We start from the raw sequence: 45,613 nt of genomic DNA on the forward strand, positions 1-45,613 counted from the left end.
ATATTAAGTATTACTTGAATCAAATTCTTCTAACTGAATCCATCACCAATCCATTTCAATGGATCGCTTTATATGCATGTTAATTTTCATTCATAGGTACAATCTTAGCTTCTCTGTCCCAAGCCGTTACAATCTCGTTTTTTCGTTCTTTCAGCAGTTCTTCCTTATCGTCCCGATAGAACAAATTGTAGGTGTCAAAAGGAATCATCCGTCCGTCGGGATGAACAATGTGGACGCAGGACTTTTTGACAGAACGCACATCAAAGTTATGGGCATCTAGGAACTGCATAATAATGACCCGGAACACGTTGTCATAAGTAATCTCCTCTGGAACAGCTGCAAGCGGCAAGCAACATAACAGACTTTTGAGCGAAAGGGCAGAAGACTCTGGCGAATGGCCGGTCGACAATAGTTCAAACATTTTATCTCGGATCACAGGATCTTGTTCAAATACAATCGTGTTACTGTCACCTTCCAGCAAAATGTCGGGATCAATCATTCCTGTCAGCGGTATGACTTGTCCGCCAAGCTTTAGCGCATATCCCATTGCCAAACAGTCTGGATGACAAGGAACCGGCAAAATATCTTCTGCCCCAAAAACTTCAGACTGGTCAATAATCATCTGCCTCACTTCACTCACTGTCAGACGATCCGTTGCAGGATCATATCCTTCTAACCGACCTGCTGCCTGAATGGGCTGGATCGTCACTCCACGAACTGCCTTTTGCTTAAGACCATACTGAATAATGTCACCGATCTCCCCGTCATTTAGACCTTTTTTCAGTGTGACGACAAGGGTAGTAGAAATGTTGAATTCATTTAAATGGTCAATCGCCTGCTGGCGTATCCGTCTCAGATCTGCTCCTCTTAGTTCCTTTAATACATGTGCTTCAAAACTGTCAAACTGCAAATAAACTTCAAACCCAGGAGCATATTCAGATAACTGACGCGCAAACTCGCGATCCTGTGCAATTCGAATTCCGTTCGTGTTCACCATAATATGCTTAATGGGACGTGACTTACACATATCCAAAATCTCAAAAAAATCGGGATGTGTTGTCGGCTCTCCACCGCTAATTTGCACAATATCCGCTTCGCCTTCATTTTCGATAATCCGGTCTAACATAAATTCAATTTGAGTAAGTGATCGATAAGAGGTGCGATGCGGTGAGGATTCAGCAAAACATATCGGACACTGCAAATTGCAGTGATCTGTAATCTCCAGCAAGGTTAGGCAGCTATGCTGCTCATGATCGGGACATAGTCCGCAGTCATAAGGACATCCATATCGGATCGGCGTATTCCAGACGAGCGGCATTTCCGAAGGCTTAATAAACCTGCGGGTCTGATGGTAGTACTCCACATCCGTGGAGATAAGCACCTTTTCCGGCCCGTGAATGAGACATCTTTTGACCATATAGATTTTGCCGTCTTCTTCGGTAATCTTGGCTTCGACTTTACGATAACATGTGGTACATATGCTATTCGTTAGCTCGTGATAGAGATAAGGACGGTTAGGCATCGAATCGCTCCTTTTTAGGGTATAGATTAAGCTTTCATATGTGTACTACTTATCTTTTGATCTAAATTGTTCTTGCTTCTGATCAGCCAAGCATAATAGATCAAGCCAGCGATACAGGCGAGCTGAATATTGTTAAGCCCGAGGTAAGGGTGTAGTGTCGGCTTGATCCACTCAATCACAAAACGGAACAACAGATACCCGGCCATAAACCATTGGAACATACGCCCTGATGTGTAACTTACGCGAGTAGAAGAAGCGGAGCCTTTTCCACGGCTCTGTCGATAAAATGGGATCAGTACAGCAGCCAGCAGAATGAGGAAGGCAATCTCATATAGCTGGGCAGGATGGCGATAGATCCCATCGCCAAAGTCTACACCGGTGATCCATGTTGTCGGCGTACCGTAGGTATGGTCATCAAGCCCCGTGAGGAAACATCCGATTCTCCCTATGCATAGACCAAGAATAAGCGGATATACGAAATCATCTCCCGTGGAATGGGACCAGCCAACCCATCGTTTGGTAAGCTCTACCCCAATAAGCCCGCCGAGTAAACCACCTACGATCGTCTTGCCTCCCCATAAGATATTAAGTCTACTGAGCTCTTCCCAGGTAGCGGCCGGATCCTCCAGCCAAAATAACAGTTTTGCGCCAATCGCTGCGCCTAAGATCGTTCCCGCAAGGATTTGCAGACTCATCAGGCCCGACATACCGCTCGGTCTGCGTGTCCAAAGATATAGTCGGAACCCTAAAAAGTAGCTAAGCGACTCAAATAACACATGCGGATGTATCCGCAAGGATCCTAAATACAGATACACAGGGAAATCCATCTGCCCACTCCTTGATCCAAATAATAAAGTGATGATGTACACGAAATATAATTAGTAAGATAGCAGCAGGGCACCGCAGATCGAGATCAAAAGAACCGTCAGTCCCCCAATAATGGCAAGAATGGCAATAAGCACTTGCAGGAGGACACTTTTCTTACCCTTTTGTTCCTCCGTAGAAGATATCCCATTTGGGGTACAGTGATGAAGGCAGTATCCAGTCGCTGGATCATAACACTCCTCACATAATGGCTTACCACACCTTCTGCACTGAGCAACAGCCTGCTTGTGAGGATGGTTCATACAGAGAAACTCTCCCATTACTTCACCTCTATTGGTAAGTTTTGTTATTTAGCTATTGTAACGTTATTCTTAAGTTTAGGCTAGAATGTTATGCTCTGTTCAAAGCTATATATCGCATTTCCGCAACATTTGTAATCGTTAATCCTGCATACACCTATGCCTTACTTTTTCTTGATAAAAGGGTCATAGCCCTTTGCTCTTATTGCAGCAACCAGTTCTGGACTCATGGCAAAATTGGATGTCTCGTTCGTTTTGTAATCGACAGAAATGTTAAAATGTTGTTCTGTACTACCCACTACATTTCCCTCTAAAAGGACCTTGCTCGTTATATATCCAGGAAGTACTTCTTGCCCCGTTATCTCCACATCGAGCTCATACTTGTCTTTTAAATATTGGATGGCTGTAATTTTGGCCTGCGTAATCAAAGCTTGGTTATGCATTTTCTTTTCCATGTTGTCGTTATATATTTTTTGAAATCCCAGGGCCAATAAAATGATGATAATACAAGCTAAGAGCACCCTTAATGGTCGAAATTTCACCTTAATAACAATCAACCCCCTTGATATCCGTTGCTAATTAAAAAGCCAAGCCAGAACTCAGATTCCAAGTTATGTAATATAATAAGCCAAATAATGGCTATACAAAACCTTTATTTCAATAATTTGGTGCTCATTCTCCGTATTGTATACACGAAAAAAGCCCGAGAGATTTGTCTCCCGAGCTTTCGATCTGCCCACTTGCAGGCTCTCTATTTATGCGTTTAACTCTATTATGTCTTGGCACTTCGTATGTTTCTTATCAAACTACTAAATCTCTATACTTGCTTCGCTGCATGCAGCTTCCGTAAATATGAGATTTGTCCCGCATGAATGCCGGTATGATACATGAGACGACCTACCGCCTCAAGCGGTGTGGAATCGCCAATAGGACATTTTTTCACCTCATTCCACTCTTCCTCAGACAGCTCCGACATCCCCTGAATAAGCCAGGTTTGAGAAGCTTCCAAGAACTGCACTAGCTCTTCTAAGTTTGTAAATGTTGCTTTACTGCGTGACGCTCCGCGGCCCGTATGAATAGCAAGCCCCTCTGGCATCGGTTTATTAAAAAACCAAGCTGCAAACATATACTCCACTTCGGCGTTATGTCTTAGCATGTAACCTATAGTGGACTCGTCCATCTGAAGTGCTAGTTCCTCTGTAGTCAGTTGCGTAACCATATTATGAAAACGGCTTTGAATTGCATTCCAGACCGGCATAATTGTATCAAACGTAGACATCCTATTTTCCTCCTCTCATCGTGTCTTCTTGGTTCTTTCCTCTTTCTCCTATATCCCTTACTATTTGGCACCAGCCCCGCTGGTATGTCCGTCTCGAGCCACATGTTTAATCTCTTCTCCCGCAAGGTCCAGATCAAAGGCGAGACCAAAGCCTGCCACATATCTTCCTTCTTGCGGAGTAAGCTCGAACAAGGAGAAATCTAAACCTCGCAGCATGGTCACCATTTTCGCTGGAAATTGCTCTTCAAAAAGAGCAAATACTTCTTCATTTCCTTCGTTACCCACATTCTTCGCTGTACAAGGGAAACGCGCCCGCTGTCTTGCGAAAAGATTCCCTGAATTTGCTTCATCTTCAACCAACAGCACGTCCACTCGTGGATATCGATCCATATGATGATAGTGGTTCGCGATCCGGCTAATATAGATGTAGATTTTATTTTCATACGCTACAAAAGGAGCATAGGAAATGAAGGGATTTCCCTCTTCATCCAAGGTGCTTAACATTACTGACCTTAGCTCTCCTATAAATTGCAAATACTTGTTCTTTATTGCTGTAATATCTATTTGGTTCATGTTCATGAACTCTCCACCCGCTCTATCCTAAATTTTATGAAGCACATGAATTCTTGGTTTTCTCTCTTTCGATAATTCCACTTCCGCTTCTACGCGGTACACACTTCGTATTAATTCTTCGTTCAAAATGTCCTCAGGGGTTCCATATGCTTTTCGCTCCCCATCCTGAATGACACAAACTTTATCGCTGTAAAGACTCGCGTGGTTCAGATCGTGCAGCACCATTACTACGGTAATCCCAAGTTCCTTATTCAGCGTCTTGACCAGTTCCAGAACATCCAGTTGATGCGCGATATCGAGATATGTGGTCGGTTCATCTAGCAGCAACAGTTTGGGACGTTGTGCGAGTGCCATGGCAAGCCAAGCTTTTCTTGACTCCCCGCCTGATAAAGAGTTAACCAACCTTTTCTCGTATTTGACCATATTCGTCTGTTCAAGCGCCCACTGAATGATCTCTCGGTCTCCCTGAGTCAATTGTTCATACCATTTTTTATGCGGCATCCGGCCAAAACTGACCAGATCCCCAACCGTCATATCCATAGGACTTACATTCGACTGGGACAGCATACATAGCTGCTTAGCTACTTCCCGAACATTCATTTTCTGGAGTTCCTTGCCGTCAATCGTGACCCCTCCGCTTTCGTAAGGAATAAGGCCAGATATGCTTTTGAGCAGCGTTGATTTCCCTGATCCATTTGGTCCAATAATGGAGACAATCTCTCCTTTTTGAACGGTGAGCGACAGGTTCTGAACGATCGGGCGTTCCCCGTAATGTACATGTACCGATTCCACCTGCAACATGCTACGCTCCTCCTTTTCGCATCAGGTATAGAAAATAAGGTCCTCCTACCATCGCCATCACAATACCTGCCGGAATTTCAAGCGGACTAAACATCGATCTTCCGATCGTATCAGCGGCAATCAAGACTACGGCGCCAAGAGCCAGACTGAAAGGAATACTGTATTTATAATCAGAACCGATCATCATGCGTGCCATATGTGGAACGATGAGTCCGACAAAGCCGACAAGTCCTACCATGGATACAGAGACAGAAGCAAGGAAGACAGCAACAAAAGAAAGCGTAAACCGTACCCGGTTAATATTTTGTCCGAGGTTGTGCGCTGCCTGCTCACCCAGCCGTAAAATATTGGCCTGCCTTATGCACAGAAATGCCATAATCCATCCCGCAACTGAGTAGGGGAGGATCGTAAGTACGGCATCCATTCCTTTTCCAGACAAACTTCCGTTCATCCATGAAAGAGCTGCTGGTAATTTATCACTGTACAGAATAGAAAGAAGCCCAATGACACCGCCAAAGACGGCATTCACCGCTACCCCTGATAAAATAATGCGGATGGGCGTTATTCCTTGTGTCTTGGTCCAAGCCCATCCGTAAACCATGGCAGCAGCGATCCCTCCACCTACGATGGCAGCAATCGGGATAAACGACGAGAACTCCGGCATCACCAGCATAATAAAGAGCACGGTTACGGCAGCTCCGCTGGAAACCCCAGTCAGTCCAGGGTCCGCGAGCGGGTTATGCATTACAGCTTGAAGCAGCGCGCCCGATACCGCCAGATTAGCCCCGATGATGAGAGCAAGTAACACACGAGGAATACGAATATTCCATAAGATCGTGTTCCACTGCTCACTGCCCGACCCAGTGATTGTCTGGAGGACTTCAGCGGGAGACAACCTAACACTGCCGATCCCAATGGCAAGAATGACGAAGATCAGTAAAATGAGATAAGTAATTGCAAGAAGAAACTTTCGGTTTCTCTGCTGCCTTGGTGTATTCACAAGCTCATGCTCCCCCTATTCTCCATATAAGACGGAGGAAAGTGCTTTATACGCATCTGGAGTTTTAGACAGTGAAGCAACACCGAACAGGTTGTAATCCAGCGTCTGCATTTTTCCATTCTTGAAGGCGCTCATTTTTTCCCAAGCTCCGTTTTTCTTCACATCTTCCTCGAACTTCTTCGCTACCGCTTCCGCATCACCGTGAGCCACAAGTAAGATTACATCTGGATCGGCTTCTACTATACTTTCCATATTAAAAGGAACATAAGTTTCGGTAGATTTCATCGTTTCTGCAAGAACGTTCGTTGCTCCCAGATTTCTAGCGAGACTACCTGCAAACGTATCTTCATTCATAAGCATAAGATAATCGGTAGAACCAAATAAAAACATAACAGAAGGGGCTTCTTTACCTTCTACTGATTTCACAATTTCTGCTTCCTGTTCAGCAAAAGAGCTCAGCACCTGCTCCGCCTCAGCTTCTTTACCATAGAGACGTCCCATGGCAACCATCGATGCTTTGAGCCCATCCAGAGAATCTACTGGGAGATAAGCTCCTTTTAGAGCAGCAGGCTCTAGCATTTTGTTGATGCTATCTTTGATAGATTCTGGTGACAGTATTACGTCAGGCGAAAGGCTTGCCATCATTTCAAGATCCGGCTGATGAGATGATCCTACTTTCTGTACATCTTTATAAGCTTCCGGCAGTTCACTCTGTGTAGTTGGTACACCCGCGAGTGGCAGACCGAGATCATTAAAGATTTCCGCAATCGCAACGGATAGCGTTACTGTAGTGCTTGGTGTTTTATTATCAAATTGAGATAAAATTTGTTCTACTTGTGCTTCATCTACGTTGACTTCCGCAGTAGCTTTATCTGCTTCTGGAGCGTTATTTTCCGAGCTATCCGTCGCTGTTGTGCTATCTGCTGTTACTTGCTGCTGTGCAGCGTTATTCGTCTCACTACCTGCCCCTTCCTGATTACCACATGCCGCCATAACAACCATTGTTAAAGCGATAATTCCTAACTTCCATGACCCTTTTTTCATTACAACGATTCCCCCTGATTTATTGTTATCTCTCTATGTAGACGAGTAATTGATAATGATTATCATTATATGTTTGTTGATAACCGTTATCAATGGACTTTTTCCGGTGCGCCATGGATCTTTTGTTTTATAGCGCTACGGTCGTAAATGAGTATTTTATTTGCTGTCTGACTACGATTCTATTATGATCTCTATGAGCATATATAACTGTACCGTCTTTATCCTAGATCAACGAAACTCTGCCCCATAAAAAGGAGCGTTATCCAATGCCACGTTCAGTAAAATATGCACTTCCATTTGTGATTTTGATGATGAGTGTGCTGTACATCTTTTTCATTCCTGAAGATCCGCTTGCAATCAAGTTATTATTTAAACTCATTCCGATGTGGCTAATTCTCCTCTATGGATTCCTTCAGTTTCAAGCCAAAAAACGTCCCGTTCACTGGTTACTGCTTGCGGGATTGTTCTTCTGTATGCTCGGCGATGGATTACTCGTCTGGTTTGTAGTTGGACTCACCGCTTTTTTAATCGGCCATCTGTTCTATCTCAGTGCATTTATAAGCCAGTGGCGCTATTCACCGATCCGAATGATCAGTCTTCTCCCTATCGGATGTTATGCCTGGTTTATGGGACATCGATTAGTCGAGTCCCTCCAACTTTCCGGTGATGATGCACTTATCTTACCTGTTTTGGCTTATGTCACAGTCATCTCGCTGATGTTATGGTCTGCTCTAATGACAGGTAACCTCATTGCCGGGATCGGCAGTCTTCTGTTTGTTATTTCTGATTCCATTTTATCCTGGAATATGTTTATCTCCCCTGTTTCTTATTCGGGTGTGCTCATTATGACGACTTACTACAGTGCACAGTTTCTGATTGCCATCAGCATAGGATCTTTGGGTGAGCGAAGGAATTCGATCGGCCTATAAAATGCAAAAAGAACCTTCTAACGAAGATCGTTAAAAGGTTCTTTTTTGATTTATGCCATTCGAGATATGATATTTCTATTTTCTAGTGCTGCGCGATCGTACTCATTCACTGGACGGTATCCTTTTTCCAGAAGCTCTTTAATATAGATCTTGTTGTAGACGAAAGCAAACACGAGCCCACAAACCCATCCACCAATTCCAAATGTGAAAGAACCAAAGGCAACGGTAAGAAGAAACATAATGAATGCCCACTTGAGATCTCCCCGGAATAACGCAGGAAAGAATGTAAAGAAAAATGTTGTCCAGCTGAACCCTACTTTAACGTCCTTCGTTACTCCTGCTTCATTAGCTAATACGACTCTCACTATTCCACACTCCTATTTGTTGTTAAAAAAGTTGCTTGTCACTACGATCCATCTTCCTTTTGAATATAGGTCTTATGTATGCATATTTGACAAAGAACATCTTTTTTTCTAGTTATTTATTCCTATTATATCGGTATAATTATCGATAAGTTTATAGAATAATCATTAAATTATTTCAAATTTGTAAAATTATATAATGTATTATCTCTTCTGATTTCTCTCGTTAGGTTTTTAGAACTATAAAATAAAACCCTCATAACCATCGGAGTCTACGTGTTCGTGAAACTTCGCATCTTGCGGATGATTGGAGGGATCTCTAAGAATTATGCCATATTCATCTTTATCTTACGCTCTTATTTTTTGCCATACTTCATTGCATCGAGAGCCGTTTCTCTATGAAATACTTCTTCCCACTGCTCATCGGTTCTTAGCACAATTCCTTCTCGATTCGTTCCGAGCCTGGTTCATTTCCGTGAAATACTCATCATCTTCATGCATCTCTTCTGCAAGAAACTCAGGTAATTCCTTAGACATAAAGCGATAAGCATAAATGACACCTATCAATATGTACACACAAACTGCTATTACAATCCACTTGATTACCAATACCCTAATTCCTCCTGATGTCTGATCTTGCTGCGCTAACATTCTAACCAAACCAGATCACATTCACAATGAATAAAATGGAATTAGTTATTACAATAGTTCTTCATACTGTGCATTTGCAACATTAATACAGCGCCACCGTCTTACAGTATAAGAAATGATTAATTTCTCTAACCCCTGCGAGGGATTCTGCTTATAAGGAGGAATCACCATATCTTTTTCCCAGATCCTACGTTTCCAAATGTTTATAACCCCGTTGTTGTTAATCCTTGTTATTCTGTCTGGATGTATCGATGAGAAAGGTACAAAAATTCAATCTACAAGTAACCCAGGACCAGGAGATTTTCTTACCCTAGCCGACGCAGATATCTTTCTACTGAGAGGCACTGTATATTCGAACGCAGAAGACATCGATTGGGTTCAGAAGATGGACTATACTTTAGGAAAAGTAGCCGGGGAAATTACGAAGCAAACTTCGGAACCTGAACTTTTTGAAAATGAAACTGCGAGCCGTCTTCCTGTAGGTTGCAAAATATATGAGACAAACCAGTCGTTTTACATTGCCGTTGTAAATGATAGAGAAATCCCTTATTTACCAATGATTGAAGGATAATAAGTATGAGATTGGAAAAAGAGACTACCGCTGTGGAGTCTCTTTTCTACATAAGTCCTCTATGAAAATAACTATCTCCCACACACCATTCTCCACATCTGTCTGCGGTGATCACGGTTTTGAGGATCTACACAGCATCCCATAAGCCACTGCGCTGCGTTCTCTCTTTCATGCGGATGAACCCGTACGCCAAGACAGTCGGACAGCTGATCAATCATGCCGCAGCATTTATGATGACATTTCAAATCCTGATATTTTTGTTTCCGGAGAATACCGCATACATTATGAAAATGTCTCGGATTCATCATTTTGTTACGGAACGTTCCCATTAAGCGAGGGTCAAGCTCTGCCATGCTTATTGTCTCCTTCTGGATTCGCCAAATTCTCGTCTACAAGCTTTTCACTCTTCTTCAGCTATTAAACTTCGCTTCATCAGCTCTATGACGGATAATCCAGCATATGCTTCCGCTACTCTATTGGACAGGGTATTTAGCTATAATCTATAGAAATAGACTCATGATAGCGTCCGAGTAATCGTATCTAACCGTCAGCCATATTTCTGCTCATAATGACTCAGCGTTAGCAAAGGCCAGATGTAAGGATAACTATGATAATAGATATAAAAATGACCCGGCAGTCCTGCTCCCGTCGGATATTCTCTTCGTTTACTTACCAGGTCCTGATTCCATTCGATCAACTTTTCCATTGCACTCTTCATTGCTTCGGTTGGTTCATCATAAATCGCAATGAGCGTATCCAGTGCCCAAGCAGTATGAACGATCGTAGAATAGGGAGCAGGCACATAATGCCTCAATACATCGCTTCGGCAAGACTCACCCCAACCACCATCTTGCAGCTTGATCCGCTGAAGCCAGCAGGCTGCTTTTCGAATGACCGGATGATCCTTTGGCACGCCTACCGCACAAAGTCCTGTCACCGCTGCCCATGTTCCATAAATATAAGTAACTCCCCAGCGTCCATACCAAGACCCGTCCTGTTCTTGATGCTGTATGAGCCAGTCTGTTCCTTTCTCTATTCGAGGGTGTGCCGAAGTCAGTCTACCGTAGGTTCCGAGCATCTCAAGCGTCCGTCCAGTCACATCCGCAGCGGAGGGATCGGACGCAGTATCTGAGAAATTACGGATCGAAAGCCAGCGAGAAGAAACTACGGCACTATTTTTCTCAAAAGCGGCCCAGCCTCCGTCTTTATTTTGCATGGTAAACAGGTAGCTTAGTCCTCTTCTCCAAGCCTCCTGAACCTCGGTATTTCGCCCAATCATTCCACTAATCGCCCGCATAGCCGCTTGCGTATCATCTACATCCGGATTCGAAGCATTGCTCTCCGAGAACCCCCAGCCTCCTGTATAGTGAGTATTGTTCCCGCCGTGAACCTTTCTTTTCTCCCGCTGCTGAAATCGTAGCAAATAACGAACCGATTTACGGATAACGGAAGCCTCCTCTGGAATACCTGCTTGCTGGAGAGCATAACTGACAAGTGCGGTGTCCCATAAGGTAGAGGGCGAATTTTGAATATGGGCCTCGCTGTTTGTGCTGCTGATCACCCCAAAAGACAACAACCCCTGCACAGCCTGTGTAATAACTGGGGAATCTTTCTGATAACCAAGTGCAAGAAGGGCATAAATCATAAAAAAGGTAGAACTCGCATAGCTGTAGAGCGTTCCGTCCTTTTCTATTTGCTGCAGGATGAATTGCTCTGCTTTTTGAAGAGCGGTTTCTGTCATACGGAAGTGAACGTATTTTGGTGTGAACGAGGTTTGATCTGCAAGCATCTCGTATTTATGAGTCGCATAGAGGTGATGGATATTTCGATTAGATGGCTGAAGGACTCTATATTTAAAATGGCTGAGGATGAGAAGCGGGGCGAAATGAGCCCGCACGTAGGAAGTCCACTTGTGAAAGCTAAGCGGTGCCCATTTGGGCAAGTGTAACAAAAATAAGGGCAGTGGATTCATTTTCGGCCAAGGATACAAACCATGTAAGGCAAGCATAAATTTCGTGGATGGATGAGCCTTTTCGACCCCGCCATTTTGCAAAATAAACATTTCGGCCTTAATCATTCGTGTATCTTCCCGGCTTAAAATACCCGTCATGAGCAGCGCGGTATATGCCTCCACTGTTGATGAAAGATGCCCCTCATCATCCTCCGCCTGTTTCCAGGCTCCATTCTCCGATTGCGTCCTGATAAGCCGCTGGGCAAGCAGAGTCATCCATTTGGATGATTCTTTATAAAAGTCTTGAGTTTCGAGCTGAGCCGCATTACGTGCACCCAGTATACTTAACAACATAAGCATAGAAGCATCTGTCATGGGACCTGTCTCAAAAACAAATCGCCAAGCGCCATCCACCTCCTGCTTCGATACGAGTTCATGAACGAGCCGAGCGATTTCGCTCTTTATTTTCACATCCTCCGGTTTCAATCCTCTCACCTCTTAGGGGCACCAAACCTAGTGTCCTATCTTCGAATCGTAGTTTGTTGCCATACTATGTCCAAGGCGAGAACTTGAACGCAGCATGTACCTAAGGGGAGTCAATATTTGCCGTTAAGTATAGATATCAACAAATAACCGCCCCTTCGGCATTGCCAAAAGGACGGTTTCTTATATTACCTATTCATTTAATGTTGTTCGTGCAGAACGAATTGAGCAATATTTTTACAATGATCTCCAATCCGTTCGAGATTGGTAAGCAGGTCCAAGTAGATCGTACCCGCTCCGCTTGCACATATATTTTTGTTTAGACGCATGATGTGATTTTTACGGAACGTTACCTCAAGTTCATCGAGTTTCGATTCCAGCTCCATTACCGCTCTAGCTGCCTCGGCATTCTGTTCCTCCAGCGCTACCAGTGCTTTTTCTACGGTCTGATCAGCGACTTCCATCATCTCCTGAAGCTCTTTCGTAGCGGTTTCCGAGAACTCCATCTTGTTGTTTATGCTGAACTCAGCCAGCTCTACCACATTCTCCGCATGGTCACCGATCCGTTCAATATCACTGACGGTCTGGAACCAGCCCGATGCTTTTTCCGATTCGCCCTCAGGCAGTCCGTTATTCTGGTGAATCCGAATAATATAGTCGGTAATTTTGCGATTGAGCTCATTAATGAGCCCTTCCTTCTGCAATGCAAGATCTGCAAATTTCGTATCTCGATTAAAAAAGAACTTCGTCGCATCTTGCAATGATTCTCTCGCATACTGACCCATCCGCAAAATCTCGTGCTGAGCTTGTCCTAATGCCACCGCCGGTGTAGCGAGCAAACGATCATCAAGAAAGATCGGCTTAAATTGAATCTCTTCCATTTTACCCGGAATAGCTTTCGTTACAATCCATGCTAACACGGGAATCAGTGGCAGGAAGATCAGTGTATTCGTCACGTTAAACAGTCCATGAGCGTATGCAATTTGCATCCGAATATTGATGCCTTCCCCCATCCATTGTACAACCCATAGTACAACAGGCAGCAAGATCATAAAGATAATGGCACCGCAGACGTTAAAAATAACATGCACCATCGCTGTCCGTTTCGCTGCAACGGAAGCTCCAATAGAAGCAAGCACTGCAGTTATAGTGGTCCCGATGTTATCACCAAACAGAATCGGCAGTGATCCGCGAAGACTAATCATCCCTTCGTCTGCAATAGTTTGTAGAATCCCGATCGTCGCACTTGAGCTCTGCACAATCATCGTAAAGACCGTACCGACAATCAATCCTAGTACAGGCTGATCAGCAAGCTGTATCATAAAATCAGTAAAAGCAGGCAGTTCCCGAAGCGGCTTCACGCCTCCTCCCATCGTAGAAAGTCCGAGGAAAAGGGTACCGAAACCGAAGATGACTTGCCCGATATATTGAAATTTTTTCTTATTTAAGAAAAATAAAAAGAATGCCCCTACTGCAATAATAGGCAGTGCATACTCTTCGATTTTAATTCCTACAATAAAAGCGGTCATTGTTGTACCGATATTCGCTCCAAGTACGACTCCGATCGCCTGTCTGAGTGTCATCAAACCAGCATTGACGAGACCGATCGCCATGACCGTCGTCCCGGTTGAGGACTGAATCAAACAGGTAACCCCGATACCAACAAGCACACCCAGAACAGGATGGGATGTATATTTCTCCAGAATCCCACGCATTTTGTCTCCGGCCGACTTTTGCAGACCGTCCGACATATATTTAATACCAAACAGAAAAATGCCGAGTCCCCCGACAAACTTAAACAAAATCTCTTGCCAATCCAATATGTGAAAGCCTCCCTCAGTTGTTGGTTATTCCAAACCTTTATAATTTATCATAAACACGTACTGAAATGAATAATTCAAGTTTAGACATATTATAATTTTTTAATACGATATTGGGGGGTGAATAAAAAAAGAGAGCCAATTTCTCAGCCCTTTTCTCCTATTCAATGATCTATTAAATTAATTTTCTTCTATACCATTTGTCTCCACGGAAACGCCACCAGAAGATCACACCGCGCACGCCCCATTCGGTAACCATGGCAATCCATACCCCCATAATCCCGAGTCCGAGCGTAATTCCGAGTACATAACCCAAAATGACACGAAGAAGCCACATCGAGAGTAAAGAAGTCACCGAAGTAAAGTTCGAGTCCCCGGCAGCACGCAGTGCAGAAGGAAGAATGAAACTGACCGACCAGAAAATCGGCTGGGTAATAGCAATAAGCAGTGTCAGTGCAAAAATATCAGGGACGATCTCAACCGGAGGCGAGAATAACCCTACAATGAAAGGAAATAGCGGAATAATAATCGCGGCTACCAGAATGAAGAAACCCGTCGACAAGCCAATAAACGACTTAATAAACTTCCTTGCATCCGGTATGCTTCCGTTTCCGATACACTGGCCTACTACGGTAACAACCGCAATACTAAGCGCACTTCCTCCGATTTGAAACAACAGCGAGATCGAACCGCTAATGGCATTCACCGTAATCGCGAGCGTCCCCAGCTGGACAATAAACGTCTGGGTTAGAAGTTTCCCCCCATTAAAGAACATTTGCTCCGCGGCAAAAGGAACCCCGATCATCATAATTTTTTTGAGAATAGAAAAATCGAGCTTTAGCGCTTCTTTGATCCGGTATTTCAAGGTCTGGTTAATTTTGATCAGGTAATATAGTGAGATTCCCATTCCCAGCACCCGCGCCGTGATCATAGAGATAATGAGCCCCACAATTCCCATATCAAATACCGTGATAAGTAAAATATTGAGTACAAGATAAGTGAGATTCATGATGAGCGACAATCCAAGACAAGCCCTGGTCTCTGCTACCCCGCGAAGAACACCTGTGACTGCCTGAAAAATAGCGATGAATGGGTAGGAAATACAGCTTCCAATTAGAAAAATCCTTGCATTCTCAAACACTTCTGCCTCGGCCTGACCAAATAACAAATTGAGAATTGGTGTATGCAGAGCAATTACCGTCAGGCATAAAACAACGGAGAGAATCGTTACTGCGGTAATCGCCTGCGTAGCAGACCTGGATACCATCTCCTGATTGCCGCTTCCTTTATACTGCGCAACGATGACCGTTCCCCCGGTGGCTACCGCGACAAATACGTTAATTAGGAAAATGTTCAGCGAGTCTACCATACTCACAGCACTGACCGCTGCAACACCTGAAGATGCAATCATGGCCGTATTCAACAGAGCCATTAAAATAATAAAAGCTTGATCCACAAATATCGGGATAATAATCGCGATAATTTGCCTGTAATCAAGCGTCTTTCCAGTAAAATATTTATTCATAAATACGTTCGTTTTTTCTTTATACATGGGGAGTGGATTACTCAAGGGATCATCTCTTTTTCGTTGTATTTATAACATTTGCACAATATTATAGCATGCTTTCCCTAGCTTATGATGTGATATAATTTCTTTTTTTCCATCTTTATTGCACTCGCTCCGCTTTTCCACTATAATTTCGTTATTAATCTAACAGTAAACAGGTGTTCATTAATGCAAATTTTAAAAGAAGAAATCCGGAATAACATACTTACAGCTGCCCTCTCCGAGTTCGAGCAATACGGATATGCCCAGTCTTCCATGAGACGGATTGCCAGTATGGCAGGAATGACGACAGGTAACATCTATCGCTATTTCAAGAACAAGGATGATTTGTTCCAAGCTCTGATGGGTCCTGCACATGAGCAGTTTATTTCGTACACGATCGCGATCAAAGAAGAAATCGATAAGACCTTCACCATTCACAGTGACGAAGTATTTGAGTATATCAAGATGGTCGATGAGACCATTGTAGAAATGCTGAAAGATTCAAGTGTTGAGATCAAAATCTTACTCACCCTGAGTGAAGGTTCTGCCTATGCATCTGCCAAGCAAGACCTTATCTCCATCGTCACGCAAATTTTAGAGAAGGTACTTATGGTCTCTCGGGAAACGAGCAATCTGGACCCACAAGATAGGCTATCGATGCAAATGCTGTCAGTAACGATTATTGAAGGGATGTGCCTCATCCTACGAGATTACCGGGATGGTGCTACCATTAAGTATTTGGTTGATGAACTGCTGCAAGTGTTCTCCGTTGGAATTGCCGAAAAGATGGGACGATAAATCAATTCTTGAAAAGAATTGATTTAATCCACTCCAAGCCGTTTGGCTCACCTCATCTGAGCGAATGAATGGCTTGGATCCCTCCAAGTCATTTGGTTCAGCTCATCTGAGCGAATGAATGGCTTGGAGAACCATAAAATCAAAAAATGCGGCTCACTTGTTCGCCCCATTTTTTTATCTATATAATGAACACCTGTTTACTAATGAAACACATAAGCAACGCCACCATTACATTTTCAAGGGAGATAATGCACGAATGCAAAAGATTCTAAAATGGCGCTGGCTTATCCTGGCGATTTGGCTTGTTGCCGCAAGCTTACTTACGGTATTCCAGCCCGATGTGAACGCTATCCTGCATGAGAGAGGCCAAGATCCGTTAACGAAAGACAGCCCTTCTAAAGTAGCCAGTGAACTATTGAAAGAAATGACGGGGGATCAAGGAACCAGCAATATTATTGTTTTTCATAACGAGAATAAACTCTCAGATGCTGATTTAACACAAATCGAAGCAGGGATCAAAAACATCCGCGATCATAAATCTGAACTCGGTGTACTGGACATGATCGATCCTTTTTCTACGCCAGAGGCGAAATCCTCCCTTCTATCCGAGAATGAAACAACTCTCATGGTCAGCTTCAGCCTCGATAAAGGAAACCGTGAAATTCCAGTCATTAAGGAGGAGCTAGAGCAAGAACTCGCTGGGGTAGATACTGATTATTATTTAAGCGGGGAAGATTTTATTCAGAACGATTATTTGGAAGCCTCCACTTCAGGCGTTGAAAAGAGTGCCTTGCTTACCGTTGCTTTCATTCTTGCGGTTCTGATTATTATGTTCCGTTCCGCTCTCATTCCTTTTATCTCGCTTCTTACCGTAGGGGTTACCTATCTTGTATCCATGGGAATCGCAGCTCAAATTATTGAAAAGTTAAATTTCCCGGTAACCAGTGTTACCCAGATGCTGCTCGTTCTGATTCTGTTCGGGATCGGAACCGATTACAACATTCTGCTGTTCAATCGTTTCAAGGAAGAGCTCTCGCACGGAGCGACCGTCGATGAAGCCATTCTGACAACCTTCCGTACAGCAGGTAAAACTATTCTTTATAGCACAATGACGGTATTTATTGCGTTTGCCGCACTCAGCTTTTCGAACTTTGGGATCTATAAATCAGCAAACGTCGTTGCCATTGGTACGGTCGTGTTGATATTGCAGATTTATACGTTAACCCCGTTCTTTATGAAGACCCTTGGCGAAAAGTTGTTCTGGCCAGCCAAACAAAATAACGGCCATAAAGACAGTAAGTTCTGGACGAGGCTCACTTCGATTTCCGTAAAATATCCGGTCCTTACGACCGCACTAATCATACTGATCATGATTCCAGTCTTAATGTTCAGCAAACAGACGTTGTCCTTCGACCAGCTGAAGGAGCTCGGGAACGAATACCCTTCGACCAAGGGATTTAGCCTTGTAGCCGATAACTTCAGTAAAGGTCAGGCGCTTCCGACCAATGTCGTCATCCAAAATGATGAGCCAATGAATAACAATGACGACCTTGCGGTAATTGATTCTATTACCCGCTCTCTAAACAAACTGGAGGGTGTAGACAGTGTATCCAGTGTGACACAGCCTCAGTTTGAAGAAATCCCAGATTTGTATATGGATAGCCAGACGTCAGCCATTACGGATGGAATATCCGCTTCACGAGATGGGGTGGATCAGATTCAAGATGGTCTATCGCAGATGGAAGACGGTCTTGAAACTCCAGACTTCTCCGAAGTAGATAAGCTCGCTTCCGGATCAGGAGAGATCGAGTCTGGCTACAGGCAGCTGACAGATGCAGTGAAACAGCTCGGAGGTGGAATCAGCGATGGTGCTACGGGAGCAAAAGGTCTATCTTCCGGAATTACGGAAATTAAAAATGGCCTTTCTTCCATTCAGAAGAGCGCTACACAAGTCGCTGGTGGTCTTACCGAAATACAGAAGCAATACGTAGCACTTGGCAGTGGATATGAATCATTAGCCGAACAACTGCCCGGCATCCAGCAAGGAATGACAGGTATTAACGGACTCATCACTGCACTTGGTGCTTCTCATAGTGAACTTCAGTCAGATGATACCTATGTACAGCTGAAGACACAAGGTGCGGCACTCGAAGGCGGTATTGCACAGTGGGCTGGAGGTCTTAAGCAACTCAATGAGAATTATGGCAAACTAAACGGTGCTTTTAAGGAAGCAACGGGTGGATTAGACCAAGTCAATAGTGCTCAAGGACAAATCCTTAGCGGTCTTAAGGAATTAGAAAACGGAGCAAATCAGCTAAGCACGGGTCTGAACCAAGGTACAAGTGGTGCCGATGAAATTACAGCTAACATGAATAAACTAAATGATGCTCTAGCCCAAGTAAAAAAAGGGCAGCAAGACCTTAGCAGCGGGCTAACCCAGCTTTCGGATGGTATGGGCACATTAAAAGACGGGCTTCATCAGAGTGGAAATGGTCTACAAGATATCTCGGACGGACTCGGCAAAACAAATGATTTCCTGACGCAGTTTGAATCCTCCAAAACGTTCTTTATCCCTAGAGAAGCGCTGGAGAGTGAAGACTTTGCACAGGTACTTAATAATTTCATGTCCGAAGATCGTACGATTACGAATCTGATGGTTATCTTAAAAGATGATCCTTATTCTATGGATGCCATGAATACAATTGAAGAGATTAACGAAACAGTCGCAGCTGGACTTCAAGGAACTCCGCTGGAAGGGGCAACATACGGTGCAGCCGGGCCAAGCTCAACGACTTATGACACGAACAAAGTACAGCTGGAGTCGTTTAACGGAACAGCCATCATTGTTATTATCGGTGTCTTCCTCGTTTTGCTGTTCGTCATTCGCTCGATTCTGCCTTCCATCTATATTATCGTATCTCTGATCGTATCTTACTTTGCAGCCATGGCCGCAACAAACCTGGTAACCTATCAGGTGCTTGGTGCAGATGGGGTATCGTCATTCGTTCCGTTCTTCTCGTTCATCATTATCGTAGCGGTCGGAGTCGATTACAGTATCTTCTTCATGATGCGGTACAAAGAATACGGGGAACTGGACCCTGCGAGAGCTCTCGTGGAATCAGCTAAAAATATCGGGGGTGTCATCATCTCCGCTATGATTATTCTCGGCGGAACCTTTGCTACACTTATCCCATCAGGACTTGTCCTGCTGATTGAACTGGCAACAGCGGTGATCGTCGGCCTCATCGTACTTTGCTTCATCTTACTGCCGATGCTAGTACCGGCCTTGATTATGCTGCCTAAAGCATTCGGTAAGAGAAAAGACACATCCATAAATGATTCACATACTTTAAATCAATAGTTTTATTCAGTTGTTAAAAGAAGCAGATGCCCTTGATCAGGACTCTGCTTCTTCGCTTTATTTTATGATCAAAGATAACAATCTCAGTAGAATTCCCTTTGTACACCATTGTGTTATACTAATTACCATATTTCACTTTTTAATATCCATCAGAACAAAAAAATACCAATGCAGGTAGGTAAACATTATGAAAATCAGTATATTTTCTCTGCTTCTGGCCGTTATGGTATGGACTATTTTTTCTTATTTAGCCTTTTATGGTGGTGAACTCGATACAGGGAAATTGCAGATGTTTTATGCTGTATTGATTGGGTCAGGTGTCGGCTTCGTGAGCAGTGTATTCGGTTTTTACAAAATACAGAGAAAAACTCAAATATGGGTGACGCTCGCTGGAATGATCATGAACGGAATTCTGTTCCTTATTCTTGGATATATTCTAATATTGGCGGAATGGCTACGATGGTGATAACTGCTTTTCCGCTTGCTTGTTCTGTACATATTCTTCCTTCAATATCCCGAACACTTCCCGATCCACAACGCCTTTTCCCGACCAGAGTGCCGCTTGTCTGAGTGTACCTTCTTTAATAAAACCGTTTTTCATGAGCACCTTTTTGGAAACTTCATTCTGCGGCATGACATCTGCCTGAACCCGGTTAATCCCTGCCCGTAAAAACAAGAAATCGAGCACTAAACGAACGGCTTCGGTCGCATAACCTTTCCCCCAATACGCCTCTGCCAAAAAGTACCCGATCGTCGCCATATTCACCTTCTGATTCAGATCAAAGACCTCAATAATACCCAGTAGTTGTTCCTGCTTATACGCCGCGAAAATCCCCCACTTTACCCGAACCTGCTTATTGTAGTCTCGCTCAAAGTGCCCGATCATTTTCTTCACCGTTTCTTTGTTATGCTTCGGGATAATACCGCAGTATTCGAACACAACGTCATTGCTATATATTTCGTATAATTCATCTACATGTTCTTCTTCCACCTTTTTTAGTACAAGTTTGTCCGATTGCAGAACAGGGAACGGACCAAATATAGTGCCCATATTCTCCTCCTTATCACTAGTTTTTTTAAGCTATCACTAAGACCCGACTTGTTCTTGAATATCTACATCTTTCAAATATGGATTATGCGCTGCAATCGCCTTTGCTTTCCCCAAAAGATCAGATCCATTCGGTACAGCCGCATATCTGTGAAGCAGAATCCAGCGCAGACAAGCAAAAGCTTCAAATGGGTACATTTCTTCTTGCTGAATGTCGTTTAAAGATAAATAAGCAGTAGAGAAGATTTCGGCAAGCGCTGAAGGCATATAGATCCTCTTCAAAAAAAGAGACCAGGCAAAGTCATACCTAGCATCTCCGAGCTGTCCATTCGTCCAGTCAATAACGGTTATACGCCCGTCTTTCTCTACCAAATTGTTCAAGTGAAAATCACCATGTATCAGTTGGTCTTGCCTAATCTCAATTTGCGATGAAAGCTCAGTAACGGCTTGAAGCAGATCCGGATGCTTTTCTAGATCAGGAAAAAAATAACGAATAAAATCGTATTTCGGAAGTTCCAAAGGACGAATCTTCTCCACGTCCACCTGATGAATCTGATAAAGTGTTGCTGCGATATCCTTCATTTTCTGCTCACTATAATTTTGTAATTCTCCACCATCATCATAAGTTAGCAGTACCTGTTCCCTTTGGACTGAAAATGTTCTCCCCCATCCCAAAGGCTGGGATACAGCCAATCCTTGCTCATAGAGGCTAGATAATAATTGATATTGAAATTCGATATTCGGTTTGGAAACTTTGTTCCAGACTTTAAGGATGAAGCTGTCTTCCTCCGAACATAGTTTGATCACTTCCGCTTCCATACCTTGTGTCATCGGATGTACGGTCAGTGATACGTTTTGTGTTAGCAGGGTATCCAGCAATGGATTCTTCTCTACCCAATCGATATCATTCAGCAGATATACCAGCTCCTTCTTCCTCAAATTAAAATTAGATTGTAATCCCTATTCATTTCGCTGAAAGATCCAGAGAAACCTTTGTTGTTCACGGATTAATCTCCGTTGTTACATGTATATTCGTAGCAGCTATTTTCATGAAACCGTCAGGTAGGATTGAATTTAATCGTTTATTACTTTCCTGTTCAGCCCCGGATAAGGTATGGTGAAATGAGATCATGATGAAGAGGAGTTGCTTATCTATGGAGCTACATATTTCAGCTCAAAATAGCAATGAAGATAAAACCTGTGTACGAAACAAGCTGATTGCATTTAACATGGCACATTTTCCTAAAGAGCTAAGTAATCGGTATGAAGAAGTAAATCTATTTCTGAAAAATGCTGACGGGGAAACACTGGGAGGAATCGTGGGCGATATATGCTGGAATTGGTTAGAAGTCCACTATCTGATACTAGATGAGCAGGTGCGCGGACTCGGATATGGATCAAAGCTACTGCAAGAGATTGAGAAGATTGCCAGACAAAAAGATTGCAATTTCATCAAATTAGATACACTTAGCTTTCAAGCACTAGATTTCTATCTAAAATACGGTTATGAAGTCTATGGGAGCATCGAAAATGCAGGTGGGCATACCCACTATTACTTAAAAAAAGAATTGAAAAAGTAGCATATGCATTTCTATTCTAAGAATATAAAAAAGCCCTACAGATGTAGGGCTTTCGATATGAATTGATCTTAGGAGTAAAAGTTCGCTACTACAGTTCGTATTTGAACTCCATCTCTTCATTATAAATATCAACCGAATCATGAATGAGCCAATTTCCTTTTGCATCTTTTACTAGGTAATACAAGCTCTCCATTTCGATTTTAAAATTATGTTCTATTTCTTCTACATACAGGATCGCTGTACTCCCTGTATATTTAATGACACTCATACAGTTCACTTTTTCGTACGCTTCTTTTTGGCATCTGCTTTTTCTTTATTCTCGGTAACTCTAAACTGTACAATTCTGCTTATTAATTCATAAGGAAGCTCCTTATTCAGTGGAAATTGAATAGACCCTTTGGCTCCTTTATACTCGGATAATTCCTCTTTAAAAGCTTCGATTCCACTGGGTGCGGGATAGAATCCGATATGATTTTTATAAGCAGCAAAGTGCACTAGATTTCCACTGAGCGCAAAAGTAGGCATTTGGTAACTGATCCGTTCCGTTGCATCAGGTGCCGCCTTCTTGATCACGTTCCTTAACGTCTGAAGAATCTCTTGTACCTCGGTAGGAAACCCCAAAATATACTCATCGATCGACTCGACATTCGTTTTCTTTTCATCCATCTTTATACACCGCCTCTATGTCTACAGATTTACATTCTATTATATAATAATTGGTATATTTAACAAAAAGTGAATCCTGATTATTTATCTGGGTCAAAGCATACGATGATTCTATTTAGCTTCTATTACTCACCTATAATTCTTAAAGTATCCTCCCAAAAACCTTCAATGGACAGAAGTTTATACTAATTCGCCTTTTAATATAGACTTATTAATTTTAACCGATTATAATAGCAAAATATATATCAAAAGACGAACATTAAGGCGGTAAATATGAATAAATATATGCAATTGTTTCAAGGTACTGCTTTTACCAGCAAAACACCAACAGAGATTCAAATCTTAAAAGACTATCTTTTCTGTATCAATACGGACGGAATGATTGAAAAAATCGTTGCTCCAGAAGATTCCGAATATCAAACTTTGCTAGATATATATCAAGACAAGGACAACTTTCATCAATTAGCTGAAGGTCAATATTTCTTGCCTGGTTTTGTCGATCTGCATGTTCACGCGCCGCAATGGGCTCAGTCGGGAACTGCACTCGACATCCCACTCCACGACTGGTTACATACGTACACCTTCCCACTGGAGTCTAAATTCTCAAATCTCGATTTTGCAAAAAGGGTTTACGATGATGTGGTAAGCACCTTACTCGCAAATGGAACAACGACTGCCCTTTATTTTGCAACGGTACATAAGGAAGCAAGTATACTACTTGCTGAAATCTGTGCCAGTAAAGGTCAACGTGGGCTCGTTGGAAAAGTCGTAATGGATGATCCCGAAGGGAATCCAGAATACTACCGCGATGCTGATACCCATACGGCACTAGTGGATACGGAAGAATTCATTATCGCTGTAAAGGAATTAGCTAAATCTACGAAACAAGGCGTTTATCCCGTAGTGACACCAAGATTTATTCCAAGCTGTACAGATGACGGTTTGGCAGGTTTAGGAAAGCTGGCAGCTAAATATGATACCTATGTTCAATCGCACTGTAGTGAAAGTGATTGGGCACACAGTTATGTACAAGATCGGTACGATAAGAACGATGCATTTGCATTGAATGATTTTGGTCTATTACGTGATAAATCCGTAATGGCACATTGTAATTTTCTAGATGATCAGGATGTAGATTTATTTGCTGAGACAGGAACAGCGATTGCTCATTGCCCTATATCCAATGCGTATTTTGCTAATAGTGTAATTCCGGTCGCTCATTTCCACTCCAAAGGTGTCGATATTGGGTTAGGATCTGATATTTCTGGAGGTTTCTCCCCTAGTCTGTTCGATAACATAAGACAAGCTGTCATCTCGTCCAGAATGCTTGAAGATGGAGTCAATCCCTCCCTTCCTGCGCAAGATCGCGGCGTACCGAATTCACGCCTTACGGTTGACGAAGCATTCTACCTTGCTACAGCTGGCGGCGGAGAAAGCTTAAGCTTACCGATTGGCCGTATTCAAGAAAACTATGTATGGGATGTACAAATCATCGATACCCAATTATCATCTGCCAAATTGCCGATTTTTGATGAGAAGGAAGATTTACACGACATTTTCCAAAAGATCATGTACCTTGTCAGACCAGAACATATCCGTGAAGTCTGGGTACAAGGCGAAAAAGTTCATACACGTTAGGAATAGAAAAATAGAATATTCGGGGTGTGCATCGGAGTGAAAACACAAGTAGAACATCAAGGTAATGCTGAAATAAAGTCACAGCATCTAACTGTCTTACCAGATGAAAAAGTTTCATTCAGTAAATCCGCTTTTCTAGGCTTACAACACGTACTCGCTATGGACATCTATGTAGTGCCTTTCCTTATCGCAATATTAATCGGGTTACAACCTAACCAGTCCAGTGCTTTGATTCAATCTACTTTTATTGCTGCAGGAATTGGGACGATTGTACAAACTTATTTCTGTATGAAACTGCCCATGGCCCAAGGACCTTCTTATGTTCCGCTTGGTGCCATCGTCAGTATTTATGCCGCTAGCGGCGGCGGGGAATTAGGTTGGAGTTCAGTTCTTGGTGCCAGCTTAGTTGGTGCGATCTTTGTTCTGATCTTAGGTTATACCGGCATTTTCAATAAAGTTGTGAAAAACTTTATTCCACCTATTGTAGGCGGTACGATTATATTTAATGTCGGTCTTTCTTTATTGCCTGTTGCCCTCAGAGACAATATCTATGAAGCCGCGGGTGCTACCATCAATCAGAATGTGTTATTAGCCCTTATCTCAGGTGCTGTACTTATTCTTTTTGTCATTCTCGGTTCCTTGCTGGGTACAAAAGGTTCTCTATTCCGAATTACTTCCGTACTCATGGCGCTGATTGTTGGATGTATTACAGCAAACTTCATGGGCGTCTTAGATTTTTCAGCTGTGGCAAACGCCAAATGGTTTAGCATGCCGCAGATCCCTTTTAAAGATTTCGGTTTTACTTTCAACCTTTCAGCAATTATCACGATGATCATCATTTATCTCGTGCTGATGGCTGAAACAACAGGTACGTGGTTTGCTATCAGCAACGTGATTGAACGGCCGTTAACGGATAAAAATATTAACCAAGGTGTAATTGGCGAAGGATTTAGCTGTCTGGTTGCTTCTTTGCTCGGTTCCACTCCGGTTACCGGCTATTCCACCAATGCAGGTCTTATTTCGATTACGGGTATTGCAAGCCGCCGCGTCTTTCTAGCGGTAGGAGGATGGTTTGTGCTCTTCGGATGTATGAGTAAGCTGGCCGTTCTCATCTCTTCCATCCCATCCGCTGTCATCGGTGGTGTATTCGCTATCGTCTGCGGCATTATCGCCATTAACGGTCTGCAGGTGATGAAGAATCAAAAAATGGGCGAAAAAGAAATGTATATTATTGCGATCCCAATGATTTTCACGTTAGCGTTAGTGCTCATTCCTGATGAATTCTTATATTCTTTACCTACTTTTGTGCAGTACATCTTCGGCTCACCTATTCTCGTTGCATCGGTTGCAGCGATTGTGCTCAATAAAATATTGCCAAGTGCAAAGTAAGATGTAATTTTCAATCTCTGACTAGGAGAAAATCTTTATAACCTTAAAACGCGTAAGAAACCGCCATACTGGCGACTCTTACGCGTTTTCTATTCTTCCACCTCTACTACTTCACCATCGCTATTGAAATAATACCATGAGCTGTATTCGTCAACGACGGTTGGGTCCGTATTCGAACCGTAGTAGCTCGCCGTATACTTGAAATCGGTCGACTGCTTGCTGTCTAGTGAAAAGGAAATCTCCATATCCGGATATGAAAAACTTCGTTCAGCATGCTCTTTTACGAACATCCCTTTTACGAGTTCCTCCTGAACTTCACTGCTCAAAAAAAGTCGCGACTGTCCTCGAAAATTTGTTCCTTTTCCTCATCAGACTGTCGTATGATTATGAAGATTCAACCGATCTCCTTTTCTCTATCGCCTTAAACAGATATACCGGGAGGTATGCGGCTACGATCATCGGGATGATCAGCTTGATTGGAAAGATCATGATCAGAATCAGCACAACGGCGAGTGGTTTTTTAAGGACTGCACTGGTCAGTGAAGTCGTGACAATCGTGATGGAAGTTACGGGATCTATAGTGAATAACAAAGCCATTGCATAACCCACACTTACGCCTGCAAAAATAATAGGAAATATGTGTCCTCCGAGCCAGCCCGTCGATAAACAAAACTCAGTCAAAAACAGCTTCATTACGCCTAAGATCAACAACAGCCATATCGACATGTTGGTCCAATCGGCTGCTAATTCGACAAGCTCATGCTCTCCTGAAAACATCGTAAGCGGAAGAATCGTGCCTGTTACTCCAAGCACCAACCCTCCGACCACCGCTTTAATCACTTTATACCGATCCAGTGGTTTAAGCACCTTATGAAAAACACGCCCAAAAGACTCGTATAATTGAGCAAGCAATATACCTATGAAAATAAGCGGGATTATAGCTAAGATTTCTTGAGCACTTATGGTTGCCGGACCAAAATCAGCAATCGTAAATTGCCGGTTATCGATTTTGGATAACAATATGAATACACCAAAACCAGCGGCTGTCGTGATAGTATACACAAGAATCTTGAGTAACTTTATAAATTTGGGATCTTTCAGGTCTTCAAAGAACGTCGTCGTTCCGAATAACGGCGCTCTAAAAATCATACCAATTGTAGTTTCCACACCATACTGGATGATGATATCTCCATATTCATTTTCAACCTTTTTCTTCTTAACTCTCGATTTCAGAACATCTCCTACCCATGTGGACAGTCCGCCAACGATGCCAACCAAAGCTGCCTCGGGACCTAGGCTTGCTCCAAAAGACAGAACACACAGCGCAGTGATCGCACTTTTAAAGCCTGAACTGTAATCAATTCTTTTCGTCGCTTTGAATTCTGCCATCACAGCTTCCATATTACGCGGGTAATTGCCAAAGTGCTTTTGGCACAATCCTACCAAAATACCTCCGACTAAACATACAAGAATAGTCCAATATTGAACATGGACTACCCCAGGTAAAAAACCCCATAATAAGCGGGTCATTAACGATGTAGCCGCTAGAAAGCTCCAAGTCAAAAGCCCTGCAACTCCACCAATGATAATGCTATTCGCAATAAAACGACTTAAGCTCCACAATTTCATTCTTGTGCATTTCCCCTCCTTCCTCCTGAGTTCAAATTCGATCCTGGATTCATGGTTTTTAGGTATACCTACAATTATAATATTTTTAGCTGTGAGAGAAAAAACTATACCTAACAATACCTCATGCATGTGGGCGTTAGCTGATAACACTTTATACGATTTGTAGCTTTGAAGCAAAAAACACGCCATTTGTTGGCGTGTTTTTTATGTTTTGGATATGAGCCATACTATCACATCTTAAGCCCGCATTCCACCATGATCTAACGACATTCTTCTGTCTTTATAATAGTATTCCTTGTCGTGGTCGTTAATTTCGCGCAGCACTCGGCAGGGATTGCCGACTGCAACCACATTCGCTGGGATATCCTTGGTTACAATGCTGCCTGCACCAATCACGGTATTATCACCAATCTTAACGCCTGGAAGAAGAACAGCCCCCGCACCAATCCATACATTTCTGCCGATATGAACCGGTATGTTGAACTGTGTTACAGGCTCACGCAGTTCGGGCAGGACAGGATGACCTCCCGTAGCAACCGTCACATTCGGGCCAAACATCGTATAATCTCCTACATAGATATGAGTATCATCTACCATCGTCAGATTAAAGTTAGCGTATACATGACTTCCAAAATGAACATGCTTTCCGCCCCAATTCGCACGAAGCGGTGGCTCAATATAACAGTCCTCTCCGATTTCAGCAAACATTTCTTTCAAAAGCGCTTGGCGCTTTTCTCCTTCGGAAGGACGTGTTGCGTTAAAATCATACAGTTTCTCGAGACACTTCGCTTGTTCTTTCATCAGATCTTCATCGGTGCAGCTATAAATCTCGCCTGAATGCATTTTTTCATATGGTGTCATTATGTCGATCCCTCCTAGTTGATAGTATACTATGCTTTCTCGATTTATCTATTAGACATTCATAGTTTTACTCCAGTAGCAAAAAAGTGACACCGTCCATAATTCTGCTCCGATGTCACTTCTTCTATTAAAGTCTAGAGTAATCTAATCTCTCTACTAAACCTCACCTTTTATTTGGTGATGGTCTTAAATAATACGGTTTGTTCCTTAATCCCTTTCTCAGCGGCAAATCGCTCAATACTAGATGCCCCAAAGAATCCATCGATGCCTTCTGTTCTTTCAATGACATATGTAGCATCTTCAGGTTCAGCGATAGGTCCACCGTGACAAATGACCATAATGTCGGGATTCACTGCTTTGCCTGCTTTGATAATCGCTTCAATCTTTTCGACACAATCATCCAATGTAAGAGCGGTCTTTGCTCCAATAGTACCTTTTGTAGTCAATCCCATATGGGCTACCAAAATATCCGCTCCTGCTTCTGCCATGGCTTTGGCTTGCTCAGGATCAAATACATAAGGAGTTGTCAGCATGTCTAATTCATGCGCGGTTCTAATCATGTCTACTTCTAGATCATAACCCATCCCTGTCTCTTCCAGGTTCTGTCTGAATACTCCATCAATCAAACCTACAGTTGGGAAGTTCTGAACGCCACTAAACCCTTGGTCCTTAAGCTGTTTCAAATATACTTCCATCACTCGGAAAGGATCTGTTCCGCATACGCCTGCGAGTACGGGAGTATCTTTGACAACGGGTAACACTTCAGAGCCCATTTCTACAACAATTTGATTGGCATCTCCATAAGATAACAGCCCTGCCAGTGATCCGCGGCCTGCCATTCTATATCTTCCCGAGTTATAAACAATTAGCATATCTGCTCCGCCGGCTTCACTGCTTTTCGCCGTAATCCCTGTACCGGCTCCTACCCCCAAAAGAATTTTTCCATTCTTCACTTCTTCTCTGAACTTTGCCATAATTTCTGTTCGTGTATTTTTGTTCATGTGGATCTCCTCCATCTTGTTTGTATTATTTGCTCATGAGGTCAATTAGTTTTTGCGCCGCTGCTTCGGCAAACGCTACATCATTAATGGCACAATCCATTTCAATGATTTCTACAACATTACGGTTTATACCCTTTCTCAAGGTATCAAATAACATCTGATCTTCCTCTACTCCATAGAAGGCTTCCCCTGCAACATCAATGCCCGATATACCTTTAAGAGGTAACATTAAGACGGTTTTCTCTCTGGCCATATTTAGTTTCTGAGCGAGCTTTTTGCCAATGACTTCATTCTCTTCCACCGTTGTTCTCATGAGTGTTACCGTAGGGTTGTGTTTATAAAATTTATGTCCAGCAAATTTCTTGGGCACCGTATCGTAAGGTCCAAAGTTACACATATCAAGCGCACCTACCGATACAACCTGTGGAATATGATTTTTACTCGCTGCCTCTAAACGATGAGGACCTGCACTGAGCACACCGCCAATCAATTCATCAGCCCACTCAGTTGTGGTCAGATCTAATACCCCTTCAATAAACCCTGCCTCGATCAGTGCTTCCATGGACTGACCACCTACACCTGTAGCATGAAACACAAGTACTTCATATCCTCTAGCCTCAAGATAATTGCGGGCTGCCGTCACACAAGGAGTAGTTACACCAAACATGGTAGTGGCAATTAGCGGTTTCTTTTCGATTACTTGTTTATTTTCAAACTTAACCATCCCGGCGATGGCAAAGGCAGCATTCGTAAAAATCTTCGTTGAAATCGAGTTAAGCCCTGCAACATCTACTACCGACGGCATCATAACAATATCACTAGTACCTACATAGGGAGCCGTGTTCCCTGAAGCTACAGTCGAGACCATTACTTTCGGTACGCCAATCGGCAATGCCCGCATACCTGGTGTTACGAGTGAGGTTCCTCCGGTACCGCCAAAGGAGATAATTCCATCAAATTTACCTTGCTTATATAGTTCAGGTACTAGTTTTTCCATACCTTTAGATAATACTTCCGTCGCTAATGCCCGGTCTTTCTTGGCAGCGAGCTCATCCATATCAATACCTGCTGCCGCCGCTACTTCACGGTTCGTTACATCTGGTGTAAATGTAGGCTCAAATACACCGGTATGGATCGTAAACGTCCCCAGTTCTAGGTCTTCGAGCAATTTTTTAATATAGAGATACTCGTCACCTTTGGTGTCAAATGTTCCTGCGATTGCAATGGTTTTCACTTTTTAACCTCCTCTTCAATGCTGATAATCTAGCTTGTACCGTGCTAAATCATGATTTCGAGAACGATCGTAATAAAAAATGTATGATTAACTTACAAATTAATCATACTTCTTAGATTTAATTATGAAAACGCTTTTATGTCTTATGTTTTTGTGTTTATGTTAGATTTATATTGTTTTGGACTACAACCTTTGTACTTTTTGAACATTTTGCTAAACTGTGCGTAATCTTGGTACCCCACCAATGGAGCTAACTCAGATAACTGCACATTCTCTCTGTCTAATATTTCGGCTGCCTTATCCATGCGATATTGCACGATATACGTCTGGAAGCTGCAACCTACTTGTTTTGTAAACAAGCTGCTTAAGTAGCTTCGGGATACATGTGCCACCTTAGCTAAATCTATAAATGAAATCTCATTCATGTAATTCTGGGCTACGTACTCTTTTACAAATTCAACATAGTCATAGTGCTTCGTAATGCCATCTAACATTTTGACCAAGAGGTCGTCTTCGTCAAGCTTCCCCGATCCCTTAAAAGCTTTTGTTATATTGGTAATGGACTTCTCTGAAGGAATTCTCTCAAAAGCAGATCCCCCAATGTACCCCATTAAATTCTCATTATTACTATACATATACTGCACATCAATTGGCGTTTTCACAGGTCCACCATACACTAACTTAATAATATCTGGCTTTAACTCATTGCATCTACTAAATATCTTGTCCGCTTTCACCTTAGCCGCTTCCAGGGAGAATACTTTCTTCGCTCCTAATAATCCCCCTTCCGTTAATCCTAAGTGCGCACAAATCACATCCGCTCCAGCCTCGATCATCTGAGCTGCTTGAATTTCATCAAATACAAAAGCAACCGTAAACAGACCCTTCTCATGGGCCATTCTTATCGCTTCTACTTCAAGTAGATACCCATTTCTATCTTCTTCGAGCGCTTCTCTAAATTGACCGTCTATTAATCCCAGCGTGGGGTAATTATTAATACCAGCGAATCCCCTATCCTTTATTTCACTTATGTAAGCTTCCATATCCTTTGTCGGATCGGTTGCATTCAGACCAAATAGGATAGGAATATCTCTAACTAAAGGGATGATCTCTCTTGATGCAAAGTCCATAACCATATCATTGCTATTGCAAAATGGTAAAAAACCAGCGAGTGAACTTCTTCCCATTTGACGAAATTTACCCGAGTTTAACGTCAGAATAAAATCGGCTCCACCCTGCTTTACATACTTTGCTGTTATTCCTGCACCTGTGCCTACGCCAATAATATGATTGCCCATTTCTAATTGTGATTTGAGATTGTCTAGGATTTGATCTCTGTTCATACTTACGAATCCCCCGATCCACGATATAGCCATTGTTACTCCTGTAATAAAGCTTATCTTGAATTTCATTATCGTTACAACTCTTTCTAGAAATCTTCTAACGCCTGTCCCAGTGTGATTTATTTGATTGATATACATCCGAGGTTGTAGATACCATAGGTCATTGAAGTACATATTATTTTGTTACTTTTGAATGAATTCAATGACAGAGGAGTTATCAAGATGAAAAGAATCGTAACACTTAGTACTCGTAAACTGATGGATACCGCGAAATACGGTGGATGCGGGGCATGCCAGACATCTTGCCAGTCCGCTTGTAAAACTTCCTGCGGCGTTGCCAACCAGCGCTGTGAAAATCCAATGAATAAATAGGATTTTACGCATAAAAGGAGCTTGATTAACAAGGATGATTCATCAATATCAACTGAACGGATACAACATTGTACTCGACACCTACAGCGGCTCTGTACATGTTGTTGATGACCTCGCATACCAAATCATTGAGCTGTATGAGCATACTTCTCCAGAAAAAATTCTGAGTATGATGCTGGAACAATATAAGCACGATGCAGACATTAGGGAGAAAGACATTCGTGATACCCTCGCGGCTGTTGAGGAGCTCAAAAATACGGGACAGCTCTTTACGAACGATCCGTATGAAAATCTCTCCAAGGATTTAAGAAATCGAACAACGTATGTTAAAGCGCTCTGTCTCAATGTCGCACATACCTGCAATCTATCCTGCGACTATTGCTTCGCGAGTCAGGGAAAATACAATGGCGATCGGGCCATCATGAGCTATGAGGTTGGACAAAAGGCGATCGATTACCTGCTAGAAAATTCAGGTCATCACAGAAACCTTGACATTGACTTTTTCGGCGGCGAACCGCTTATGGCCTGGAAAGTCGTCAAACAGATTGTCGCTTATGCCAGAAGTAAGGAACCGGAATATAACAAAAAGTTCCGTTTCACCTTCACCACAAACGGCATGCTGCTGAACGATGAGGTCACCGAATTTTTAAATCAGGAAATGTACAACGTCGTACTCAGTCTGGATGGAAGAAAAGAGGTTCATGATCGGCTCCGCACAACCGTTACCGGAAAAGGAAGCTATGATCATATTGTACCGAAGTTCCAGGAATTCATCCGAAAGCGCGGAGACCAGGAATACTATGTACGAGGAACCTACACGCGGAATAATGTCGATTTCACGAGCGATATCTTTCATATCGCAGACCTTGGCTTTGATAAAATCTCGATGGAACCGGTTATCTGTGATCCGAGGGAGCCTTATGCGCTAACCGAAAAGGACCTCCCGGAAATTTATAACCAGTACGAAATTCTCGCCAAGGAAATGATTGAGCGTGATGAACAAGGTGAAGGCTTTACCTTTTATCATTACATGCTTGACCTATCGGAAGGCCCTTGCATTCAGAAAAGAATTACCGGCTGTGGATCAGGAACAGAGTATCTGGCTGTTACGCCATGGGGAGAGCTTTTCCCTTGCCACCAATTCGTTGGAGATGAAGCGTATAGCATGGGAAACCTCTGGGACGGGATCACACAACCTGACTTGCAATGTCAATTTAAAGAGAGCAACTGCTACTCGAAGCCAGAATGCAAAGATTGCTGGGCCAAGCTCTACTGCAGCGGCGGCTGTCCTGCTAATGCCCTGCACGCGACGGGTTCCATCAACGGCATCTATGACTTTAGCTGTGATGTATTCCGCAAGCGGGTTGAATGCTCCATGATGGTAAAAGTTGCTGAGTCGATGAGAGCGCTGGAGAGAGAATAATCTACATAGGTACGGTAAAAAAAGAGGGGCTAGATCCCCTCTTTTTTACATGATCTGAGGTATCAAACAACTGCATAACTGTCATTTTGTTCCAGATAATCAAGTGTGTTGCACCGAGTTTTTTACGCATTTTTTTATATATTGGGATGGGGTGAGAGAAGTGATTTTTTTAAATACCCTTGTGAAATAATTGGCATCATTAAATCCTACCATGAAAGCGACTTCGGTGATGCTATACTTCCCCCTGCTTAAAAATAGTTTTGCATTTTCGACCCTCATAGAGTGGATATATTCAATCACATTCATGTTTGTCTCCTCCTTAAACTTTCTGGAAAGAAGGGTTGGATTCACCTTAATTACATCCGCGATTTCCTCTAATGTCAAAGGATGATCCAAAAATAATTGAATATAATCCACCGCTTTCTTCACAATGAAGCTGTAACTACGGGTTGAATAGGTATGAATCATTTCGCAATATTCATTGATCATTTGAATCAGCAAACTGTTGCTTTGCTGAAGAGAAGAAATTTTTTCAATCAGAATAGAGAATTTCCCAGATATATGATGAATGAATAAGGGATGAACGCTCCCTTTCTCAGCCGAGATTCTGCATAGTGTATTTAACACCAACAGGCTGTTCTTGACAGCGCGAATCGGCTGACCCGGAAAGCGATTCAAAAATAGCTGCAGTGGGGCCTCTTCCTTAAAGATCATTCGGATCGCTTTCTTATCTCCTTTCGAAATTAAATCAATCATTATCTTCTCGCCCTCGTATCTCTCCTCGATAGATTTGTTGCTTTCCGCATGGATTTCGGTTCTGTCTTCAGAAGGGTAGCGCTTTGACTGCAGAGCTATCTCGTGTGCTTGAATCGGCTCATAATTAGATAGACGGACAAGCAAATAGCCCAGCGCCTCCTTTTCCATACTAGAAATCACCGGAAGCGACTCATAAAAATTCCACAAGAGTACCTGCTGACCGATTGGCAGTTGATTATTCGCCATGATATAGCTCATGGAGTCTTTAGAAGGAATGCTCGACAATAAAGGCCCTATTGCAATGGATCCATAAAATTGCTGCTTATTCCAAATCCCCACCGCAATGTACCCGAGCCCATAGGAATTCACATAATAAATAAAATGATTTGGCAGATGTTCTTCAAGACTACTGTTGATGACGGAAAAATCCTGATCGATATTGTGCAGCACAGCAGGAAATTCATGACTGATCTGCTGAACGAGCACAGTTCCATTTGGATCGATGATTCGCACATCCATTTTCGTAAGTGTATTGATTACAAGGCCCATTTTTGGAAAGTCACCTAGAAAAGTCTCAAGGATATTGCTCATATAAACCTCCCCTTTACGATTTATATTTTTTAAAAATGTGCTACTAAAGAAAAAATCGTGCGATACCCAAGACCTAAGAACTAATACAATCCAATTAAAGCGCTTTCACATTATTTTATATAGTGCTAAGGGCTTTATCAACTAAGGGGGGTCTTGCTGTGCGAAAGACAATAAATCTTAACCAGGGCTGGGTATTTTTGAAGGATGACGACGAAAGCGTAATTCAATCGACCTTTCAGAACGAGAACTGCGAACCTATCGATCTTCCTCATACTTGGAATGCTATTGACGGAGCGAACGGTTATGAATATCTCAAAGGAGCTTTCTGGTACCGAAAAGAGTTTACCATTTTGTCCCGTGAGAAAGGCAATAAAGTTTTTATCGAATTTCATGGGTCCAATAGCATTACGGATGTTTACGTAAACACCATCCATGTCGGACAGCACCGAGGAGGGTATTCCATCTTCCGCTTCGATATTACGGAAGCGATCGAGTTCGGCAAGACAAATATACTGACTGTGAAGGTAGATAACACGGTCTACGACGATGTATATCCCCAAATGGCCGATTTTACGTTCTACGGCGGAATCTATCGTGATGTAAATCTGGTGATCGTGAATCCGGTCCACTTCGATTTGCTCGATTACGGCTCGCAAGGCATTTATATCGTCCAGGACGAAGTCACGCAAGAACGAGCTAGCTTGAGCATTAAAACAAAGATCACGAATGATCGGCACGAAGAAAAGAAAGTAAGACTATGGGTGGATCTTCTCAATCAGCAAGGAGAATCTGCTGGATATGCGGCGCAAGAAGTTATCCTAGGGGCCGGAGAAACGAAGGAAGTGACCGTCCCTGCCGTAATCGAGAATCCGGAACTATGGAACGGACGAAAAAATGCCTATCTCTATCAAGCCAATATATCCTTAACAAGCTTCAACGATACGATTGACGAGGTTTCTATTCCATTCGGCTTACGATATTTCACCGTGGATCCGGATCAAGGATTTTTCTTGAATGGCGAGCATCTTCCACTGCACGGGGTTTCCCGGCATCAAGATCGTAAAGACATGGGGTGGGCCATTACAAAACAAGAACATAAAGAAGATATGGAGCTCATCAAAGAAATCGGTGCTACTTCGATTCGCCTCGCTCACTATCAACATGATCAGTATTTCTACGATCTTTGCGACCAAGAGGGCATGGTCATTTGGGCAGAGATTCCGTTTATTTCAGTCATGTCGAAAACAGAACTCGAAGGCAAGAGCGCAAAGCAGCAGATGATGGAACTCATCCGTCAGAACTACAATCATCCCTCCATTATGTTTTGGGGAGTACAAAACGAAATCCAAATCGGAGGCGACAGACCGGAAGTTAGAAGACTGGTCAAAGAATTGAATGAACTGACGAAAAAGGAAGATCCGACTCGTCTTACAACCATGGCAAATGTCAGCTTCGTAGAAATGGATGATGAGTACAACTACATCACCGATACGATCGGATATAACCATTACTTCGGCTGGTACGGTGGAAAGCCAGAAGACTTCGCCGGCTGGCTGGATCGTTATCACGAGATGAATCCGAGCGTAAATCTTTGCATTTCCGAATATGGCGTAGAGGGAATCATCCAATATCACACGAGCGATCCTAAGGTGAAGGACTATACGGAAGAATATCATGCTCTAGTTCATGAAAAGGTATGGAGTATTTTTGAGAAGCGCCCTTTCCTCTGGGCGACCTATGTGTGGAATATGTTCGACTTTGGTGCCAACATTCGCGATGAAGGCGGCGTGAAGGGAAGAAACAACAAAGGCTTAGTCACGTATGATCGAAAAATCAAAAAAGATGCTTTCTATTTGTACAAAGCCAATTGGTCTGATACAAAGTTCGTTCATATTGCCGGTAAACGTTTCGTTGACCGGACAGATTCGGAAATCACTGTAAAAATTTATTCGAACTGCGATGAAGTGATCTTGCATGTTAACGGCGCTGAAGTGGCAGCGAAAACTAGCGATAATCATATCTTCCATTTCGAGAATGTCCTCTTGCAGGACGGCTTAAACGAGATCAAAGCGGTTTCCAGAATAGACGATGCGATCTATCAGGATGTTGCAAGATTTAACAGAATCGCTGAGCCGAATCTGAGCTATGAAGCTCCGGAAGATAAAGGCGGAGTCATTTCAAACTGGTTTAAGATGCCGGAGGATGCGAACGAGGACATTGTAATGGAAGAGCTCGAGATTACTCCGGACGTGTATTCGTCACGCGATACCATTGGAGCGCTGATGGAAAATGAACAGACCCGTGAGGTACTGAAAAAGTACATGGGCGACTTAAGCGAAAATCCGATGTTCGATATGTTGAAATCGCTCAAAATTGATATGATCGCTTCTCTATCGGACGAATTCTCCGACAAATTGCTATACCGATTAAACAAAGAATTGATCCAGATTAAAAAGATGAAATAAAGAAGGAGCGTGCAAATATGTCCACCCCTGCTCTGAAAAGTGATGTGCACACCCCGATCGACCAAAACCGTCCATTCGGGTGGCGAGATAAGTTCGGTTATTTGTTCGGCGATTTGGGGAACGACTTCTTCTTTATTCTCACCAGCTCTTTTTTAATGGTTTTTTACACGGACATTTTCCATATTAGCGCGGCGACGGTAGGTATACTGTTTCTGGTCGCCCGTTTGTGGGATGCATTCGCGGATATGGCCTGGGGAAGGTTCATCGATACAAGAAAGGCAACTCCAACAGGAAAATTCAAACCATGGATTTTAAGAATGTCCTTGCCGCTCGTTGTTTCAGGTGTGTTAATGTTCGTCTCCATTCCAGGCATGTCTGACGGGTTCTATCTCGCCTGGGCATTCGTGACGTATATCGTATGGGGAACTTTGTATAGCACAGTGAACATTCCCTACGGATCCATGGCATCTGTGATCACCGAAGACCCGGTCCACCGTACAACGTTATCCACTTGGAGAACGATGGGCGCCATGTTAGCTGGCCTTGTCATTGGTGTGCTCGGTCCTTTGATCGTGTTTGTGGATAATAAGATTTCTGCAGATCGTATGTTCATGGCCTCTGTAATCTTCGGCGTTCTGGCCATATGCTGCTATCTGGCTTGCTACAAGCTGTCGACAGAACGGATTGTAGCGTCTGAAGCAACGAAAGAAAAAATGAATATGAGAACCACAATGAAAAGCTTGGTCAAAAATAAACCTTTGATTTCCATTTTGGCTGCCTCACTTATCATGCTCGTTTGTACGATGTTATCCGGTACGGTAAATACCTATTTGTTTAAAGATTATTTCGGTAATACCGCTGCATTAAGTGTGGTAGGTTTATCCCAGATCGTCGCTACGTTCCTTGCCATTCCGTTAGCTAAGCCGCTAGTTGCCAGGTTCGGGAAGAAGGAAATCGCATCGATGGGAATGCTGATCGCATCCATCTCGTATTTTATCCTCTTTCTCTTACCCGAGCCTACTGTGACGCAATACATTATCGTAGCCGGCATTGGGATGTTCGGAATGGGCTTCATGAGCATCGTTTCCTGGGCGTTCGTTACGGATGTAATCGATTATCATGAATTTTTATCTGGATTGCGGGAAGATGCGACCGTGTATGCGCTCTATTCTATGGCAAGAAAAATCGGTCAGGCCATTGCAGGAGGTATTGGCGGATTCGCTATCGCAGCGGTAGGATATAACGCTAGCATAGAGAAGCAGTCGGAAGATACATTACAGGGAATCTTTTCTCTGGCAACTTTGGTACCGGGCATTATCTTCCTTGTGGTATTCCTCATCCTTGTGTTCTTCTATCCGCTGAATAAGCAGCGCACAAACCAGTTGTCTTCTGATTTAGTGGCAAGAAGAAATAAGCATTTATAAAATGTAACATGTAATGAAAATCTGTTGTGCCAGCTGACACCACACCATGCTAGGTAAATCGCCCAATATAATACCTATCTAAGTTCAAGGGGTCACTTCAATATGAAGTGCATCCCTTGAACTTAGTCATTGGAATAACTCCTTGGTATGAATATCCGAAGGCCTTTACCCGAATATATTAATCACCAATCGTTCTTATTATCGTGTCATACGGATCTAATTCCATCGTTTGTTTTCCATACTCCGTATCAATCGTCGTTCTTTGAACTTGATCGCTATTGTTGATAACAACTAAGATTCTACTTTCTGGATAGTAAGCACACTCTGTATATAAGTTATCTGTAATGTATTTCGTTTCATGTAACTCACCACCTGCAAAGCGGATCATATTCAGCAGTAATCTAGTATTTTCCCAACTGAATTCGAAAGAAGGAAGGTAGATCCCCTTGCCTTTCCCGAAGGCATGAGTAGACAGTGTGATCATGCCACTCGTTTCCTCCACTACTTCAGCTGACCCATCGGTAAGATAAATGTTATTCTTGGGCGTTATGCTGGCCCCTTCTGGTACCAAACCATGCTCGTCCTGAGCCTCATAAGCCCATCTGCCATGAGCTACCCTTGCACCGGTATCCTCATCTAGCCCGAGAACATGTGCCATTCTGAAAAAGCTGTCGTATCCATGGACAGCCGAAGGCTGGTTAATTCCAATATAGGTACCACCCTCATACACCCATTTGGTCAGTAAGTCCACACACTTGTGGTCATTCCAATGCTCTCCACCGCTCCACGCTGAACCGGCAGACCCTGCATTGATGACTACATCACAATCCTGAAGTATTCTCTGACGGATATCTTCAAAATCAATGAACTGCACTTCAATGGGTAGTCCCGATAAGGCTTCATTGATATGGATCAGATCATGCATATATGTTTCATGGAAATGGCCGGACAATGTCCACGATCTTAATTTGCCCCAGCTATGCAGAATGGCTACCTTCGTCTTTATTTGATAGGGTTTACCTTTATAATGCAGCTCTTTGATTTCTCTGAATTCATTAGCAATCTTTTCGATGTAATCGCAAAAATCCGGATAAGGCTCTACCAGATGCAGATATCCACCCAGTCCAATCCGGTCAACAGGCTCACGTAGCAGAGCGCGCCGGATGTGAATCCAATACTTCTTGGCATCGAGTGTGGGGTCGCCGCCCTCCATAAAAGTAGGAAGTCCACCTAAACCAACCGGAAATAAGTAGGGATGCAGCCGAATCTCATGAGTATCTACTTTCACACCTGAACACAGCCTTGCCTCATATCCTGAGAACACACATTTAATCATCCCGTCAAATCCAAACTCGTAAAAGCGGTCATTATAAGGCTCCATGCCAACCCAGCTGTCATCATAAAAGACATACGCCAGCTTGTCATGATTATGCACGATATCAATTAATTTCTTACCAAATCCGATGACAAAATCATTGATAAACGCCATGTAATCCAGCTTGCGCTGCTGCGCCGGGATATGACTGACGCGATATTTCCCACCGTTCACAAAATCTTCAGCTGTGAGCGCATACCCATATTTTTTTTCAAACAGATCAAGCGCCCTTGAACTTACCGTAAAATCGTATGACCCCCAGTCCGTGAACAAATGGCGATTGCGCTCATGACTGCCCCAAATCCAGGCAAAATTATAAAATAAGGAGGTAAAGCGAACAACTGTTGTTTCTTTATGCTTAAGACACCAATCTTCCATCCACTCCAGCAGATACCTTTGCGTTTCTAAATAGATAGGATCAATCTGCATCAAATGCTCTTTGTCCCAATGATTCGTTGTATGATTATACATAGAGATCTCTTCCCAGATCCGGTAAGCCATGAAACTTACTGTGTACTTATGCCAAGGAACAAGTCCAGTAATGACCACATTTCCCGATTCTCTTTCATAATTCCACTGTTCTCTTGAAACTTCTTCCCCGATTGTTCTGTCATATACCTGCCAGTACTTCATCGCCTCTTTGGAGTCATTTACTCTGAATTGTTCTTCAAAGAAATCCTCCATCAGATAGATAGATATATAATCTTGTACAGCTACCTTGGGATTGGTAATTAAAAAACACTGCTGCAGCTTATCAAGATTCTGGCTCGCCCACTCGTTATGATCTCTAATGATACAAATTGTAGAATAAATGCCGTACCCCTCGTTTATAATCTCATAACCAGATTCGCCTGGTAGTGTAAAAGCTCCCGTTGTTTTTTTGGACAAGGTTGACCCCTCCTATCTAAGCATATCGGACAGAAAAGAGAGTGCTAAGCCTTGACCCCAGCCTTGAATCCAGTCTTTTGGAATATTGCGGTACCCATCCCGGTCTTTCATCACCGCTGTTCCGCCTGATACCCCCAGCACTCGTCCATCTTCGGTAATGTTGTTCAAGACGCCCACCAAAGCCTTTTGCACATACTTGGTATGTAGTGGATTGCCGTTATTAATCATGGCAGCCGCAATACCGCAAGAGGCAGATACTTCTTCATAGGACTCCTCATCATTCAGTACGGTCCGCCACAAGCCATTCTCCGTTTGCACAAGCTTCAGTGCCGCCAGTTGATCCCGAAGTGAACACTCCACGTCCATGCACTGTGGATATAAGTACCAGTCTTTCAAATGCATTTTGACTTGTGACATGGTGTATGCTCCCCAAGCATTCGCTCGTCCCCAGAAAAATCCGGACATGTGATCCTGCTCGATATTATTGTAGCCATGATACCAGAACCCACTGCTAGGATCTTGCAGGTATTTGATATGCCAGTAGTATTGATTTAAGGCATCTTGGATCATTGCCTCATCTTTTAATTTGGTTCCTACTCGAAGCAGAAAAAATGCCGCCATAAATAAGGTATCCGCCCATGCCTGTTCCGGGAAATCATTCTTAGCCGATACCGTATGCTGCAGAACGTTGTCTCCAAACCTGAGCGCATGATTCTGGAGGTAATCCACCTTACTCATCACAATATCCCAATACTTCTGATCCTCTGTTTCTTCATACAACGTAATCAGCATATGGCCCATGGCACATGTGTTTACCGTCCAATGCGGCAAGCCCAGCTCAATATATTCATCTGCCCAATGGACAAGCATATTCAAATACTCTTTATTCCCTGTGGTTTGATAGGCTCTGGATACACCATAATAAGCCACACCGCAAGGCCAGTCCCACGTTAAATCCATCGCCATTGTTTTTTTGACGACGTTGTCGATGACGTTTAACATCTTTTCCCTGTCATAATTTAATTGAAGCATCTGTATTCCCCTCTCATATGGAAGCGCTTTATTAATTCTATTGTAAACAGCTTTAAGGTCTAGATCTAAGCATATCCAAAGAAAAACTACGCATTTACAACCATTTATTTCATATTAAAGGTTGAATTTGGCATAATGTTGACCTATACTAAGGCACAAATCAACGGAATGGGGATATAGAGTATGCCCAGAAAAAAGAAACCCGTCATTGAATATCGCCACTATAGCTTGCCTATCCACTTCCCTATCTTGCTATTAAGCGGTGAACGTTGGAAGATTTCCGATATCAAAAGCAATCATCTCCATTTCCATAACCATTTGGAGATTGGCATATGTCATTCGGATAGTGGCTTCATGGAGATCAAAGGGGAATCTGTACCTTTTAAAGCTGGCGATGTAACCTTCATTCCGAGGTATCTCCCTCATACGACGTACAGTTCGCCAAACACAGCTAGTCTCTGGTCCTATCTCTTTTTTTCACCTGAAGACCTCTTTAAGCATTCATTTAAAGGTGCATACCATAACTTCGAGCCAAATTTGTGGATGCTAAAGGGAACGAATTGTATATTAAGCAAGGAGAAACATCCTAAGATTTATACACTCGCTACGTCGGTCGTAGAAGAATTAAAACAGCAAAATTCTTACTATCAGGAAAGTGCCTATGGTTTATTGCTATCCCTATACATAGAACTCCTTAGAATTTATTCCATGAATGAACCATTGGAAAATCAAGAATCCGAGCACAAGCAGAAAGACGATTTTGTCATTTCTCCGGTACTGGAGTATATAACTAAACACTATATGAAACCGATCACCATCGATTTTTTGGCCGATCTGTGTCACTTAAGTACCACTCATTTCCGAAGAAAATTTCATGAAATGATGGGGACGGCACCTCTCGATTTCCTAAACAGCACCCGAATTGAAGAAGCCTGTAAGAAATTAAAAAGTACGGATGATTCCATACTTTCCATCTCCGAGCAAGTCGGTTTTCAATCCATTTCCAGCTTCAATCGATGTTTCTCCAAACTTAAGGGAGAGTCTCCCAAACAATGGCGTAAAGGGGCACGTGCAGGAGCGCAATCTACAAAAGCGTCTATACTTGAGTTTACGGGGTGGGTATAATCTATACACACAAAGAGGGATCTAAAATACTGCAAAAATAAAGACGCCCCTGTAAGCGTTTACCGAGCGTCTTATGGTGTTCCTATATGTTGTTATTTACTTGCGTATCTCATTTTCTCGACCTGACTTTTTCTATCACAACTCATTAAATTGCTTTATCCTTCTAGCAGTAAATCATTCAGCAGCTTAATTTGTTTTCTCTCTCCAGCTATAACGAGCGTCATACCCACCATTAGTTTATCTTCTGGTCCAGGATTAATCTTCTGCTTGCCCTTCTCAACAATAGCAAGAATCGTTGCCCCTGTTCGTGCTCTAACTTGTAATTCCTTAATCGATTTATTATTACATTTAAAGTGTGGTTCTATTTTGCACCATTCAATTACAAGTTCATCAAGCGTCACTTGAATTGTATCGAGCTCTTTGGGTTTGTACTGCATGCCTCCAATAATGGACGCGATCTGTCTAGACTCTTCATCATCCAAGCTGACTTGAGAGATGCATTCATCTGGATCCTCATCTAAAAAATGATAGAGTTCTCTTCTTCCATCATTATGAATGACAACAACTATCTTACTACCCGAATTCGATTCCATCTGATACTTTTTCCCGATTCCAGGAAGATCAGATTCTCTTATAGTTCCCATCTACGTATACCTCCACCATTCAATATATCAGTTTGCATTTTTCGATTTTTCTTTACCTTTGTTCCATTTAAATAATTTGTTTAAGCCCTTATAGATATGTTTCGATTCTTTCGCCAGTAACGGCCCAATAATAGCCAATATTAACACATATAGAGCAGAAAATGGTTTGAGAATCGGTAATAATCCTGCGGACATGCCTAAATTAGCTACAATAATCGTGAACTCTCCACGAGCCATAACCGTAAGGCCAATGTTAGTTGAAGCCTTATGAGATAGCCCCGCATTCCGGCCTGCAATCATTCCCGCTACAATATTCCCCACCATGGTTAGCACGACAGCCCCTATCGCAATCCATGCAGCGTCACCAAGTGTTAATGGATCAATACTGAGACCAAAGCTAAAGAAGAAGATAGCACCAAAAAAATCTCGGAACGGAATCACAAGATGCTCAATCCTCTTACTATGTGTGGTTTCCGATAAGGCGAGTCCAAACAATAAGGCCCCGATGGCTTCTGCTACATGCAACGTCTCGGAAAAACCTGAGATAAAAAACAAAAGTGAAAATACGACAATAATAAATATTTCATTGGATGTGATATTTAACAGCTTGTTGAGCAAAGGCGTTCCTTTCCTTGCAATGACGAAGAACAGCAGCATATACCCCATTGAGATCGCTACAGAGAGCAGGATTCCACCAATCGAAGTTGCTCCTCCAAGCAGAAGACCCGACATCACGGATAGGAAAACCGCAAGGAATAAATCATCAAATAAGATCATGCCCAAGATGAGCTCTGTTTCGGAATTACCGGTCCGTCTGAAATCAACCAATACCTTCGCCACAATGGCTGTAGAAGATACAGACAACATGCCTGCAATAATTAACGTTTCATATAGTGGAAAATTCACCATGAATCCATACGCTAAACCAATAATAAAATTAATGAGAACGTATACCGTTCCACCAAACACAATATTACGACCTGATTTAATTAATTTGGAGACCGAAAACTCGAGTCCAATATAAAATAATAAAAATAGAACTCCAATACGTCCTAAAAATGTGATTAATTCATTGCTTTCAATGAAGGTCAAATCAATTAAACCAATCGTTGGTGCATGCGGACCAACTAACATCCCCAAAACAATTAAAAAAGGTATGATTGAAAACTTGAATTTACCTGCGATCAGCGAGAATACCGCTATGAGTAACAATGCGGTTCCAACTTCGAAGATCATATGATCCATACAAATTCATCTCCCTCCTATGTAAGCGTAATCAGTCCATCAAATTCTATTATAGCTATTAAAAAA

General features: G+C 42.7%; 43 protein-coding genes. 13 read left to right on the forward strand and 30 right to left on the reverse strand.

What is annotated here, in order from left to right; all coding sequences use genetic code 11:
- Positions 1-79 precede the first annotated feature (79 nt).
- The 9 genes from KFT32_RS17125 to KFT32_RS17165 all read right to left on the reverse strand — a co-directional run bounded on the left by KFT32_RS17125 (position 80) and on the right by KFT32_RS17165 (position 7,343).
- Positions 80-1,522: a radical SAM protein gene (locus KFT32_RS17125; protein ID WP_211748455.1), complete on the reverse strand. Its 1,443-nt coding sequence runs from the start codon at positions 1,520-1,522 to the stop codon at positions 80-82.
- Between the two features lie 26 nt (positions 1,523-1,548).
- Positions 1,549-2,349: a prolipoprotein diacylglyceryl transferase gene (locus KFT32_RS17130; RefSeq protein WP_211748456.1), complete on the reverse strand. Its 801-nt coding sequence runs from the start codon at positions 2,347-2,349 to the stop codon at positions 1,549-1,551.
- 51 nt (positions 2,350-2,400) lie between these two features.
- Entirely contained in the window at positions 2,401-2,649 is a 249-nt protein-coding gene (locus KFT32_RS17135; RefSeq protein ID WP_211748457.1) for a hypothetical protein, read from the reverse strand.
- Between the two features lie 161 nt (positions 2,650-2,810).
- Complete coding sequence (locus KFT32_RS17140; RefSeq protein ID WP_249435947.1) at positions 2,811-3,089, reverse strand: hypothetical protein; 279 nt, start codon at positions 3,087-3,089, stop codon at positions 2,811-2,813.
- A 374-nt stretch (positions 3,090-3,463) separates the two neighbouring features.
- Positions 3,464-3,925, reverse strand: a complete 462-nt coding sequence (locus tag KFT32_RS17145) for a DinB family protein (protein WP_211748458.1) — start codon at positions 3,923-3,925, stop codon at positions 3,464-3,466.
- A gap of 60 nt (positions 3,926-3,985) precedes the next feature.
- On the reverse strand, positions 3,986-4,504 hold the full coding sequence (locus KFT32_RS17150) for a HugZ family pyridoxamine 5'-phosphate oxidase (RefSeq protein ID WP_349304922.1): 519 nt from the start codon (positions 4,502-4,504) through the stop codon (positions 3,986-3,988).
- 21 nt (positions 4,505-4,525) lie between these two features.
- Positions 4,526-5,299 carry an ABC transporter ATP-binding protein gene (locus tag KFT32_RS17155; RefSeq protein WP_211748459.1) on the reverse strand — a complete coding sequence of 258 codons (774 nt, stop codon included), beginning with the start codon at positions 5,297-5,299 and terminating at the stop codon, positions 4,526-4,528.
- 1 nt (position 5,300) lies between these two features.
- Entirely contained in the window at positions 5,301-6,254 is a 954-nt protein-coding gene (locus KFT32_RS17160; RefSeq protein WP_481856348.1) for a FecCD family ABC transporter permease, read from the reverse strand.
- A 60-nt stretch (positions 6,255-6,314) separates the two neighbouring features.
- On the reverse strand, positions 6,315-7,343 hold the full coding sequence (locus KFT32_RS17165; RefSeq protein ID WP_211748461.1) for a helical backbone metal receptor: 1,029 nt from the start codon (positions 7,341-7,343) through the stop codon (positions 6,315-6,317).
- Between the two features lie 266 nt (positions 7,344-7,609).
- Here KFT32_RS17165 and KFT32_RS17170 point away from each other — a divergent pair, with 266 nt between their 5' ends.
- Positions 7,610-8,272 (forward strand): lysoplasmalogenase, encoded by a 663-nt coding sequence (locus KFT32_RS17170; RefSeq protein WP_211748462.1) that lies wholly within the window; start codon positions 7,610-7,612, stop codon positions 8,270-8,272.
- Between the two features lie 50 nt (positions 8,273-8,322).
- Here KFT32_RS17170 and KFT32_RS17175 read toward each other — a convergent pair whose 3' ends face one another.
- Both KFT32_RS17175 and KFT32_RS17180 read right to left on the reverse strand, forming a co-directional pair.
- Complete coding sequence (locus tag KFT32_RS17175) at positions 8,323-8,637, reverse strand: DUF2628 domain-containing protein (protein WP_211748463.1); 315 nt, start codon at positions 8,635-8,637, stop codon at positions 8,323-8,325.
- A gap of 417 nt (positions 8,638-9,054) precedes the next feature.
- Entirely contained in the window at positions 9,055-9,243 is a 189-nt protein-coding gene (locus tag KFT32_RS17180; RefSeq protein ID WP_211748464.1) for a hypothetical protein, read from the reverse strand.
- Between the two features lie 241 nt (positions 9,244-9,484).
- On the opposite strand from KFT32_RS17180, the gene KFT32_RS17185 reads away from it, so the two are divergent.
- On the forward strand, positions 9,485-9,856 hold the full coding sequence (locus KFT32_RS17185) for a hypothetical protein (RefSeq protein ID WP_211748465.1): 372 nt from the start codon (positions 9,485-9,487) through the stop codon (positions 9,854-9,856).
- A 71-nt stretch (positions 9,857-9,927) separates the two neighbouring features.
- Here KFT32_RS17185 and KFT32_RS17190 read toward each other — a convergent pair whose 3' ends face one another.
- From KFT32_RS17190 to KFT32_RS17205, 4 genes are all read right to left on the reverse strand, one after another.
- Positions 9,928-10,209, reverse strand: coding sequence for a hypothetical protein (locus KFT32_RS17190; protein WP_211748466.1), 282 nt, complete (start codon positions 10,207-10,209; stop codon positions 9,928-9,930).
- Between the two features lie 194 nt (positions 10,210-10,403).
- Entirely contained in the window at positions 10,404-12,293 is a 1,890-nt protein-coding gene (locus tag KFT32_RS17195) for a terpene cyclase/mutase family protein (RefSeq protein WP_249435948.1), read from the reverse strand.
- Between the two features lie 197 nt (positions 12,294-12,490).
- Positions 12,491-14,110, reverse strand: coding sequence for a Na/Pi cotransporter family protein (locus KFT32_RS17200; RefSeq protein ID WP_211748467.1), 1,620 nt, complete (start codon positions 14,108-14,110; stop codon positions 12,491-12,493).
- Between the two features lie 175 nt (positions 14,111-14,285).
- Positions 14,286-15,662, reverse strand: a complete 1,377-nt coding sequence (locus tag KFT32_RS17205; protein WP_211748500.1) for an MATE family efflux transporter — start codon at positions 15,660-15,662, stop codon at positions 14,286-14,288.
- Positions 15,663-15,845: 183 nt separating this feature from the next.
- Between KFT32_RS17205 and KFT32_RS17210 the strand changes: the two genes are divergently transcribed.
- The 3 genes from KFT32_RS17210 to KFT32_RS17220 all read left to right on the forward strand — a co-directional run bounded on the left by KFT32_RS17210 (position 15,846) and on the right by KFT32_RS17220 (position 20,284).
- Positions 15,846-16,457 carry a TetR/AcrR family transcriptional regulator gene (locus KFT32_RS17210; protein ID WP_211748468.1) on the forward strand — a complete coding sequence of 204 codons (612 nt, stop codon included), beginning with the start codon at positions 15,846-15,848 and terminating at the stop codon, positions 16,455-16,457.
- Between the two features lie 256 nt (positions 16,458-16,713).
- Positions 16,714-19,818 (forward strand): MMPL family transporter, encoded by a 3,105-nt coding sequence (locus KFT32_RS17215; protein WP_211748469.1) that lies wholly within the window; start codon positions 16,714-16,716, stop codon positions 19,816-19,818.
- Positions 19,819-20,005: 187 nt separating this feature from the next.
- A complete protein-coding gene (locus KFT32_RS17220) occupies positions 20,006-20,284 on the forward strand; it encodes a hypothetical protein (RefSeq protein ID WP_211748470.1) in 279 nt (92 codons plus the stop codon).
- Here the strand turns inward: KFT32_RS17220 and KFT32_RS17225 are convergent.
- Together KFT32_RS17225 and KFT32_RS17230 are read right to left on the reverse strand one after the other, a co-directional pair.
- On the reverse strand, positions 20,273-20,869 hold the full coding sequence (locus KFT32_RS17225; protein ID WP_211748471.1) for a GNAT family N-acetyltransferase: 597 nt from the start codon (positions 20,867-20,869) through the stop codon (positions 20,273-20,275). The two genes, KFT32_RS17220 and KFT32_RS17225, sit on opposite strands and share 12 nt — an antisense overlap.
- A 36-nt stretch (positions 20,870-20,905) precedes the next feature.
- Complete coding sequence (locus KFT32_RS17230) at positions 20,906-21,805, reverse strand: aminoglycoside phosphotransferase family protein (protein WP_249435949.1); 900 nt, start codon at positions 21,803-21,805, stop codon at positions 20,906-20,908.
- Between the two features lie 215 nt (positions 21,806-22,020).
- On the opposite strand from KFT32_RS17230, the gene KFT32_RS17235 reads away from it, so the two are divergent.
- On the forward strand, positions 22,021-22,446 hold the full coding sequence (locus KFT32_RS17235) for a GNAT family N-acetyltransferase (RefSeq protein WP_211748472.1): 426 nt from the start codon (positions 22,021-22,023) through the stop codon (positions 22,444-22,446).
- Between the two features lie 88 nt (positions 22,447-22,534).
- Here the strand turns inward: KFT32_RS17235 and KFT32_RS17240 are convergent, their stop codons facing one another.
- Both KFT32_RS17240 and KFT32_RS17245 read right to left on the reverse strand, forming a co-directional pair.
- Positions 22,535-22,714: a hypothetical protein gene (locus KFT32_RS17240; RefSeq protein ID WP_211748473.1), complete on the reverse strand. Its 180-nt coding sequence runs from the start codon at positions 22,712-22,714 to the stop codon at positions 22,535-22,537.
- A gap of 5 nt (positions 22,715-22,719) precedes the next feature.
- Complete coding sequence (locus KFT32_RS17245; protein ID WP_211748474.1) at positions 22,720-23,112, reverse strand: iron chaperone; 393 nt, start codon at positions 23,110-23,112, stop codon at positions 22,720-22,722.
- Between the two features lie 273 nt (positions 23,113-23,385).
- Here KFT32_RS17245 and guaD point away from each other — a divergent pair, with 273 nt between their 5' ends.
- Entirely contained in the window at positions 23,386-24,750 is a 1,365-nt protein-coding gene (guaD, locus tag KFT32_RS17250; protein WP_211748475.1) for a guanine deaminase, read from the forward strand.
- Positions 24,751-24,786: 36 nt separating this feature from the next.
- A complete protein-coding gene (locus KFT32_RS17255; RefSeq protein ID WP_211748476.1) occupies positions 24,787-26,139 on the forward strand; it encodes a uracil-xanthine permease family protein in 1,353 nt (450 codons plus the stop codon).
- A gap of 89 nt (positions 26,140-26,228) precedes the next feature.
- Here the strand turns inward: KFT32_RS17255 and KFT32_RS17260 are convergent, their stop codons facing one another.
- The 6 genes from KFT32_RS17260 to KFT32_RS17285 form a co-directional block, all read right to left on the reverse strand.
- Positions 26,229-26,429, reverse strand: a complete 201-nt coding sequence (locus KFT32_RS17260; protein ID WP_211748477.1) for a hypothetical protein — start codon at positions 26,427-26,429, stop codon at positions 26,229-26,231.
- 94 nt (positions 26,430-26,523) lie between these two features.
- Positions 26,524-27,768, reverse strand: a complete 1,245-nt coding sequence (locus KFT32_RS17265) for a chloride channel protein (protein WP_211748478.1) — start codon at positions 27,766-27,768, stop codon at positions 26,524-26,526.
- A gap of 237 nt (positions 27,769-28,005) precedes the next feature.
- Complete coding sequence (locus KFT32_RS17270; protein ID WP_211748479.1) at positions 28,006-28,629, reverse strand: sugar O-acetyltransferase; 624 nt, start codon at positions 28,627-28,629, stop codon at positions 28,006-28,008.
- 170 nt (positions 28,630-28,799) lie between these two features.
- The gene (locus KFT32_RS17275) at positions 28,800-29,630 is read right to left on the reverse strand and encodes a phosphoenolpyruvate hydrolase family protein (RefSeq protein WP_211748480.1); all 831 of its coding nucleotides are present in this window, start codon (positions 29,628-29,630) and stop codon (positions 28,800-28,802) included.
- Between the two features lie 25 nt (positions 29,631-29,655).
- Entirely contained in the window at positions 29,656-30,864 is a 1,209-nt protein-coding gene (locus KFT32_RS17280; protein ID WP_211748481.1) for a Tm-1-like ATP-binding domain-containing protein, read from the reverse strand.
- Positions 30,865-31,007: 143 nt separating this feature from the next.
- Positions 31,008-32,240 (reverse strand): phosphoenolpyruvate hydrolase family protein, encoded by a 1,233-nt coding sequence (locus KFT32_RS17285; protein WP_211748482.1) that lies wholly within the window; start codon positions 32,238-32,240, stop codon positions 31,008-31,010.
- Positions 32,241-32,429: 189 nt separating this feature from the next.
- On the opposite strand from KFT32_RS17285, the gene scfA reads away from it, so the two are divergent.
- Both scfA and scfB read left to right on the forward strand, forming a co-directional pair.
- Complete coding sequence (scfA, locus tag KFT32_RS17290; RefSeq protein ID WP_211748483.1) at positions 32,430-32,579, forward strand: six-cysteine ranthipeptide SCIFF; 150 nt, start codon at positions 32,430-32,432, stop codon at positions 32,577-32,579.
- Between the two features lie 34 nt (positions 32,580-32,613).
- A complete protein-coding gene (gene scfB, locus KFT32_RS17295; RefSeq protein WP_211748484.1) occupies positions 32,614-34,002 on the forward strand; it encodes a thioether cross-link-forming SCIFF peptide maturase in 1,389 nt (462 codons plus the stop codon).
- A gap of 99 nt (positions 34,003-34,101) precedes the next feature.
- On the opposite strand, the gene KFT32_RS17300 is transcribed toward scfB, so the two are convergent.
- The gene (locus KFT32_RS17300) at positions 34,102-35,349 is read right to left on the reverse strand and encodes a helix-turn-helix transcriptional regulator (RefSeq protein WP_211748485.1); all 1,248 of its coding nucleotides are present in this window, start codon (positions 35,347-35,349) and stop codon (positions 34,102-34,104) included.
- Between the two features lie 158 nt (positions 35,350-35,507).
- On the opposite strand from KFT32_RS17300, the gene KFT32_RS17305 reads away from it, so the two are divergent.
- Both KFT32_RS17305 and KFT32_RS17310 read left to right on the forward strand, forming a co-directional pair.
- A complete protein-coding gene (locus tag KFT32_RS17305) occupies positions 35,508-37,814 on the forward strand; it encodes a glycoside hydrolase family 2 protein (RefSeq protein WP_211748486.1) in 2,307 nt (768 codons plus the stop codon).
- A 17-nt stretch (positions 37,815-37,831) separates the two neighbouring features.
- Positions 37,832-39,238, forward strand: coding sequence for an MFS transporter (locus KFT32_RS17310; RefSeq protein WP_211748487.1), 1,407 nt, complete (start codon positions 37,832-37,834; stop codon positions 39,236-39,238).
- 178 nt (positions 39,239-39,416) lie between these two features.
- On the opposite strand, the gene gnpA is transcribed toward KFT32_RS17310, so the two are convergent.
- Both gnpA and KFT32_RS17320 read right to left on the reverse strand, forming a co-directional pair.
- Positions 39,417-41,501, reverse strand: a complete 2,085-nt coding sequence (gene gnpA, locus KFT32_RS17315; protein ID WP_211748488.1) for a 1,3-beta-galactosyl-N-acetylhexosamine phosphorylase — start codon at positions 41,499-41,501, stop codon at positions 39,417-39,419.
- Positions 41,502-41,513: 12 nt separating this feature from the next.
- On the reverse strand, positions 41,514-42,533 hold the full coding sequence (locus KFT32_RS17320) for a glycoside hydrolase family 88/105 protein (protein WP_211748489.1): 1,020 nt from the start codon (positions 42,531-42,533) through the stop codon (positions 41,514-41,516).
- Positions 42,534-42,716: 183 nt separating this feature from the next.
- On the opposite strand from KFT32_RS17320, the gene KFT32_RS17325 reads away from it, so the two are divergent.
- Entirely contained in the window at positions 42,717-43,658 is a 942-nt protein-coding gene (locus tag KFT32_RS17325; protein WP_211748490.1) for a helix-turn-helix domain-containing protein, read from the forward strand.
- A 155-nt stretch (positions 43,659-43,813) separates the two neighbouring features.
- Here KFT32_RS17325 and KFT32_RS17330 read toward each other — a convergent pair whose 3' ends face one another.
- Both KFT32_RS17330 and KFT32_RS17335 read right to left on the reverse strand, forming a co-directional pair.
- The gene (locus KFT32_RS17330) at positions 43,814-44,302 is read right to left on the reverse strand and encodes a cation:proton antiporter regulatory subunit (RefSeq protein ID WP_211748491.1); all 489 of its coding nucleotides are present in this window, start codon (positions 44,300-44,302) and stop codon (positions 43,814-43,816) included.
- A 27-nt stretch (positions 44,303-44,329) separates the two neighbouring features.
- Entirely contained in the window at positions 44,330-45,547 is a 1,218-nt protein-coding gene (locus KFT32_RS17335; RefSeq protein ID WP_211748492.1) for a cation:proton antiporter, read from the reverse strand.
- Positions 45,548-45,613: the final 66 nt, after the last annotated feature.

This window comes from Paenibacillus sp. Marseille-Q4541 (assembly GCF_018310695.1).
In the GTDB taxonomy this organism is placed as follows: domain Bacteria; phylum Bacillota; class Bacilli; order Paenibacillales; family Paenibacillaceae; genus Paenibacillus.

Excerpts from the sequence above, each read along its gene's own strand:
- KFT32_RS17125 (WP_211748455.1), bottom strand. The coding sequence starts at position 1,522 with ATGCCTAACCGTCCTTATCTCTATCACGAGCTAACGAATAGCATATGT.
- KFT32_RS17130 (WP_211748456.1), bottom strand. The coding sequence starts at position 2,349 with ATGGATTTCCCTGTGTATCTGTATTTAGGATCCTTGCGGATACATCCG.
- KFT32_RS17135 (WP_211748457.1), bottom strand. The coding sequence starts at position 2,649 with ATGAACCATCCTCACAAGCAGGCTGTTGCTCAGTGCAGAAGGTGTGGT.
- KFT32_RS17140 (WP_249435947.1), bottom strand. The coding sequence starts at position 3,089 with ATGCATAACCAAGCTTTGATTACGCAGGCCAAAATTACAGCCATCCAA.
- KFT32_RS17145 (WP_211748458.1), bottom strand. The coding sequence starts at position 3,925 with ATGTCTACGTTTGATACAATTATGCCGGTCTGGAATGCAATTCAAAGC.
- KFT32_RS17150 (WP_349304922.1), bottom strand. The coding sequence starts at position 4,504 with ATGAACATGAACCAAATAGATATTACAGCAATAAAGAACAAGTATTTG.
- KFT32_RS17155 (WP_211748459.1), bottom strand. The coding sequence starts at position 5,299 with ATGTTGCAGGTGGAATCGGTACATGTACATTACGGGGAACGCCCGATC.
- KFT32_RS17165 (WP_211748461.1), bottom strand. The coding sequence starts at position 7,343 with ATGAAAAAAGGGTCATGGAAGTTAGGAATTATCGCTTTAACAATGGTT.
- KFT32_RS17170 (WP_211748462.1), top strand. The coding sequence starts at position 7,610 with ATGCCACGTTCAGTAAAATATGCACTTCCATTTGTGATTTTGATGATG.
- KFT32_RS17185 (WP_211748465.1), top strand. The coding sequence starts at position 9,485 with ATGTTTATAACCCCGTTGTTGTTAATCCTTGTTATTCTGTCTGGATGT.
- KFT32_RS17190 (WP_211748466.1), bottom strand. The coding sequence starts at position 10,209 with ATGGCAGAGCTTGACCCTCGCTTAATGGGAACGTTCCGTAACAAAATG.
- KFT32_RS17205 (WP_211748500.1), bottom strand. The coding sequence starts at position 15,662 with ATGTATAAAGAAAAAACGAACGTATTTATGAATAAATATTTTACTGGA.
- KFT32_RS17210 (WP_211748468.1), top strand. The coding sequence starts at position 15,846 with ATGCAAATTTTAAAAGAAGAAATCCGGAATAACATACTTACAGCTGCC.
- KFT32_RS17215 (WP_211748469.1), top strand. The coding sequence starts at position 16,714 with ATGCAAAAGATTCTAAAATGGCGCTGGCTTATCCTGGCGATTTGGCTT.
- KFT32_RS17220 (WP_211748470.1), top strand. The coding sequence starts at position 20,006 with ATGAAAATCAGTATATTTTCTCTGCTTCTGGCCGTTATGGTATGGACT.
- KFT32_RS17225 (WP_211748471.1), bottom strand. The coding sequence starts at position 20,869 with ATGGGCACTATATTTGGTCCGTTCCCTGTTCTGCAATCGGACAAACTT.
- KFT32_RS17235 (WP_211748472.1), top strand. The coding sequence starts at position 22,021 with ATGGAGCTACATATTTCAGCTCAAAATAGCAATGAAGATAAAACCTGT.
- KFT32_RS17240 (WP_211748473.1), bottom strand. The coding sequence starts at position 22,714 with ATGAGTGTCATTAAATATACAGGGAGTACAGCGATCCTGTATGTAGAA.
- KFT32_RS17245 (WP_211748474.1), bottom strand. The coding sequence starts at position 23,112 with ATGGATGAAAAGAAAACGAATGTCGAGTCGATCGATGAGTATATTTTG.
- guaD (WP_211748475.1), top strand. The coding sequence starts at position 23,386 with ATGAATAAATATATGCAATTGTTTCAAGGTACTGCTTTTACCAGCAAA.
- KFT32_RS17260 (WP_211748477.1), bottom strand. The coding sequence starts at position 26,429 with ATGTTCGTAAAAGAGCATGCTGAACGAAGTTTTTCATATCCGGATATG.
- KFT32_RS17265 (WP_211748478.1), bottom strand. The coding sequence starts at position 27,768 with ATGAAATTGTGGAGCTTAAGTCGTTTTATTGCGAATAGCATTATCATT.
- KFT32_RS17270 (WP_211748479.1), bottom strand. The coding sequence starts at position 28,629 with ATGACACCATATGAAAAAATGCATTCAGGCGAGATTTATAGCTGCACC.
- KFT32_RS17275 (WP_211748480.1), bottom strand. The coding sequence starts at position 29,630 with ATGAACAAAAATACACGAACAGAAATTATGGCAAAGTTCAGAGAAGAA.
- KFT32_RS17285 (WP_211748482.1), bottom strand. The coding sequence starts at position 32,240 with ATGGCTATATCGTGGATCGGGGGATTCGTAAGTATGAACAGAGATCAA.
- scfA (WP_211748483.1), top strand. The coding sequence starts at position 32,430 with ATGAAAAGAATCGTAACACTTAGTACTCGTAAACTGATGGATACCGCG.
- scfB (WP_211748484.1), top strand. The coding sequence starts at position 32,614 with ATGATTCATCAATATCAACTGAACGGATACAACATTGTACTCGACACC.
- KFT32_RS17300 (WP_211748485.1), bottom strand. The coding sequence starts at position 35,349 with ATGAGCAATATCCTTGAGACTTTTCTAGGTGACTTTCCAAAAATGGGC.
- KFT32_RS17310 (WP_211748487.1), top strand. The coding sequence starts at position 37,832 with ATGTCCACCCCTGCTCTGAAAAGTGATGTGCACACCCCGATCGACCAA.
- KFT32_RS17320 (WP_211748489.1), bottom strand. The coding sequence starts at position 42,533 with ATGCTTCAATTAAATTATGACAGGGAAAAGATGTTAAACGTCATCGAC.
- KFT32_RS17325 (WP_211748490.1), top strand. The coding sequence starts at position 42,717 with ATGCCCAGAAAAAAGAAACCCGTCATTGAATATCGCCACTATAGCTTG.
- KFT32_RS17330 (WP_211748491.1), bottom strand. The coding sequence starts at position 44,302 with ATGGGAACTATAAGAGAATCTGATCTTCCTGGAATCGGGAAAAAGTAT.
- KFT32_RS17335 (WP_211748492.1), bottom strand. The coding sequence starts at position 45,547 with ATGGATCATATGATCTTCGAAGTTGGAACCGCATTGTTACTCATAGCG.